Genomic DNA, 55,593 nt, shown 5'->3' on the forward strand with positions numbered 1-55,593 from the left:
CGACAGGCTGAATATGGTGTTGGCGGCTTCACGTACGTGGAACAGCTGCGGCGAGGTTTCAATGATTTCATCCACTGAGCCCGACACAAACTGGAACAGCTCGGAAATTTCCTGCAAGCGGGCACGGGCGTCCTTGTCTTCGACCTGGGTAATCCTCATCCCGTCATTGCCTTCCAGCATGCCGTTGAGCACTTGCCCGAAGCGGTTGGCATCGCGCCCGAAAGCACCGGCGGCCTGGGCTGCATTCTCATCACCGGCCAGCACCGTATTCACCGCGCCTAAAATGCGTTCGGCCAGTAATGACTGACGCTGCGCCAGCGCCACCTGGCTGGCTGGCGCGCCACGCTGCAACAGGATTTCGACGACTTTTTCGTATTCGACCTGTAGCTGCGGCACGGTTTCGGCCAGTGTCGCGGCCACTTGATGCAACGACAGTACGGTTTGCTCACTGGCCAAAATGGCGTTGACGTTGCTCAGCAACAGCTCCCAGTCACGCTGAACCGCCTGCATTTCCTTGTGGACTGCAGGCGGCGCGGGAGGCAGGCCAGTGACCGGATCGCCTTTTTTCAGATAGCCCCAACGCTGGCTGAAATCGTTTCGCGCATCGATCAGCAACTTGAACGCGGCAGCCTTTCCGGCTGCGGCCTCAGTGGCGTTTTTGGCAATACGCTGGGACAGGACACGCAATTCACCCGCGTGGCTGATGTATTGCTTGTCGTAGTTGGATTGGGTGTTGAGGTAAGCAAAGTTGGCGAACAACAGCATGATGAACACGATCAGGGCGATAAAAAGCACGATGATCTGCGAACGACTGCGCGACCCTTCCATTGGTTTAGCTGTATTGGCTGTGGTCATCAATCAGGTCCTGAGATCCCGTTTTAAAGCGCGAGGCCTGATCACACGGCCACCGCCCAGAATTGCGGCGCCTGAGCCAGGGCAAAAGGGCTGAATACCCACCAAGGGTGTTCGCCAGCAAAATGCCCCTGCACATAAGGCGCGAACATCGGATGAGGCAACGCGTGCGTATCGGCATTGAGATCGGCATGTGCAAAGTGCTGCATGCCCTGCACTTCGTCCACCTGCAACCCGACAAACACGTCTTTATATTCCAGCACCAGCACCCGGCGCTGTTTACGCAAGGGCGACAGCTCAACCCCGAAAAAGCCGCACAGGTCCATGACCGGCAGCAATTGCCCGCGCAGATTGGCCACGCCCTTGACCCAGGGCTTTACACCGGGCAACAAGGTGAATCGCGGCTCATGGAGGATTTCGGCAATTTCGCCCATCGGCGCCACAAAACAATGCTCGCCGATGCGAAAGCCGATACCGCTCCAGGTATCGAGTTGCGCTTGTGCAGGCACCAGGCCCGCTGCCAGCTGGCGACAGCGCTGGTCGATTTCAAGCAGCAGTTCGAAGGCCGTCAGTGAGCCAGGCATAAGGCGGCCGTCATTTTGGAGGGTTTTCTTCCAGGACTTTTTTCACCTTGAGGATCAGTTGCTCTTCATCGACCGGCTTGGTCAGGTAGCCCTTGGCCCCTTGTCGTTGGGCCCAGACCATGTCGGTTTCCTGATCCTTTGTCGTCACAACGATAACCGGGATGTAGCTGGTCTCCGGATCTTTGGTCAGCTGACGCGTGGCCTGAAAACCATTGAGGCCCGGCATCACGATGTCCATCAACACCACATCGGGCTTTTCCTGGCGTGCCAGGGCAACACCGTCGGCGCCGTTTTCAGCCTTGAGCACTTCATGGCCGTGCTTTTCCAGCATGCCGGTCAATTTGTACATTTCAGTCGGCGAGTCATCGACGATCAGAATGCGAGCCATGGTGTTCCCCATTTATAAGGTGGTTGGCCGGCTGGCCGGGCTTCATTGAGCACTTTGTACGATCTTGAAGGCTGGCACATGGGCCTTGATTGCGCTCAGCAATTCATCACGGCTGAAGGGCTTGGTCAAAAATTGATCAGAACCCACAATTCGTCCCTTGGCCTTGTCGAACAGGCCGTCCTTGGACGACAGCATGATCACGGGGGTCGACTTGAACGCCCGGTTGCTCTTGATCAGTGCGCAGGTCTGATAGCCATCCAGACGCGGCATCATGATGTCGACAAAGATGATGTGCGGATGATGGTCGACAATCTTGGCCAGCGCATCGAAACCGTCGATGGCGGTAATGACCTCGCAGCCCACGTTTTTCAACAGCGTTTCGGCGGTGCGGCGAATGGTTTTCGAATCGTCGATTACCATCACCTTCAAGGCGCTGGAATGTTTTTCCATATGTGCTCTACCATCGCCACGGCGACCCATTTTGTTACAACTGTGCGACTTAAAACCCCAACTCCTTGATGGACAAGGGCTCAAAGCACTGTGCCAGCCTTTTTAGCACAGTCACGACCGTCAATCTATCGAACCGCCCAAGGCGTGCTGGAGCAGGTGGTTTTTCCTTGACCGGGGCCACACTCAGCGCCACTCTGGCGCCACTTTTCAGAGCCTTTTTGCCCATTATTTATTGAGGAATTTGCCATGAGCGTTCGAGTCGGGATTGTCATGGACCCCATTGCGGGCATCTCCTATAAAAAGGACAGCTCGCTGGCCATGTTGCTGGCCGCCCAGGATCGCGGCTGGACCCTGTTCTACATGGAACAGCAAGACCTTTACCTGAATGAAGGCAAGGCGCGGGCGCGCATGAAGCCGCTGAAGGTGTTCGCCAACCCTGAAAAATGGTTTGAACTGGACGCCGAAACCGACACGGCCCTGAGCGACCTGGACGTGATCCTGATGCGCAAGGACCCGCCCTTCGACATGGAGTTCGTGTACTCCACCTACCTGCTGGAGCAGGCCGAGCGTGATGGCGTACTGATCGTCAACAAGCCGCAAAGCCTGCGCGACTGCAACGAAAAGCTGTTCGCCACCCAGTTCACCCAGTGCACGCCGCCCACCGTGGTCAGCCGCCGCGCCGATGTATTGCGTGAGTTCGCCGCCCTGCACGGTGACGTGATTCTCAAACCCCTGGATGGCATGGGCGGAACGTCGATCTTCCGTCACCGCGTGGGCGATCCGAACCTGTCGGTGATTCTCGAAACCCTGACCGCCAACGGCACCCAGCAAATCATGGCACAAGGCTATTTACCGGCGATCAAGGACGGCGACAAACGCATCCTCATGATCGACGGCGAGCCTGTTCCGTATTGCCTGGCGCGTATCCCGGCAGCTGGCGAAACCCGTGGCAACCTGGCTGCAGGCGGTCGGGGCGAAGCCCGTCCGCTGAGCGACAAGGACCGCTGGATTGCAGCCCAGGTAGGCCCGACGCTGCGTGAAAAAGGGCTGCTGTTTGTCGGCCTGGACGTGATCGGTGAGCACCTGACCGAAATCAACGTCACCAGCCCGACCTGCATCCGCGAGATCGACAATGCGTTCGGTACCAATATCGGCGCCCTGCTGATGGACGCGATTGAGCGCAAGCTCGCCGCGCGCTGATCTGCAACACCCAGTAATAGACCAACATTGCGCTATCATGCGCACCCTGTGAAACCCGCGATGTTGGTCTTTTTGCCATGACACTCCCCAGCGACCTGCCCCCCGAACTCAGCCATAAAGGCGTGCGAGCGGCCGATCGCCTTGGATTTACCCTGTTTGTGGCGGCACTGATTCATATCGCGGTGATTGTGGGCGTGGGTTTCAGCATGACCGAACCCAAACAGATCAGTAAAACCCTGGAGATCACGCTCTCCACATTCAAAAGCGAAAAGGCCCCGGAGAAAGCGGACTTTCTGGCTCAGGACAATCAGCAAGGCAGCGGCACGCTGGATAAAAAAGCCGTGCCCAAGACCACTGAAATTGCTCCTTTCCAGGACAACAGCGTCAAAAAGGTCACTCCGCCGCCGGCCGCCAAGCCCGAGCAGACCCAAACCGCACCCAAGGCTGCCGTGACCACCGTGGCGCCAGCCCCGAAAAAAGCGCCGAGCCAGCCGCAAAAGGTCAAGACCGAAGCCGCGCCCAAGGCCAGCATTCCAACGTTCGACAGCTCCCAGCTGTCCAGCGAGATATCCAGCCTGGAGGCCGAACTGGCCAACGAGCAGCAGTTGTACGCCAAGCGTCCGAAGATCTACCGCATGAGTGCGGCCTCGACCATGCGCGACAAGGGCGCCTGGTACAAAGAGGACTGGCGCAAGAAGATCGAGCGCATCGGCAACCTGAATTACCCCGAACAGGCACGTCGCGAAAAAATCTACGGCAAGCTGCGGCTGCTGGTGTCGATCAACCGGGACGGTTCGCTGCATGAAGTGCTGGTGCTTGAGTCATCGGGCCAGCCGCTGCTGGATCAGGCTGCTCAACGCATCGTGCGCCTGGCCGCACCCTTTGCACCGTTCACGGGCGACCTGGCAGACATCGACCGGCTCGAAATCATCCGCACCTGGAAGTTCGCCCAAGGCGATCGGCTTTCGAGCAACTGAGGTAAAACCTGTAGTCGCTGCCGAAGACTGCGATGGGGCGCACCGCGGCCCTGGCTTTTGAAGGTCCTGCGGACCTTATCGCAGCCTTCGGCAGCGACTACAGGGCTTTTATCATCCTCAAACTTGTCAGTTCACGTTGCCAGCGCCACACTAAGACTCATGAAAAACCACGCACCGACTTACCTCAAGCATCAATTCCTGATCGCCATGCCGCACATGGCCGACCCGAATTTTGCCCACACCTTGACCTACATCGTCGAGCACACGGCCAGTGGGGCCATGGGACTGGTGATCAATCGCCCGCTGGAACTGAGCCTGGCGGACATTCTTGAGCAGTTGCGCCCGGAAAAACTCTCCTCGGCCCTGTGCCAGCACGTTCCGATCTATGGCGGTGGGCCAGTGATGACTGACCGTGGATTTGTCCTGCACCCCACGGGAATGAGCTTTGACGCCACCGTCGAGCTGGCTGACGGGCTGGCCCTCAGCACCTCGGCCGATGTGCTGTTCAGCATTGCCGACGGGCACGGCCCGAACCGCAGCCTGATTTGCCTGGGCTATGCCGGGTGGGACGCTGGCCAGCTGGAAGCCGAACTGGTCGACAATGCGTGGCTGACCTGCCCGTATTCCGCTGACGTCCTGTATGAAACCCCTAGCGAGCTGCGCCTCGACGCGGCCGCGAAACACCTCGGAGTGAACCTCAATTTGTTAAGCACCCAAGCAGGCCATTCCTGATGGCCGGCCTTCGTTTACTGCTGGGCTTTGACTACGGCACCCGATCCATCGGTGTCGCTGTCGGCCAGATGATTACCGGCCAAGCCCGCGAGCTATGCAACTTGAAAGCCGAAAATGGCATTCCCAGGTGGGAAGAAATTGAAAAGCTGATCAAGGAATGGCAGCCCGACGCAATGGTGGTCGGCATGCCGTTGAACATGGACGGTACCCCGAGCGACTTCTGCGCCCGTGCGCAAAAATTTGCCAACCGTCTGAATGGCCGCTTCAATCTGCCCGTTTTCACCCACGATGAACGCCTGACCACCTTCGAGGCCAAGGGCGAACGCCGGGCCCAGGGCGGCCAGCGCGGCAGCTACCGCGACAACCCCGTCGATGCCATCGCCGCCAAGCTGGTGCTGCAAGGCTGGCTCGACGAAAACCCGGCTCAAACCCAAGACTGACCCGGCGCTTGTATCACTTGACCCGCCCCGTTGTTTGCGCCCGCCGCTGCACGTTTTGCTGCGCGGGCCTTTAAAGGAGCCACCATGATCCTGCCTGTTCCCGCTGAACTGATCTCCCAGATGGCCCTTGATCTCAAGGCCCACCTTGCCCGTCGCGGCATCACTGAACCGAATTTTATCGGTATCCGCACTGGCGGCATCTGGGTTGCCCAGGCGCTGCTGCGGGCGCTCAACAGCGATGCTCCGCTGGGTACGCTGGACGTATCGTTCTACCGCGATGACTTCAGCCAGAACGGCCTGCACCCGCAAGTGCGTCCCTCTGAGCTGCCGTTCGAAATCGAAGGCCAGCACCTGGTGCTGATCGACGACGTGCTGATGAGCGGTCGCACCATCCGCGCGGCACTTAACGAACTGTTCGACTATGGACGTCCGGCCAGCGTGACGCTGGTCAGCCTGCTGGACCTGGACGCGGCCGAGCTGCCGATCCGGCCGGATGTGGTGGGGGCGACCTTGTGCCTCAAGCCGAGCGAGCGGGTGAAGTTGTCCGGCCCTGCGCCACTGACACTCGAACTTCAAGACCTAGCCCTTCCTGCCCATTAAGAGATGAGACCATTGCGATGACGCCTACAGACGCCAAGCGCCCGCTGCAGCTCAATGATCAGGGCCAGCTGCGCCACTTTCTGTCGCTCGACGGTTTGCGCCGCGAGCTGCTGACTGAAATCCTCGACACCGCTGACTCGTTCCTTGAAGTCGGTGCCCGAGCGGTGAAAAAAGTCCCGTTGCTGCGCGGCAAGACCGTATGCAACGTGTTCTTCGAGAACTCCACTCGCACCCGTACCACCTTTGAAATGGCCGCCCAGCGCCTGTCTGCCGACGTGATCACGCTCAACGTGTCGACCTCGTCGGCGAGCAAGGGCGAGACCCTGCTCGACACCCTGCGCAACCTTGAAGCCATGGCCGCTGACATGTTCGTGGTACGCCACGGCGACTCCGGTGCCGCCCACTTCATTGCTGAGCACGTGTGCCCTCAGGTAGCGATCATCAATGGTGGCGACGGCCGTCACGCGCACCCGACCCAGGGCATGCTCGACATGCTGACCATTCGTCGGCACAAGGGCGGTTTTGAGAACCTGTCGGTGGCCATCGTCGGCGACATCCTGCACTCGCGGGTCGCGCGCTCGAACATGATCGCCCTCAAGACCCTCGGCTGCCCTGACATCCGCGTGATTGCACCCAAGACCTTGCTGCCGATCGGCATCGAGCAATATGGGGTGAAGGTCTACACCGACATGACCGAAGGCCTGAAAGACGTCGACGTGGTGATCATGTTGCGCCTGCAGCGCGAGCGCATGTCCGGCGGCCTGTTGCCGAGCGAAGGCGAGTTCTACCGCCTGTTCGGCCTGACCACTGCACGCCTGGCCGGTGCCAAGCCCGATTGCATCGTGATGCACCCGGGCCCCATCAACCGCGGGGTCGAAATCGAGTCCGCCGTGGCCGACGGTCCGCACTCGGTGATTCTCAACCAAGTGACCTACGGCATTGCCGTACGCATGGCCGTGTTGTCCATGACCATGAGCGGACAAACCGCCCAGCGCCAATTCGAACAGGAGAACGCCCAGTGAAGCTCAGCATTCTCGGCGCCCGTGTAATTGATCCGGGCACCCAGCTGGATCAAGTGACTGACCTGCATCTGGAAGCCGGCAAGATCATTGCCATTGGCGCAGCGCCAGCCGGTTTCACCCCGACTCAAACCATTGAGGCCCAGGGCCTGGTAGCCGCCCCCGGCCTGGTTGACCTGAACGTCGCCCTGCGCGAACCGGGTTACAGCCGCAAAGGCACCATTGCCAGCGAAACCCGTGCTGCGGCAGCCGGTGGCGTCACCAGCCTGTGCTGCCCGCCGCACACCAAGCCGGTACTGGATACCTCGGCGGTGGCCGAGCTGATCCTGGACCGCGCCCGCGAAGCCGGAAACTGCAAAGTGTTCCCCATTGGCGCACTGAGCAAGGGCCTGGAGGGCGAGCAGCTTGCAGAGCTGATCGCTTTGCGCGACGCCGGCTGTGTGGCGTTTGGCAATGGCCTCAACAGCTTCACCAACACCCGCACCCTGTGCCGGGCACTGGAATACGCGGCCACGTTCGACCTGACGGTGATTTTCCACTCCCAGGACCGTGACCTGGCCGAAGGCGGTATTGCCCACGATGGCGCGATGGCCGCGTTCCGTGGTTTGCCGGGCATCCCGGAAACCGCCGAGACCGTGGCGCTGGCCCGGGATCTGCTGCTGGTTGAGCAAAGCGGTGTGCGCGCCCACTTCAGTCAACTGACCAGTGCACGGGGTGTGGCCCTGATCGCCCAGGCCCAGGCACGCGGCCTCAAGGTCACTGCCGATGTGGCGCTGTATCAGCTTATTTTGACGGATGAGGCCCTGGAGGATTTCTCCAGCGTTTACCACGTGCAACCGCCGTTGCGTACCCGTGCCGACCGTGATGGTCTGCGCGAGGCGGTGAAGTCGGGTGTGGTGCAAGCCATCTCCAGCCATCACCAGCCCCACGAACGCGACGCCAAACTGGCACCGTTCGGGGCTACCGAACCGGGCATGAGCAGTGTTGAAGTATTGCTGCCGCTGGCGATGACCCTGGTAGAAGACGGCCTGCTGGACTTGCCGACACTGCTTTCTCGTCTCAGCGCAGGCCCGGCTCAGGCGCTGCGCCTACCGGCCGGCAAGCTGGCGGTAGGCTCGGCTGCAGACCTGGTGCTGTTTGACCCGGCGGCCTCGACCCTGGTCGGCGAAAAATGGCATTCCAAAGGCGATAACTGCCCGTTCCTCGGCCATTGCCTGCCGAGTGCCGTGCGTTACACGCTGGTGGATGGTCGGATCAGTTACGAAGGCTGAAGCCTGAAGTGCACCCTGTGGGAGCGGGCTTGCTCGCGATTGGATTAACTCGGTCTTTCAGAAGGACCGAGGTGCCTGAATCGCGAGCAAGCCTGCTCCCACAGGCTTTAATGTGCGACGGTTTAACGACGCTCTGCGTTCTTGATCGAGATCTGCTCGTTCAAGGTCCAGAAGTCATACAGGATACCGATCAGGAACAAACCACCGGTAAACAGGTAGATGATCCCGGTGATCCATTTGCCCATGTACATGCGGTGTACGCCGAACAACCCCAGAAACGTCAGCAGAATCCAGGCCACGCTGTAGTCTGTGTCACCTGAGGTGAATCGCAAGTCAGCTTCACGGTCCATGCTCGGGATCAGGAACAAGTCGATCAACCAGCCAATTCCCAACAAGCCCAAGGTGAAAAACCAGATCGTCCCGGTCACCGGCTTGCCGTAATAGAAGCGATGCGCCCCCAGAAAACCGAAAATCCACAGCAGGTAGCCCAGCACTTTGCTGTGAGTATCGCGTTGTATATCGTCTCGATAGCCGCTCATAAATGCCCTCGTTGCTGCTGATAGAAAAATATTGTGAAGTTTTTTGTGACTTTTTTACTGTCGTGCAAAAGGTAAAAGTGTCTTACAAGAAATGGCGCAAAGCCTTATAGGACCTGACCTGCGCCGTCACCATGTGACAATTTGCCACCACCTTTGCGGAATTTGACCCCATAGTCCAACTGACAAATGGCCTGAGAAAGGACAAAAAAGCTGTTATAAAGTTTCGCGTTTATAACCATTGAGCCCTGCCGAATGCGTCCTATATTCAAGACATGGCTAACCATTTGCCTATTATTGCCACTGGCCGCCCACGCCACCAATCGTGAGCAACATCTTCCTTCGGGCTTCACCGGCTACACCGCAAAGTCATCTGCGGGCGCCGCTTACGTTGCCTCTAACAGCAAGACCGTAGCACGTCCTGCAGCCAGTAAAGCCCACCGCAAAGCCCCAGGCAAAATTGCGACCGCTTCACTGGCAGCCGCCAACAAGCAAAGCAGCACGGTCCTGAGCCGCGCTGTAAACGTGTTGGGCACCCCTTATCGTTGGGGCGGCAGCAGCCCAAGCAAAGGGTTTGACTGCAGCGGCCTGGTCAAATATGCCTTCAATGACGTTGCAGCAGTCGACTTGCCTCGCACTTCAAGCGAAATGGCCAGTGGTCATGGTCAGAAGGTCGAACGCAAGGACCTGAAGCCTGGCGACCTGCTGTTTTTCAACATCAAGAGCCGCAAGGTCAACCACGTTGCCATCTACCTGGGCAACGACCGGTTCATCCACGCTCCGCGTCGCGGCAAGTCGGTCACTATCGACACGCTGAAAAAGCCTTACTGGCAGAGCCACTACGTGGTCGCCAAGCGCGTATTACCTAAAGAGAAAGCCCCGCTGCAGGTTGTACAACGCTAAAGCTGTGGGAGCGGGCTTGCTCGCGATGGGAGCGATGTGGTTCACCCGCTGAACCGCGCCGCCTGGATCGCGAGCAAGCCCGCTCCCACAGAAACAACACCCCCACCCGATTATTGCGTCAATCCCTGCTCCCTCAGCCTGTTCAGGCCCATTTCAAGCGTCTGCATGCCCACCGCTGCGCCGGTCTGGATCGCTGAAACCATCTGCGCCACCTTGTTCTCCCGAATCAGATGTCGAATCGCAGGCGTAGCCAGCATGATTTCGTGAGCCGCCACACGCCCCCCTCCTGCTTTTTTCACCAGTGTCTGGGAAACCACGGCCAGCAGTGACTCCGAGAGCATGGCGCGCACCATTGCCTTTTCGTCGCCGGGAAACACATCCACCATCCGGTCGATGGTCTTGGCCGCCGACGATGTGTGCAGCGTGGCAAACACCAGATGCCCGGTTTCTGCCGCTGTCAGCGCCAGCCTGATGGTGTCCAGGTCGCGCATCTCGCCCAGCATGATCACATCCGGGTCTTCGCGCATGGCCGAACGCAAGGCGGCTGCAAAGCTGTGGGTGTGGCGATGCACCTCGCGCTGGCTGATCAGGGACTGACGCGGCGGGTGGATAAACTCGATCGGGTCCTCAAGGGTGAGGATGTGCCGTTGGCGGGTGCGGTTGAGGTGATCAATCATCGCCGCCAGGGTGGTGGTCTTGCCCGAGCCCGTCGCGCCCGTGACCAGGACCAGCCCGTGGGGTGCCTGGCAGAGCTGGCTGAATACGTCGCCCAGGCCCAGCGATTCAAGGCTGGGCACCGTCTCGGCAATGCGGCGAAACACGGCTCCGGGGCCGCGCTGCTGTTCGAAAACATTGACCCTGAAGCGACCCAGCCCCGGCAGGGCGTACGCAAAATCGGCTTCGAGTCGCGCCTCAAACCCTCGGCGCTGTGCTTCACTCATGACGCCCTGGACTAGCCTTCGCACTTGCCCTGCCTCCAGCACCGGCAAATCGCAACGCTGCATGTCACCGTCAATGCGCAGCATCGGCACCACACCCGCTGACAGGTGCAAGTCCGAAGCCCCGTGGTTGACGCTTAACGCCAACAGGTCGGCGATATCCATCCCCCCTCCCAATTCCAGTAGAATGCCGCAGACTTTCACAACGGCGGGCTTAAACGAATGTCCACGATAGCAGGCAACATTGCACAGGTTGAGGCTCGCATCCGTGCAGCAGCACTGGCTGTGCAACGTGATGTAACGAGCATTCACCTACTCGCTGTCAGCAAGACCAAACCTGCCGCCGCACTGCGTGAAGCCTATGCCGCAGGGGTTCGCGACTTTGGCGAAAACTACCTGCAGGAAGCCCGCGCCAAACAGGTCGAATTAGCCGACCTGCCCTTGTGTTGGCACTTCATCGGCCCCATTCAATCGAACAAGACGCGCGACATCGCCGAGCATTTTGCGTGGGTGCATTCCGTTGACCGGCTCAAGATTGCCCAGCGCTTGTCTGACCAGCGCCCGGCAGACTTGCCGCAGCTCAACATCTGCATTCAGGTCAATGTCAGTGGCGAGGCCAGTAAATCGGGCTGTAACCCGGCAGACTTGCCTGCGCTGGCGGCCGCAATCAGCGCGCTGCCCCGTTTGAAACTGCGCGGCTTGATGGCGATTCCGGAACCAACGCAAGACCGCGCCGAGCAGGACGCCGCATTTGCGGCGGTACGTACGCTGCAAGAGAGCCTGAACATGGGGCTCGACACGCTTTCGATGGGCATGAGCCACGACCTTGAGTCGGCTATTGCCCAAGGTGCCACCTGGGTGCGCATTGGCACCGCATTATTTGGCGCCCGCGACTACGGCCAGGCCTGAAGGGGCCTTCTCTTTTTTTATAAGGATCGGTTATGAGCAAAACGCGTATTGCCTTTATCGGCGCCGGCAACATGGCTTCCAGCCTGATCGGCGGCCTGTTGGCCAAAGGTCTGGATGCAGCACAGATCCGCGCCAGCGATCCCGGTGCCGAGACCCGGGCCAAAGTGGCCGCCGAGCACGGTGTCGAGCTGTTTGCCGATAACGCCCAAGCCATTCAAGACGCCGATGTGATTGTGATCGCAGTCAAGCCACAGGCCATGAAAGCCGTGTGCCAGGACCTGCGCCCGCACCTCTTGCCCCATCAGTTGCTGGTATCGATTGCCGCAGGCATTACCTGCGCCAGCCTCTTCAACTGGCTGGGCAACCAACCGCTGGTACGCTGCATGCCCAACACCCCGGCGCTGCTGGGCAAAGGCGTGAGCGGCCTGTACGCCACCGCCGGCGTCAGCGCCGAGCAACGCCAGCTGGCCGAGCAACTGTTGAGCGCCGTGGGCATTGTGGTGTGGGTTGATACCGAAGCGCAGATCGATGCCGTGACCGCCGTGTCCGGCAGTGGTCCTGCGTACTTCTTCTTGCTGATCGAAGCCATGACCGAGGCTGGCGTCAAGCTCGGCCTGCCCCGCGAAGTCGCCAAGCAGCTTGCCGAGCAGACCGCCCTGGGCGCCGCGCACATGGCCGTGGGCAGCGATGTCGACGCCGCCGAACTGCGCCGCCGCGTGACTTCGCCAGCCGGCACCACCGAAGCTGCAATCAAATCATTCCAGGCCGACGGCTTCGCAGCCTCGGTCGAAAAAGCATTGAGTGCCGCCGCGCACCGCTCGGCCGAAATGGCCGAACAACTGGGTCAATAAGGAGCACATGATGTCAGGACTAAATGGCGCAGCCATTTTCGTAATTCAAACCCTGGGTAGCCTCTACCTGCTGATCGTACTGCTGCGGTTCATCCTGCAGCTGGTGCGCGCCAACTTCTACAACCCGCTGTGCCAGTTCACGGTCAAGGCCACCCAGCCTTTGCTCAAGCCTCTGCGCCGGGTGATTCCAAGCCTGTTCGGCCTGGACATGTCGTCCCTGGTACTGGCTATCGTCGTGCAGATGGTGATTTTCGCCGTGGTACTGACGCTCAGCTACATGTCGTTCAACGTGCTGGGCCTGCTGCTGTGGGCGATCATTGGCGTGACCGCACTGTTTTTGAAGGTGTTCTTCTTCGCCATGATCATCAGCGTGATCCTGTCGTGGGTTGCACCGGGCAGCACCAGCCCGGGCGCTGAACTGGTCAACCAGATCACCGAACCTGCACTGGCACCGTTTCGCCGCTTCCTGCCAAGCATGGGCGGCCTGGATATCTCGCCGATCCTGGCGTTCATGGTCATCCAGTTGGTCCAGAGCTACGTGATCCCGCCATTGGCGATGTACGTCGGCATGCCGGTCGTGTTGTTCGGCCTGATCTGATGAGCTACTTCCGTTGGGACGGCGAGGACCTGATTCTCGACTGTCACCTGCAACCCAAGGCCAGCAGCGACGAGTTCGCTGGCTTGCACGGTGATCGTCTGAAAATCCGCCTCACTGCCCCGCCGGTAGAAGGCAAGGCCAATGCCCACCTGATGGCTTTTCTGGCCAAGGCGTTTGGCATCTCCAAAAGCCAGGTAAGCCTGATCAGCGGCGAACTGAACCGTCAGAAACGGGTGCGCTTGCACGGCCCGAAAAAACTGCCGGACCTGCCGGGGCTGGCCAGGCCATGAGCCAAAATTTGTAGTCGCTGCCGCAGGCTGCGAAGAGTTGCGTAGCGACTCGTTGTCCAGGGGGCGCCCACGATCCCCTTCGCAGCCTGCGGCAGCGACTACAGGTTTGGGTCAGCTCATAAAATCAGCCCAGACCATTGCTTGCTGCTGGGTCCCCCGCTCATTAGACTTACGCCTCATTTAAATGAGAGCAGGGTCGATGCCAGCTGCCTTTCCCCCCGATTCCGTTGGTCTGGTTGTGCCGCAAACGGCGCACTTCAACGAGCCCCTGGCGTTAGCCTGCGGCCGCTCGCTACCTGCCTACGACCTGATTTACGAAACCTACGGCCAGCTCAATGCCACCGCCAGCAATGCGGTACTGATCTGTCATGCGCTGTCAGGGCACCATCATGCGGCGGGCTATCACAGCGCCGATGATCGCAAGCCCGGCTGGTGGGACAGTTGCATCGGTCCCGGCAAGCCAATCGACACCAACAAGTTCTTCGTCGTCAGCCTGAACAATCTGGGCGGCTGCAACGGCTCTACCGGCCCCAGCAGCACCAACCCCGAAACCGGTCGCCCGTTTGGCGCCGAGTTCCCGGTATTGACCGTCGAAGACTGGGTCCACAGCCAGGCACGTCTGGCCGACCGGCTGGGCATCTACCAGTGGGCCGCCGTGATCGGTGGCAGCCTGGGCGGCATGCAGGCGCTCCAGTGGAGCATCAGCTACCCGGATCGCCTGCGCCATTGTCTGGCGATTGCCTCGGCACCCAAATTGTCTGCGCAAAACATCGCGTTCAACGAAGTCGCCCGCCAGGCCATCCTCACCGACCCCGAGTTCCACGGCGGTTCGTTCCAGGAAAAAGGCGTAATCCCCAAGCGCGGCCTGATGCTGGCACGCATGGTAGGGCACATCACTTATCTGTCCGATGACTCGATGGGTGAAAAATTCGGCCGTGGCCTGAAAAACGAAAACCTCAACTACGACTTCCACAGCGTCGAGTTCCAGGTCGAGAGTTACCTGCGTTATCAGGGTGAAGAGTTCTCCGGGCGTTTCGACGCCAATACCTACCTGCTGATGACCAAGGCGCTGGACTACTTCGACCCCGCGGCCAATTTCGACGACGACCTGGCCAAAACCTTTGCCGGTGCCAAGGCGCGCTTTTGCGTGATGTCGTTCACCACCGACTGGCGCTTCTCGCCGGCCCGTTCGCGGGAGCTGGTGGATGCCCTGATGGCCGCGAAAAAAGACGTGTGCTATCTGGAAATCGACGCTCCGCAGGGCCATGACGCCTTCCTGATCCCGATTCCGCGCTACCTGCAAGCCTTCAGCAACTACATGAACCGAATAGAACTGTGAGAACGCCATGAGAGCCGACCTGGAAATCATCCAAGACTGGATCCCCGCCGGCAGCCGCGTGCTCGACCTCGGTTGTGGTGATGGTGAGCTGCTGAGCTGGCTGCGCGACAACAAACAAGTCACCGGCTACGGCCTGGAAAACGACCCGGACAATATCGCCGAGTGCGTTGCCAAGGGCATCAACGTCATCGAGCAAGACCTCGACAAAGGCCTGGGCAACTTCGCCAGCAACAGTTTCGACATCGTGGTCATGACTCAGGCGCTGCAAGCCGTGCATTACCCCGACCGGATCCTCGACGAGATGCTGCGTGTGGGTCGCCAATGCATCATCACCTTCCCCAACTTCGGCCACTGGCGCTGCCGCTGGTACCTGGCCAGCAAGGGACGGATGCCGGTTTCCGACTTTCTGCCCTACACCTGGTACAACACGCCGAACATCCACTTCTGCACCTTCGAAGACTTCGAAGCGCTGTGCCGTGGTCGTGAAGCCCGGGTGATCAACCGTCTTGCCGTGGATCAACAACACCGACACGGGTGGGCAAGCAAGATATGGCCTAACCTGTTGGGCGAGATTGGCATTTATCGTGTCAGCAGCCCTGGCCTTCAAGATCATCAGGTCGCGGTCTAAACCAGCAAGTTCAAGGAGAGTGACAATGGGTCGTATTGGATTACTACTGCTTTCAATGTGTTTTGGCATGCAGGCGTTTGCCGGTGACGGCACCTCTGCCCAGCGTCAGCAGACGTTTGGCGACACAACGGTGTATTACAACGCGTTCCCGTCGACTTTCCTGACGCCGGACATCGCCAACGAATTTCAAGTCACCCGCAGCAAAACCAATGCGGTCCTGAACATCACCCTGAACAAGGGCGGCAAAAACATTGCCGCCAACGTTCAGGGCACGGTCCAGAGTGGCGACGCCAAACCGACACCGCTGACGTTCCGGCAGGTGGGCAAGAACGGCGAAATCAACTATCTGGCCCAGTTCCCGGTAGCCGGACCGCAAACCTTCACCTTCAAGGTGGATGTGAAGGCTGGCGGCGCAACCTCTGAAACCATCCAATTTTCTCAAATGGTCGCTCCAATCGAATGATGAACCTCACGCAACTGGTACTGGCTAGCCACAACGCCGGCAAACTCAAAGAACTTCAGGCCATGCTCGGCGAGTCGGTGCAGTTGCGCTCGATTGGAGAGTTCAGCAGCGTCGAACCGGATGAGACCGGTTTGTCGTTTGTTGAAAACGCGATTCTCAAAGCCCGCAATGCGGCGCGCATCTCGGGTTTGCCGGCACTGGCCGACGATTCGGGGCTGGCGGTGGACTTTCTCGGTGGCGCGCCGGGCATCTATTCGGCGCGTTACGCTGACGGCCAAGGTGACGCGGCGAACAACGCCAAGCTGCTGGACGCCCTCAAGGACGTGCCTGAAGCCGAGCGCGGCGCACAGTTTGTCTGCGTGCTGGCGCTGGTGCGCCACGCCGATGATCCGCTGCCGATTATCTGCGAAGGCTTGTGGCACGGGCGCATCCTGCCTGTGGCCAGTGGCGAACACGGTTTTGGCTATGACCCGCTGTTCTGGGTCCCGGAGCGCAACTGCTCCAGCGCCGAACTCAGCCCGATCGAGAAAAACCAGCTGAGCCATCGTGCCCGGGCCATGGTTCTTCTGCGTCAGCGTTTGGGCCTGAAATGACCCACGACACACCTCCACAGCCGCTCTATCTGGGCGCGGCTGGCTTTACCCAGCAGGCGCCACGCGCGCCGCTGAGCCAATTGCCACCCCTGTCGCTGTACATCCATATCCCGTGGTGCGTGCGCAAATGCCCGTACTGCGACTTCAACTCCCACACCGCAAGCCCGGTGCTGCCCGAAGACGAGTACGTCGACGCGCTGCTGGCCGATCTTGATCAGGACCTGCATGCCGTCTATGGCCGTGAGCTGAGCTCGATATTTTTCGGCGGCGGCACACCCAGCCTGTTCAGCGCGCAATCCCTGGGGCGCTTGCTCAAGGGTGTTGAAGCGCGTACCCCGTTTGCCAGCGATATCGAAATCACCCTGGAAGCCAACCCCGGTACGTTCGAGCAGGAAAAGTTCGTGGCCTACCGCCAACTGGGGATCAATCGCCTGTCGATTGGTATCCAGAGCTTCCAGCAAGAAAAACTGCAGGCCCTGGGCCGCATCCACAACGGTGACGAGGCCGTGCGTGCCGCCGGGATGGCGCGTCAGGCGGGCTTTGACAATTTCAACCTGGACTTGATGCACGGCTTGCCCGATCAGTCGCTGGAAGACGCCCTGGGCGACCTGCGCCAGGCGATCGCACTCAAGCCGACCCACCTGTCGTGGTATCAACTGACACTGGAACCCAATACCGTGTTCTGGAACCAGCCGCCGGTTCTGCCTGAAGACGACACCTTGTGGGATATTCAGGAAGCCGGCCAGGCACTGCTCGCCGAACACGGCTACGCCCAGTACGAAGTTTCGGCTTATGCCCAGCCCGGTCGTGCGGCGCGGCATAACCTCAACTACTGGAGCTTTGGCGACTTTATCGGCATCGGCGCCGGAGCCCACGGCAAATTGAGCCATCCCGATGGCCGTATCGTACGCACCTGGAAAACCCGCCTGCCGAAGGACTACCTGAATCCAGCTAAAAACTTTCAAGCAGGCGAGAAAACTCTTACAGCCGAAGAGCTACCTTTCGAGTTTCTAATGAACGCCTTGCGCCTGACCGATGGCGTCGACTCGGTGCTCTACCCTCAGCGCACCGGGTTGCCCCTGGAAAGCCTGAGCATTGGACGTAAAGAAGCCGAACAAAGTGGCTTATTGCAGGTCGAACCGTCACGCCTGGCGGCAACCGCCCGGGGCCAGCTGTTTCTCAACGACTTGTTGCAGCACTTTTTGACCTAAGGAACTCGAATGGACTTGGTACTTGACCTGCTTGCCACCGTATCGCGCTGGAGCCGCAGCCATCTCTCGGAGATCGCTCTGGCATTGATTGGCTGTGTGCTGGTGCTGTTTGGTGCCGACTTCAAGGGCTGGGTCGAACAACGTCTGGGCAGCATCGCCGGCGCCTTGCGCGTTCCGCTGATGGCCTTGCTGTGCCTGATCGGCAGCGGCGCTGCGTTGATCTATGCCACGCCGTGGGTAGAGCGCGGATTGAGCCAGTTCAACAACTACAGCCTGGCGCCGGTGTTGTTGGTGGTGCTGGTGTTGATCGGGGTTGTGGCGGATCGACGGGGGTAGACGTACCTGACTGTAGTCGCTGCCGAGGCACGAGGCTGCGACCGGCGGCGAAGCCGTCGCACTTACCTCGTGGATCTTCAAAGAAACGGGTTGCTACGCAACCCTTCGCAGCCTTCGGCAGCGACTACGCCAGTTTTTCGAACTTCAAATCCCACACGCCATGACCCAGACGTTCGCCGCGGCGTTCGAACTTGGTCACCGGGCGCTCAGGCGGACGCGGCACGCAAAGGCCATCTTCAGCCAGGTTACGGTAGCCCGGCGCGACGTTCATCACTTCCAGCATGTATTCAGCGTACGGTTCCCAATCGGTAGCCATGTGCAGCACGCCACCGGCCTTGAGCTTGGAGCGCACCAGCTCGGCGAAGGACGCTTGCACGATCCGGCGCTTGTGGTGACGGCTCTTGTGCCAAGGGTCCGGGAAGAACAGCAACAGACGGTCAAGGCTGTTGTCTGCCACGCAACGGGTCAGCACTTCGATCGCATCGCAATCGTAAACCCGCAGGTTGGTCAGGCCCTGGGTCAGCACGCCATTTAACAGCGCGCCCACACCCGGGCGGTGAACCTCTACCCCGATGAAGTCCTGCTCAGGCGAAGCAGCCGCCATTTCCAGCAGGGAATGGCCCATGCCAAAGCCGATTTCGAGGGTACGCGGCGCGGAGCGGCCGAACACCTGATCAAAATCGACCGGCGCGTCAGCCAGCGGCAGTACATAGAGCGGCGTGCCTTGATCGAGGCCGCGTTGCTGGCCTTCGGTCATGCGCCCGGCGCGCATCACAAAACTCTTGATGCGGCGGTGTTGGCGATCTTCGCCTTCTTCCGGGATTGGGGTGTCTAGTGATTCAGTCATCAGTGGCTCTTACTTGATCAGACCATCCAGCGGCGAAGAGGCGCTGGCATAGAGTTTTTTCGGCATGCGCCCGGCCAGATACGCCAGACGGCCCGCCACAATGGCGTGCTTCATGGCTTCGGCCATGATGATCGGGTGCTGGGCGTTGGCGATGGCCGAGTTCATCAGCACCGCCTCACAGCCCATTTCCATGGCAATGGTCGCGTCGGAGGCAGTACCCACACCCGCATCGACCAGCACCGGAATTTTTGCTTCTTCAAGAATGATGCGCAGGTTGTACGGATTGCAGATCCCCAAACCTGTACCAATCAGGCCAGCCAGCGGCATCACGGCAATACAGCCCATGGCTTCAAGCTCGCGGGCAATGATCGGGTCATCACTGGTGTACACCATGACGTCAAAACCGTCCTTGACCAGAATCTCGGCGGCCTTGAGGGTTTCGATGACGTTGGGGAACAGGGTCTTCTGATCTGCCAGCACTTCGAGCTTGACCAGCTTGTGGCCATCGAGCAGTTCACGGGCCAGGCGGCAGGTGCGCACGGCTTCGACCGCGTCATAGCAACCGGCGGTGTTCGGCAGGATGGTGTAGCGATCCGGCGGCAACACGTCCAGCAGGTTGGGCTCGCCCGGGTTCTGGCCGATGTTGGTGCGACGCACAGCAACAGTGACGATTTCAGCACCCGAGGCTTCGATGGCCAGGCGGGTTTCTTCAAGGTCACGGTACTTGCCGGTGCCTACCAGCAAACGCGACTGATAGGTACGGCCAGCCAGGATAAAGGGCTTGTCGCTGCGAACGTTGCTCATCGGGAATCCTCTTTAATTGTGTGCACTGTGGGCCGGGCGTGAAGTGTGTGGCAAAACCTAGCCGCCACCGATGGCGTGCACCACTTCAACCTGATCGCCTGCTTTGAGTACCGTTTCGGCATGCTGGCTGCGCGGGACAATGTCCAGATTGAGCTCGACCGCGACCCGACGGCCCGTCAGCTCCTGGCGTGCCAGCAGATCCGCGACGGTCTCGCCGTCCGGTAGTTCAAAGGATTCACCGTTCAACTGAATGAGCATGCGCGACGCTGCCTTCATTTTAAGGGGCCAGCATTCTAGCCCGATCAGTCAGGCCGACCCAAGCCATTCATCTTGTGGTCTCAGCTCAGGCGCCAGGCGGCCAGCCCCAAACACAGCCAGCCGGCCAAAAATGCCAGGCCACCGAAGGGTGTAATGATCCCCAGCTTGCTGATGCCAGTCATGGTCAGCAGGTACAGACTGCCCGAGAACAGCACGATCCCGAGGGCGAAACAGATACCTGCCCAGGTCACCAGGCGTCCGGGCAGATGCGTGGCAAGCAATACCACGCCGAAAAGGGCCAGGGTGTGGACCAGTTGGTAGGTCACGCCTGTATGAAAAATAGCCAGATACTGCTCACTCAAGCGACCTTTCAGGCCGTGGGCGGCGAATGCGCCCAGCGCAACACCGGTAAAGCCAAAGAAAGCGGCCAGCATCAAATAAGTGCGCAGCATGGGGTAACTCCAGTCAGGATCATCGAATGGCGCAGGGTCTGTATAATGGCCCGCTCAACGGGTTCGGCCAAGCCATCTATGCTGCGTTTTCTTGTTCACCGCTTTCTTAAAGCCCTGCTCTGGTTCGCAGTGGGCAGCGCATTGCTGGTGCTGATCTTTCGCTGGGTGCCACCACCCGGCACTGCACTGATGGTCGAGCGCAAGGTCGAGTCCTGGTTCGATGGTGAGCCCATCGACCTGCAGCGCAGTTGGCGGCCGTGGGATGAAATCTCCAACGACCTCAAAGTCGCAGTCATGGCTGGCGAGGATCAGAAATTTCCCGAGCACTGGGGTTTCGACTTCGGTGCAATCCGCGCTGCCCTGGTGCACAACGAGCAGGGCGGCACATTGCGCGGCGCCAGCACGCTGAGCCAGCAAGTGTCGAAGAACCTGTTTTTATGGTCGGGCCGCAGCTGGTTACGCAAGGGCCTGGAAGCCTGGTTTACCGGGTTGATTGAAATCCTTTGGCCCAAGCAGCGAATTCTTGAGGTGTATCTCAACAGTGCAGAGTGGGATGAAGGCGTATTCGGCGCAGAAGCGGCAGCTCGCCATCACTTCGGTGTGAGTGCCAAGAACCTTTCAACCCAGCAGGCCAGCTACCTGGCAGCGGTGCTGCCCAGCCCGCTGAACTGGAGTGCCAGCCACCCCAGCACCTACGTGAGCCGCCGCGCAGGCTGGATTCGCCAGCAAATGCGCCAGTTGGGCGGTGATAGCTACCTCGACACCCTGAATAACTCGCGCAAGGCGCCGTGGGCTGACTGAAGCAGCCCCCCACACCATCCGCGCCGTAGAATGAACGCAATTGCAACACATACAAAAACGCCCCGACTCTTGCGAGCCGGGGCGTTTTTTTATCGAGCCGGGTTAGGCGGCAATCGACAGTTTGAGCTTGTTCATCGCGCTTTTTTCAAGCTGACGAATCCGCTCGGCAGACACGTTGTACTTCTGTGCCAGGTCGTGCAGCGTGGCTTTCTCTTCAGCCAGCCAGCGCTGATACAGAATGTCGCGACTGCGGTCGTCCAGCACTTCCAGCGCTTCATGCAGATTGCTGGTGGAGTTATCGGTCCAGTCAGCATCTTCCAGTTGGCGCGCCGGGTCGTACCGATGGTCTTCCAGGTAGTTGGCTGGCGACTGGAATGCACTGTCGTCGTCAGCTTCAGCTGCCGGGTCGAAGGCCATGTCATGACCGGTCAGGCGGCTTTCCATCTCGCGCACTTCGCGAGGCTCTACGCCGAGGCTTTCAGCCACACGATGAACTTCGTCGTTGTTCAGCCAGGCCAAACGTTTTTTCTGGCTGCGCAGGTTGAAGAACAGTTTGCGCTGAGCCTTGGTGGTCGCAACTTTCACGATCCGCCAGTTACGCAAAATGAACTCGTGGATCTCTGCCTTGATCCAGTGAACGGCGAACGACACCAGACGCACGCCCATTTCAGGGTTAAAGCGTTTGACCGCCTTCATCAGGCCGACGTTGCCTTCCTGGATCAGGTCAGCCTGAGCCAGGCCATAGCCCGAATAACTACGGGCAATGTGTACAACAAAACGCAGGTGGGCGAGCACCATCTGCCGAGCCGCCCCCAAATCCTGCTCATAATAGAGACTCTCGGCCAGTTCACGCTCCTGCTCCGGTGTCAGCAGTGGAATGCTGTTCACCGTGTTGACATAGGCCTCAAGGTTCGCACCAGGGACCAACGCATACGCAGGTTGCAAAGAAGTGGTCATACGAAAAAACCTCCGTCTTACATAACTCGTGCAGTTCAGCACTGCGAAAGTTGACCGGAAACCTGGAAAAAAGTTCCCAAAAAAAGCTGAAAAGGTCAACAGGTGTAAAGACACTACTTGGGCGAAAGCTCACGTAAGTGACGCGCGACTGCAATCCATGCACCGATATACCCTAACAACACCGCGCCAAGCAAGAGAGACAGACCATCGGCTACCGGCACACCCGCCAGGGCAAAATTGCTGCCATACAGACCAGCCAATCCCACCACCGCGTCGTTTAGCCAATTCAGGCCGAAAGCCAAAACGCCCCAGGAAAGCACTCCCGCACCGAAACCATACAGCGCGCCCATGTACAGAAATGGCCTGCGCACATAGCTGTCAGTACCACCGACCAGCTTGATGACTTCAATTTCGATACGACGATTCTCGATATGCAAACGAATCGTATTACCGATGACCAGCAGCAAAGCTGATACCAGCAACACCGTCAAGCCAAACACAAAACGGTCACCCAATTTCAGGATGGCCGCCAAGCGCTCGACCCAGACTAGATCAAGTTGCGCCTGTTGCACATTTGGCAACTGCGCAAGACGCTCGCGAAGCGCCTCAAGTGTGGCTTTATCGACCTCGGCCGGGGTCACGAGCACTACGCCCGGCAACGGGTTATCGGGCAGTTCTTTAAGCGCTTCGCCCAGCCCAGACTGCTGCTGGAACTCTTCAAGAGCTTTTTCACGGCTGATGAATTCTGCGTCAGCCACCCCCGCCATACCTTTTATCTGATCGCTGAGTTTTTCACCCTGCTCGCTGCTGGCATCCATCTGCAAGTACAGAGAGATTTGCGCTGCACGCTGCCAGGAACCTCCCAAGCGCTCGACGTTGTTAAGCAACAACGACAAGCCCATGGGCAGACTCAGAGCAACGGCCATCACCAGACAGGTAAAAAAACTGCCAATGGGCTGCTTGCCCAGGCGCTTGAGGCTATCGAGCAAGCTTGCACGGTGGGCCTCAACCCAGGCGTGAAACAACATGCCAAAGGTCGGACCATCGTCATCGTCGTGTTTTTTCTTCGGTGGCTGCGGATCGGCTGCCTTGGGTGCTACGCGTTCGGACACTTTGGAGCTGCGTGTTGCACTCATACGGCGGCCTCCCCGTCGCCAATCAATCGCCCGCGCTGCAAGGTCAGCATGCGATGGCGCATGCGTGCGATCAGGGCCAGGTCATGGCTGGCGATCAGTACGCTGGTGCCCAAACGGTTGATGTCTTCAAATACGCCCATGATTTCCGCCGCCAGACGCGGATCGAGGTTACCGGTGGGCTCATCGGCCAGCAGCAAGGCCGGACGATGGACAATGGCTCGGGCAATGCCCACGCGTTGTTGCTGACCTGTGGACAAGTCACCTGGATAAAGATCGGTTTTGTCCGACAGCGCAACACGCTCCAGCGCCGAGTCGACTCGCTTGGCGATTTCAGGTTTGGACAACCCGAGAATCTGCAGCGGCAAGGCGACGTTGTTGAACACCGTGCGATCAAACAACAGCTGGTGGTTCTGGAACACCACGCCGATCTGGCGACGCAAGAAAGGAATCTGCGCATTGCTGATCTGCCCCAGGTCCTGCCCGGCCAGCAGCAACTTGCCGGTGGTCGGACGTTCCATCGCCAGCAGCAGGCGCAACAGCGTGCTTTTACCTGCGCCGGAGTGGCCGGTCACAAAGAGGAATTCGCCCCGACGGACCCGAAAGCTCAGCTCGTGCAGGCCCACGTGTCCATTTGGATAGCGCTTACCGACCTGCTCGAAACGAATCATGGACGCTCCCGCTCCGCAAACAGAGCCTGGACAAAGGGTTCGGACTCAAAGTCACGCAAATCATCAATGCCTTCACCCACACCGATAAAGCGGATCGGGATATTGAATTGCTTGGCCAAGGCGAAAATCACCCCGCCCTTGGCCGTGCCGTCCAGCTTGGTCAGCGCCAGGCCTGTGAGGGCAACGGTCTGATCAAACTGCTTGGTCTGGCTGATAGCGTTCTGCCCCGTGCCAGCATCAAGCACCAGCAACACTTCGTGCGGGGCGTCGGCGTCGAGCTTGCCGATAACCCGACGAACTTTCTTGAGTTCTTCCATCAGATTGTCTTTGGTGTGCAGGCGACCGGCGGTATCAGCGATCAATACGTCGATGCCACGGGCCTTAGCGGCTTGCACGGCGTCAAAAATCACCGATGCCGAGTCAGCGCCAGTGTGCTGGGCAATGACCGGGATATGGTTGCGCTCGCCCCACACCTGCAACTGCTCAACGGCCGCGGCGCGGAAGGTATCACCGGCCGCCAGCATGACTTTCTTGCCTTCAAGCTGCAGCTTTTTGGCCAGCTTGCCGATGGTGGTGGTTTTACCGGCACCGTTGACGCCCACCACCAGAATCACGAATGGCTTGTTTTGCGATTCGATTTTCAGCGGCTGTTCAACCGGCTTGAGCATGGCCGCCAGCTCGTCCTGCAACGACTTGTACAGTGCGTCGGCATCGGTCAATTGCTTGCGGGCGACTTTCTGCGTCAGGTTTTTAATGATCACCGACGTTGCTTCAACGCCCACATCGGCGGTCAGCAAACGGGTTTCGATCTCTTCGAGCAAATCGTCATCAATGGCCTTTTTACCCAGAAACAGGCTGGCCATGCCTTCGCCAATGCTGGCGCTGGTCTTGGACAGACCTTGCTTGAGACGGGCAAAGAAGCCTGTCTTGGGTTCAGCGGCAACCACAGGAGCCGGCACCGGGGCTTCAACCACAGGAGCGGCTGCAGCCACCACCGGAGCTGGCACGATGACCGGCTCAACAACGGCAACTGGCTCTGGCTCAACGATGGGTTCAACCACTTCGGGCTCTTCAACCACAGGCTCCGGGGCAATCACCGGCTCGGGAACAACCACCTCGGGCTCAGGAATCGGAGGCACGACATGCGGCGCTTGCACGTCGGCAACCAGTGCCACCGGCTCTTCGGGAACAGGCAACGGCGGCCACGGCGCCGTCTCAGAGGTGACAGGCGGTTCAATGGCTGGCTCAACCGCTGGTGCTGCGGCCACGACGACCACTTCAGGCGTTGCCTCGACGACCACCACAGTGGCCTCAATCAACGGCTGCGGGGTAATTTCGGGCGCAGGCGCGGGCTGTTCCACGACGGTTTCCTGCGGCTTTCTGCGCAGCCATCCGAACAGGCCTTTTTTCTCGCCAGCCGCAGCTGGGTTCTTCTTGTCGTCGTTGGAACCAAACATGGAGGACGGCTATCTCATCGTAGCGGCGCGCCACTGTGGCGCCCCGGCAAATAATATTCGGTGTGAAACAGACTGTAATTTTGTCAGCTTGTTCGCACGCAACTGTGTTCAGAGGGTAAAACGCACCTCGTGAACTTCGTCTTAACTCGGGTCTGTCACGGGAAAGTCGGCAAAAATGCGAAATTTACCGGGATACATCCACACTTCCAAGCGGGCTCCTATACTGCCCGATCAACCTTAGTCTGATCGTCAATGGCCTGATAGGCGTGGCCGCCGGTAAAACGGATCAGTATCCTAGCACCTCCTCACCTGCAGACGCTAAGGCCGAGCAGGTAGCCCAACAGGTTAAAAAACGAATGAATCTAGCCCGCCGCGCTGCTGGCCTGTTGCTCAGCACAGTTTTACTTCCGCTTTCGGCCCTGGCGGCCGAACCGCAGCCTACTCACGAGTTCCGCCTGGACAATGGCCTGAAAGTCATTGTGCGCGAAGACCATCGCGCGCCCGTAGTGGTCTCCCAGGTCTGGTACAAAGTGGGTTCCAGTTTCGAGACGCCAGGCAAGACCGGCCTGTCCCACGCCCTTGAGCACATGATGTTCAAGGGCAGCAACAAGGTCGGCCCCGGCGAGGCCTCGTTGATCCTGCGCGACCTTGGCGCCCAGGAAAACGCCTTCACCAGCGACGACTACACCGCCTATTACCAGGTGCTGGCCCGCGACCGCCTGGGCGTGGCCTTTGAACTTGAGGCCGATCGCATGGCCAGCCTTCGCCTGCCGCCTGAAGAGTTCAAGCGCGAGATCGAAGTGATCAAGGAAGAACGCCGCCTGCGCACCGACGACCAGCCCATGAGCAAAGCCTACGAGCTGTTCAGTGCAATGGCCTTCCCGTCCAGCGGCTACCACACTCCGACCATCGGCTGGATGGTGGACCTTGAGCGCATGAGCGTTGGCGAACTGCGCGCATGGTATGAAGAGTGGTATGCGCCCAACAACGCCACGCTGGTCGTGGTCGGCGACGTGACCCCGGATGAAGTCAAAGCCCTGGCTCAACGCTACTTCGGGCCTGTTCCAAAACGCGAAATTCCTGTCGCCAAAATCCCGCTGGAGCTGCCAACCCCTGGCGAGCGCCTGCTCAAGATCCACGTACAGACCCAACTGCCAAGCTTGATGCTGGGCTTTAACGTGCCAAGCATTGCGACGGCCAAAGACCCGATCACCGCCAATGCCCTGCGCCTGATTTCTGCGCTGCTGGACGGCGGCTACAGCGCACGCATGCCGACCCAGCTTGAGCGCGGTGAAGAACTGGTCTCCGGGGCATCGTCCAGCTACAACGCCTTCACCCGTGGCGACAGCCTGTTCATGCTTTCAGCCATGCCCAACAGCCAGAAAAAAGTCACCATGGCCCAGGCCGAAGCGGGTTTGTGGCGTTTGCTCGACGACCTGAAAAAGACCCCGCCTACCACTGAAGAACTTGAGCGTGTGCGTGCCCAGGTGATTGCCGGCCTGGTCTACGAGCGCGACTCGATCACCAGCCAGGCCACCTCGATTGGCCAACTGGAAACCGTCGGCCTGTCCTGGAAGCTGATGGACTCCGAGCTGGGTGACCTGCAAAAGGTCACACCGGCCGATATCCAGCAAGCCGCCCGCACCTATTTCACTCGCGACCGCCTGAGCGTTGCGCATGTTCTGCCCGAGGAGAAAACCCATGAGTGAGCGTAAAGCCTCCCGCTTCGCCCTGCTCGGTCTGAGCGCTGCCGTTCTGGTTGGCGCACTCGGCTACTTTTTTGCCAATCCCGACCAATCGGTTGCAAGCCAGGCGCTGGACAAGGCCAAGACCGAGCAAAAACTCCAGTCATTGGCCGAACTCGACGGCAAGGCTCCCAGCCACCGTGCGCTGAACGTGCAAACCTGGAAAACCGCCGAAGGCTCCAAAGTGCTGTTCGTCGAAGCACGGGAGCTGCCGATGTTCGACCTGCGCCTGACCTTCGCCGCCGGCAGCAGCCAGGACGACAACACCCCCGGTCTGGCCCTGCTGACCAACGCCATGCTCAACGAAGGCGTGGCCGGCAAAGATGTAGGCGCCATCGCCCAGGGCTTTGAGGGCCTGGGTGCCGACTTCGGCAATGGTGCTTATCGCGATATGGCCGTTGCCTCACTGCGCAGCCTGAGCGATGTGGACAAACGCACTCCGGCGCTCAATCTGTTCGCCGAGGTGGTGGGCAAGCCGAAATTCCCGGCTGACTCCCTGGCGCGGATCAAAAACCAGTTGCTCGCCAGTTTTGAGTTCCAGAAGCAAAACCCCGGAAAACTGGCCAGCGATGAGCTGTTCAAGCGCCTGTACGGCGATCACCCGTACGCTCACGCCAGCGATGGCAACGCCCAAAGCATCACCTCTATAACCATCGATCAACTCAAGGCCTTCCACAACAAGGCCTACACCGCTGGCAACGCAGTCATTGCGATCGTTGGCGACCTGTCTCGCGCTGAAGCAGAAGCCATCGCAGCCCAGGTTTCGGCCGCGCTGCCCAAGGGCCCGGCCGTTGCAAAAACAGTGCAACCGAGCGAGCCAAAACCCGGCGCAACCCACATCGAGTTCCCGTCCAAGCAAACCCACTTGCTGGTGTCCCAGCTGGGCATTGACCGTGACGATCCCGACTATGCCGCACTGGCTTTGGGCAACAGCATCCTGGGTGGCGGCGGTTTCGGCACGCGCCTGATGACTGAAGTGCGTGAAAAGCGCGGCCTGACCTATGGCGTGTATTCCGGCTTCAGCCCGATGCAAGCCCGTGGCCCGTTCATGATCAACCTGCAAACCCGTGCCGAATTGAGCGAAGGTACGCTCAAATTGGTGCAAGACATTTTGGCTGATTACCTGAAAAATGGTCCGACGCAAAAAGAACTCGACGATGCCAAGCGTGAACTGGCAGGCAGCTTCCCGCTGTCCACTGCCAGCAACTCAGCCATCGTCGGCCAACTTGGCGCAATGGGCTTCTATGATTTGCCTTTGGACTATCTTGAAACCTTCATGCAGAAATCCCAGGACCTGACCACCGATCAGGTCAAGGCCGCCATGAACAAGCACCTGAGCGCCGACAAAATGGTCGTAGTGACCGCTGGCCCAACCGTGCCGCAAAAACCACTGCCACCTCCTACCGACAAACCTTCAGAGCAACCTCTTGGGGTTCCGGAGCATTAATGGCAAAGCCAAAAAACACATCGCACTCAGGTGCGGGTCAGTTACGCATCATTGGCGGGGAATGGCGCAGCCGCAAGCTCGACTTCCCCCATGTAGAGGGCCTGCGTCCGACACCGGATCGCGTGCGAGAAACCCTGTTCAACTGGTTGGCCCCGCACATCGGCGGCGCCAAGGTACTGGACGTATTCGCCGGCAGCGGCGCGCTGTTCCTTGAAGCCATGTCCCGCGGCGCAGCCAAAGGCGTGGCACTGGACAGCAACCGCGATGCGATTTCCAACATTCGCGAGAACATGGGCATCCTGCGCTGCACGGTCGGCGAAGTGCAGCAGACCGACGCCCTTCGTTATCTGGACGCGACGGCAACTGACACGTTCGACGTGGTTTTCCTGGACCCGCCGTTCAACAAGGACCTGCTCAAGCCGGCCTGCGACCTGCTGGAGCAACGCGGCTGGCTGGCCGATGACGCATGGGTTTACACCGAAAGCGAAGTCCGCCCATCGGAACTGAGCCTGCCTGCCAACTGGCGCCTGCACCGCGAGCAAAAAGCCGGGGGCGTGAACTACGCCCTGTGGCAGCGTGAGGCTGCGGCCGCACAATAACCTGTAGCCGCTGCCGCAGGCTGCGATCGAGCCCGAAGGGATTGCTCTTTTTCAAGAGCAATCCCTTCGGCCCTTATCGCAGCCTACGGCAGCGGCTCCACGGTCCGGGCGATGCCTTGAGCGCGCCTGCAAACACAAAATCCCTGCGTAACACCCTCTCCTGCCTTCGCAAGCCCAGCCGGTTCTTTTGATGGGACCCCGTTGCATGCCAACCATCAGATAACTAACTGGCCATTACGCAACACTTGGGTGCCGGGCTGCAATGTGGCAATTTAGACACCCGCCGTACCTGTCATCCGATGAGAACCACCGTGCCTTTTTCAGCCAGCCATGCTTTACCCCTCAAGCCGTTTGTCACGGCGCCGGGTTTGGGCAATCCTCATATCCAGACGTTATGGGGGCCGTTATGGCGCACAAAACCTGCCATCGAGCATCGGCGTGAACGCATCTGGCTCAAGGACGGCGACTTTCTCGATCTGGACTGGCACGGCACGCCGCAGGCATATGCCCCCGTCGTTCTGGTGCTGCACGGCCTGACCGGCTCATCGGGTTCGCACTATGTTCTGGGGCTGCAAAACGCCCTTGCCGCACGCGGCTGGACCAGTGCAGCACTGAACTGGAGAGGCTGCTCGGGCGAACCCAACCTGTTGGCTCGCAGCTATCATTCAGGCGCCAGCGAAGACCTGGCCGAGGCCGTGGCGCATTTGCGCGCCACACACCCGTTGGCGCCGCTGTATGCCGTGGGCTATTCGCTGGGGGGCAATGTGCTGCTCAAGTATCTGGGCGAAAGCGGCCACGAGAGTGGCTTGCAAGGTGCCGTCGCCGTATCGGTACCGTTCCGTCTTGACCAGTGTGCAGACCGGATCGGCCTCGGGTTTTCGAGGGTCTACCAGGCTCATTTCATGCGCGAGATGCTGGCCTACGTCAAAGTCAAAAAGCACCGGTTCCAGATCGATGCCCAACACGAAGGCCTCGCTAGGCTGGCCGAGCTGGGTTCAGTGAAGACGCTGGGAAAGATGCGTACCTTCTGGGAATTCGATGACCGTGTGACAGCCCCCCTTAACGGCTATCTCAACGTCGATGATTACTACCGTCGCGCCTCCAGTCGTTACTTCCTTGGTACTATCGACACCCCAACCCTGATTATCCAGTCCACGGACGATCCGTTCGTGTTCAAGCACAGCATCCCTGAAACCAGCGAGCTGTCGCCCAGCACGCAACTTGAATTGCACGCCAAAGGCGGACATGTCGGCTTTTTGGAAGGTACGCCGACCAGGCCGGGTTACTACCTTGAGCGACGGATTCCCCAATGGCTGGCCGCGCTGCGGCTTGAGTCCGAGTAATGGACGCACAGCAGGGTGAGTCGATTCGCTTCTGGCAGACGCCGCCCCTGACGGGTGTCGAATTGCTCACGGCGCGCTATATCGAGCACCGCTTCGTGCCCCATGTGCATGATGGTTTTGTGATCGGCATGATCGTCGAGGGCGCCCAGCGTTATCGCTATCGGGGCGCCGAACACCTGGCCGCCACGGGCACGCTGGTGCTGATCAACCCGGACGAAGTCCACAATGGGCACAAAGGCCATGATGCGGGCTGGCGCTACCGGGCTTTTTACCCGGACAACGCGCAAATTCAACAATTGCTCGAAGAACTCGAACTGCCCGCCACGCACTTGCCGACCTTCAATGACACATTGCTGTACGACAGCGACCTGTTTCACGGGTTGTTCCGGCTGCATCAATTGCTGGAAGGGCCAGAAACCGCCTTGCACCAGCAAACTGTATGGCGCCAGATGATGCTAGCCCTGCTCAATCGCCATGCCCGCCTGCCGATGCCGGCAAAACCCGGCGTCGAGCATCGTGCCGTAAGCCGGGCCAAGGAACTGTTAAACGCCCGGCTGGCAGAGCCACCCTCACTGGAAGAGCTCGCCGCAGCGGTCAACTTGTCTGCGTTCCACTTTGCCCGGGTGTTTCAACGAGCCACTGGCATGCCGCCACACACCTGGCTGATGCAGCAGCGCATCGCCCATGCCCGGGCCTTGTTGCAACAAGGCTGCTTGCCGCTACAAGTGGCGACGCAATTGGGTTTTGCCGACCAGAGCCACCTGAGTCGGCAATTCAAGAAGGTCTATGGCGTTGGCCCTGGTGCGTATCGCTTGGCCAGTGCCAACTCGGACCGCCGATGATTGCAGCCCGCTCCCACACACTAAACCGCCCTCGGTTGATCAATCGCCGGTAGCAATGCCACGCGCCGGATCGTTGATCCACTCACTCCACGAGCCCGCATAGAGCTTGCCCAGCGGATAACCCGCCAGCCCCAGCGCAAAAAGGTTATGACACGCCGTCACACCGGACCCGCAATAGGCCACCAGTTCATCGGGCGAGCGATCCCCCAGTTTTTCGGCGAACCGCTGCTTGAGTTGCTCGGCAGGCAAAAAACGCCCCGTGCTATCGAGGTTTTCGCTGAACGCTGCGCATTGCGCGCCTGGAATATGTCCGGCAACAGGATCGATGGGCTCCACCTCGCCTCGAAAGCGCGGCTGCGCACGGGCATCGATCAAGGTCATCTGCGGTTTGCCAAGGCGCTTTTGCAGTTGCTCCGCGCTGAGCAGCATATGGCTGTCAGGTTTACCTTCGAACGTGCCGCGCAACGTCGGAGCCGCATCCAGGCTCAGGGGAAAGCCCGCTCCATGCCAGGCCTTGAGGCCGCCATCCAGGATAAACACGCCGTCGCGCTTGCCCAGCCAGGTCAGCAACCACCATGCCCGAGCAGCAAAGGCACCGGGACCATCGTCATACAGCACCACATCGCTGTCGGCATTTACACCCCAGGTGCGCAGTCGCTCCACAAGGGTGCGCGGATCGGGCAGCGGATGGCGACCTGTCACGCCCTTGATCACCGGCCCGCTCAGGTCACGCTCAAGGTCGGCAAACTGTGCGCCGGCAATGTGCCCTTCGGCATAACTGCAACGGCCATAATCCGGGTCTTCCAGGGCAAAGCGACAGTCCAGAATAACCAGGCCGGGCTGCGCCTGACGTTCATTCAGGGCTTGAGGGCTGATCAGTTGCGCAACGGGCATAGTGAACTCCTGTGAGGGGGTGAAATGCAGTTATTGAGCGTACAGCGCATGTTCCAGGGGAACGTAATATTCCTTGATCAGTTCATCGACTGCTTCACGGGCCTGGTCGGTGACAAACCCCGCCTCCAGCACCAGCAGTTGATACACACCACGCTTGATCGCCTGCTCGCTGAGCTGCTCACTGTTCTCACGGGTGGTGCATAAAAATCCGACCCACGAGGTAAGAATAATCCACGCGTTAAGGCTCAAGGATTCGATTTGCTGGGAGGTCATACGCAAGATTTCGGCCTCGACGAATCCGGCATAGATCGCCTGCGCCTGAGTCAGGCAGTGCTGTGAAAAGCGTCGATAGCGGATGGCCAGTTCCGAATCGCTGTGCAGTAAATGCTCAATGTCGCGGTACAAAAAACGGTAGCGCCACATGGCATCCAGCAGTTGCTGCAAGTAATGGCGCTTGTCGGCAACGGTGGGCAAACGCCCTTCTGGCGGGTGTAAAAAACTCAACACCAGTGCTTCGTACTCACTGAACAACACCGAGATGATCGCCTGCTTGTTCGGGAAGTGGTAATACAGATTGCCCGGCGAAATTTCCATATGGGCCGCAATGTGGTTGGTACTGACACTGCGTTCGCCCAGCTGGTTAAAAAGCTCCAGGCTGCTATTGGCGATGCGCTGGCTGGTTTTTAGTCGTATGGCCATGGGCTTGCGCTTAATTTAAAAACGAAAGGCATCTTACGGCCTAACCTTGAATCGATAAACAACACGGGTGACAGGCCCGGCGATTGACAACTTAGAGCACAAGCTCTAAAAACATCCCTGCTCTCCAACGATAAAAACCCATAGAAAAAACGCCTGGAGCAACCATGTCTGTCGACAGTGCCTACGATCACAACGTCTCAGCCCTTCAGGATGAGCTCAATTCACTGCTCGACAAACAGCGTCAGGCCTACGCAGCCCATCCGTTTGCACCTCTTGCGCAACGCCAGCAATGGTTAAAAAGTCTGCGCCAACTGCTCAGTGCCGAGCGTGAAGTCTTGATCGACGCCATCAGTCAGGATTTCAGCCATCGCAGTCCGGACGAAACCTTGTTTGCCGAGCTGATGCCTTGCCTGCACAGCATTGATTACACCCTCAGACACCTCAAGCGCTGGATGAAGCCTTCAACGCGCAGCGTCGGCATGATGTTCGTCCCCGCCAGCGCCAAGGTGGTGTACCAGCCACTGGGCGTGGTCGGAATTATCGTGCCGTGGAACTACCCGCTGTACCTGGCAATTGGCCCTTTGGTCGGGGCATTGGCCGCCGGCAACCGGGTCATGCTCAAGCTCAGCGAGTTCACCCCGGCCACAGGGCGTTTGCTCAAGGATTTGCTGGGGCGCATCTTTCCCGAAGACATGGTGACGGTGGTGCTGGGCGAAGCCGATGTGGCTGTAGCGTTCTCCAGCCTGGGGTTTGATCACTTGCTGTTCACCGGCTCCACCCACGTGGGCAAGCAGGTGATGCGCGCGGCCGCTGAAAACCTGACCCCCGTCACCCTGGAACTGGGCGGCAAATCTCCTGCCATTGTGTCGGCCGATGTACCGCTCAAGGATGCCGCCCAGCGCATCGCCTGGGGCAAGACCCTGAACGCGGGACAGACCTGCATCGCCCCGGATTACGTGCTGGTACCCCAGGACCGGGTCGACGGTTTTATCGACGCCTACCGCCAGGCGGTCCACAGCTTTTATCCGACCCTGATCGATAACCCGGACTACACCGCAATCATCAACGAACGCCAGGTGGCGCGCCTTGAACGACTGCAAGCCGATGCGACCCTCAAGGGCGCACGCCTGGTTCCGTTATATGAACAAGGCCAGGGGCGACGCATGCCCCACGCACTGGTGCTGGAGGTCAGCGACGACATGCAGGTCATGCAGGACGAGATCTTTGGCCCGCTGCTGCCCGTCGTGACCTATACCCATCTCGATCAGGCATTGGCGTACATCAACGCCAGACCTCGCCCCTTGGCGCTTTATTACTTTGGCTACAACAAGGCCGAGCAACAGCGCGTCATCCAGCACACCCACTCGGGCGGTGTCAGCATCAATGAAACACTGCTGCACGTGGCCATCGACGACCTGCCTTTTGGCGGGGTCGGGCACTCGGGCATGGGCCATTACCATGGTCACGAAGGGTTTCTGACCTTCAGCAAGGCCAAAGGGGTCCTGGTCAAACAGCGCTGGAACAGCTCGCTGATGATCTACCCGCCTTACGGCCGGCAGTTGGTGCGCCTGATCCAGAAACTGTTCATCCGCTAGCGGAGCCTTGGCCATGCCTGTACTCAGTGTCGAGAACGCCCTGCTTTCACGTCGCGGGGTCTTGAAGGTCGGTGCATGTGCCAGTGCATTACTGGCGACTGCCGGGCTAAGTGCCAGCCTTAGCGGTTGCTCGGCCAGCAGCAGCGCCAGTGGCTTTGCGGTATTGCGCAGCAGCGACCTGATTTTTTTGCGCGCGCTGATCCCGGTCATGCTCGCTGGCAGCGTGCCTGCGTCCTCAATGCCCGACGCTACGAAGGCCACGCTGAACACTCTGGACGACAACCTCAACCACTTGTCTCCCGCGCTGCTCAGCCTTACCCAACAACTGTTCGACGTGCTGGCCATGCCCATGACACGCGGCCCGTTGACCGGGGTTTGGGGTCGCTGGGAAAACGCCAGCCCCGAGCAGATCCGGCACTTTCTCCAGCGCTGGCAAAACAGCAGCCTGGGCTTGCTGAAAATGGGTCATGGCTCGCTGGTGCAGCTGGTCATGATGAGTTGGTACGAGTGCCCGCAATCATGGGCGGCCTGCGGCTACCCGGGTCCGCCAAAAATATAAAAACACTTACGTTCCCGCACTCATCTCGAGTAACCCTGATGCCCGTAACCGATCCATTTCGCGAAGGCCTGGCCCGAGGCTGGAAAACCCATGATGGCTCGCAACTGGAGGGCGACCTGACACTGGAGGCAGACGTCGCCATTGTCGGCAGCGGTGCAGGCGGCGGCACCACGGCTGAAATCCTCAGCGCAGCGGGCTACAAGGTCCTACTGATCGAAGAAGGGCCGCTCAAGACCAGCAGCGATTTCAAGCTGCTCGAGGACGAGGCCTACGCCAGCCTGTATCAGGAAGGTGTGGGGCGCATGAGCAAAGACGGCGCCATCAGCATTCTTCAAGGCCGGGCCGTGGGCGGCACCACGCTGGTGAACTGGACCTCCAGCTTTCGCACCCCGGCGCCCACCCTGGAGCACTGGGCCCGCGAGCACGCAGTCGCAGGCCACAGCGAGGAACAGATGGCTCCCTGGTTCGAACACATGGAGCAGCGCCTGGGTGTTGCGCCCTGGCAAGTCCCGCCCAACGCCAACAACGAAGTGATCCGCAACGGCTGCGAAAAGCTCGGCTACAGCTGGCATGTGATCCCCCGCAACGTGCGGGGCTGCTGGAACCTGGGCTATTGCGGCATGGGCTGCCCGACCAACGCCAAACAATCAATGCTGGTCACAACCATTCCCGCGACTCTGGAGAACGGCGGCGAACTGCTTTATCTGGCCCGCGCGTGGCGGTTATCCATCAGTGGCGACCATGTCACCGGCCTGGAGTGCCAGGCAATGGACAGCCGCTGCGTAACCCCCAACGGCCACACGATTACGGTCAAGGCCCGCCACTACGTTCTGGCAGGCGGTGGCATCAATACGCCCGGCCTGCTGATGCGCTCCGACGCACCCGACCCACACAAGCGACTGGGCAAGCGGACATTTCTGCATCTGGTCAACTTCTCCGCAGCGCAATTTCCTACTGCAATCAATCCTTTCTACGGTGCGCCGCAGTCGATTTACTCAGATCACTTTCAATGGAAAGACGGTCCCAAAGGCCCTATGGGCTACAAACTCGAAGTGCCACCGCTGCACCCGGCATTGGCCGCCACCTTGTTTTCAGGCTTTGGCCAGAGCAGTGCTGAACAAATGGCCAAACTGCCCACTACCCACATGATGCTGGCGCTGATGCGCGACGGATTTCATCCTGACAGCCCTGGTGGCAGTGTCGAGTTGCGCAGCGATGACAGTCCGGTGCTCGATTACACCCTCACGCCCTACGGCTGGGAGGGACTCAAGCGCGCCTTCCACAGCATGGCCGAAATCCAGTTTGCGGCGGGTGCCAGCGCAGTCATGCCATTGCACAGCGATGCGCGCTACATGACACGCCTTCGCGAAACACGTGACCAGATCGACAGTTTGAGCCTTGAGTTGTATCGAACCCGCCTGGCCAGTGCCCATGTGATGGGCGGATGTTCAATGGGTGAAAATCCGCAGATGGCCGTCACCGACAGCCTCGGCCGCCATCATCAATTGCGCAATGTATCGGTCCACGACGGCTCATTATTCCCCACCAGCATTGGTGCCAACCCACAATTATCGGTGTACGGATTGACGGCAAAACTCGCGACGCAACTGGCCGAACGCCTTAAAAGTTCATGAAAAAGCAGTTAATTCGTCGCGTCTATAGTGCTTTCTTCTTCGAATGGCGACTTGGCCGACCGGTAATGCTGCGATACCATCCGACTCCCCAACGGATTCCCGCCAGGACGACGCGATGAACCGAGTGTTGTACCCAGGTACATTCGACCCTATTACCAAGGGCCATGGCGATCTGGTCGAACGCGCTTCGCGCCTGTTCGATCACGTGATCATTGCTGTCGCTGCCAGCACCAAGAAAAACCCGCTATTCCCACTGGAACAGCGTGTGGAGCTGGCTCGTGAAGTCACCAAACACCTGCCCAATGTTGAGGTGGTCGGTTTCTCGACGCTGCTCGCGCATTTCGCCAAAGAACAGAACGCCAATGTCTTTCTGCGTGGCCTGCGTGCCGTGTCGGATTTCGAATACGAGTTTCAGCTGGCGAACATGAATCGCCAACTGGCCCCCGATGTCGAAAGTCTGTTCCTCACGCCGTCAGAGCGTTATTCGTTCATATCGTCGACGCTGGTGCGCGAAATCGCAGCATTGGGCGGCGATATCAACAAATTCGTACACCCGGCCGTGGCTGATGCCCTGACCGAGCGTTTTCGCAAGAAATAACCACTGAAGCGGCGCCCGCGTGCACTGCGGGCGCCAATGCGGCACAATTGCCGCATTCGATTTCAGTTGCCCGGGCCGACCGCCCCGGCCGGAGTACCCATGTCCCTGATCATCACCGACGATTGCATTAACTGCGACGTCTGCGAACCCGAGTGTCCGAACGCTGCCATTTCCCAGGGCGAAGAGATCTACGTGATCGACCCCAACCTGTGTACCCAGTGCGTTGGCCACTACGACGAACCGCAATGCCAACAGGTTTGCCCGGTTGACTGCATCCCGCTGGATGAAGCCCACCCGGAAACCGAAGAACAGCTGATGGAAAAGTACCGGGCAATTACCGGGAAGGCCTGATTCATCGTCTATGCGATTTGTGTGGGAGCGGTCTTGCTCGCGATAGATTCACTGCGATCGACCCGTTCGACCGAGGTGGTTGCATCGCGAGCAAGCCCGCTCCCACAAGCTTTCAGCGCAGGACTGGTGACTACGTCTGGCAACGCGGGCAGAACACGCTGGCGCGCTGACCCAGCTTTACATCACGCAGTTCAGTGCCGCAGATCTTGCAGGGCTCATACCCGCGCCCGTACACGAACAGTTCCTGCTGGAAGTAACCGGGCTGGCCATCGCCACCGATAAAGTCGCGCAAGGTCGTGCCACCACGCTCGATGGCGGCGGTCAAAATCCGCTTGATCTCAATCGCCAGCTTCAAATAGCGCGCACGGGAAATACTCTTGGCCTCGCGACGCGGGTCGATCCCGGCAGCAAACAATGCTTCAGTCGCGTAAATATTGCCCACGCCCACCACCACCGCGTTGTCCATGATGAACGGCTTGACCGCCATCGAACGCTTGCGCGACAGCTGAAACAGTCGATCGCCATCAAACAGGTCCGTCAGCGGCTCCGGCCCCAGGCGCACCAGCAGCTCGTGGTTCAACGGATCCAGACTCCAGAGCATTGCCCCGAACCGGCGCGGGTCGGTGTAACGCAAGGCCAGCCCGGACTCCAGTTCAATGTCCACATGCTCATGTTTGGCAGCGGGCAAGCCCGCCTCCACCAGCCGCAAGTTGCCGGACATGCCCAAATGGCTGATCAGCGTCCCCACCTCGGCGTTGATCAGCAAGTACTTGGCCCGGCGCTCGACCAGCACAATGCGCTGCCCTGACAGGCGCACATCAAGGTCTTCGGGGATCGGCCAGCGCAGACGGCGCTCGCGTACAATCACCCGGCTGACCCGCTGCCCCTCAAGGTGCGGGGCGATGCCACGCCGGGTGGTTTCGACTTCAGGTAATTCAGGCATGGGGGCTCCGTACTCTGGAATAGCTGGCGATTCTAACGGAAATTTCTGCGCGACTAGCTCCGTGATCCGACGCAATGCGGTGAATCAGCCAAGCCTCAAGGTTACGTCTAAGGCTATAATCGCGCCCTTTTCAATACCCGGAGCGACGTCATGTCCCTGCCAAGCCTGCGCCTTAAAGCCAATGCCGATCGACGCCTGCGCGCCGGCCACTTGTGGGTCTACAGCAACGAAATCGATGTAGCCGCCACACCGCTGAACGGTTTTAAGGCCGGCGACCAAGCGGTACTCGAAACCGCCGGCGGCAAGCCGCTGGGCATCGTTGCCATGAGCCCCAACAACCTGATCTGTGCACGCCTGCTGTCACGCGACATCAAGCTGCCATTGGACAAATCGCTGCTGGTTCACCGCCTGAACATGGCCCTGTCCCTGCGCGACCGCCTGTTCGACAAGCCTTACTACCGCCTGGTTTACGGCGATTCAGACCTGCTGCCGGGCCTGGTAGTCGACCGTTTCGGTGACATCCTGGTGGTCCAGCTGGCCTCGGCCACCATGGAACAGCACAAAGACGACGTGATCGCAGCGCTGGTGCAAGTCCTCAAGCCAAGCGGCATCCTGTTCAAGAACGACTCGGCTGCCCGCGACGCTGAAGGCCTTGAGCGCTACGTCGAAACCGTGTTCGGCCTGGTGCCGGAGTGGGTTGCCCTGGAAGAGAACGGCGTCAAGTTCGAAGCGCCGGTCATGACCGGTCAGAAAACCGGCTGGTTCTACGACCACCGCATGAACCGTGCCCGCCTGGCGCCTTACGTCAAAGGCAAAAAAGTCCTGGACCTGTTCAGCTACATCGGTGGCTGGGGTATTCAGGCGGCTGCTTTCGGCGCCAGCGAAGTGACCTGTGTCGACGCTTCATCGTTCGCCCTCGACGGTGTTGAGCGCAACGCTGCCCTGAACGGTTTTGCCGAGCGAGTCACCTGCATGGAAGGCGACGTGTTTGAAGCCCTCAAGGAACTCAAAGCCAACGAAGAGCGTTTCGACGTGATCGTTGCTGATCCGCCGGCCTTCATCAAACGCAAAAAAGACCTGAAAAACGGCGAAGGTGCCTACCGCCGCCTGAATGAGCAAGCCATGCGCCTGCTCACCAAGGACGGGATTCTGGTCAGCGCATCGTGCTCGATGCACCTGCCGGAAGACGACCTGCAGAACATTCTGCTAACCAGCGCCCGTCATCTGGATCGCAACATCCAGCTGCTGGAACGCGGTGGCCAGGGTCCGGATCACCCGGTACACCCGGCCATCAACGAAACACGCTACATCAAGAGCATCACCTGCCGTTTGCTGCCTAACAGCTAAGACGCACATTGCCCCCGTAGCAGCTGTCGAGAACGACGGCTGCTACGGGGTTTAGCGTTCATTGCGCCTTCGAACGGGGATTGAGCTCCACGCCATTGATCAACAATGATTGATAGCGCGGCGTCACTACCTTCGCGTTGCCTTCACGGATCTGCTCGATCATCTCCAGTGCATTGGCATCGGCCTCGTACGAGCCTGCGTGTTGCCACTTGCCCTGCCCATCGCGCTTGAAAAAATCCAGTTCCCTGACCCAGCCCCGCTTGGGCAGTTGCACCACCTCGTTTTGCCCATCCCGATCCAGATCAACGGCCCACAACACACAGCCCGGCTCCTGACACGCCTGCTTGCCAAAATCTGGCGCTTCAAATTGATCACTGCCTTCAACTACAGGGCCAATCCATTCCAGGGTTTTCTCTTTCGGCGCCCGCTTGCCCTCGCCCGTGTCGACACTTTTGAGGCGCTTGAGCAACGCTTGCCGCTCAGGCGGCGTCAATACCTGGCCTTGCTCCACTTGCACCAGCAACTCGTCAAACGCCTGCTTGCCGGGCAGGCCCAGCTGATAGCGCAAGGTGTCGGCATCAAAGTTCTCTACCGCCGTCTTGCCACTCAGCACGCGAGCCACCTGATTATTTGCACTGAAATTCAGCGGGCTGAACCACGGCGTATGAATGGCCAGCAACAGCACCACCGTCCCCAGCGCGATGACCGGGTTGGTGAGACGCAAACTCCACAGCCACTGGCGCTGCGGCACCACCACCGCCCAGACCGCAGCCAGGCTGTGGGCAAATATCACCGCGACCAGCAACATTGCCAGCACACGGGAAGGCGTCAGGCCGTACTGCTCGATGCGTAGCCAGGTCGAATACCCTGCCAGCAACACCAGCACCGGCAAGCACAGCAGACACAGGTCGACCACACGCTTGAGCCACACCGCATAACCGCTGCCCTGGGTGCCGTCCTGGAAAACACCATTGAGCAAGAACAGATTGACCGCCACCAGCCACAGCATGATCGGCGTCGAATACCCGGTGTCCCAGATCGGCTCCAGCCCGGTAAATGGCAACGCCAGGGTGAACACAATGGCAATCAGCGCCCCCAGGGGCAGCAGAAAACGGCAGAGCGTGAGCAAAAGCCCGCGCAGCATGCCGATGACACGATCATTCTCGCGCCCCATATTCACGCCCAGGGCAAATACCATCGCCGAACTGACGCAAATAAACCCCTCGGTTGAGAACAGTTTATTGAGCACCACAATCCCGAGCATCTTGAACAGACTGCCCCACAGCCACAGCAATCCCCAGAACACCGCATTCAGCAGCAGCCCCAGCAGCACGATAAACACCGTGTCCCAGGCATGGCGGAACAGGTCCTCATAACGCGGATACCGCCCCTCACGGGTCGGCCAACTGAGGATAAAAGCGGTACAGACGTAAGCGACCACCAGCGAGAAGAACACCCAACTCCCGGTCAGCCACCTGTTGTTGAATAACTGCCTGTCACCGTCCAGAAATACCCAGGTACTGATGGCCGTCAAGACGGCCGTGAGTCCGATCACCAGCCATGCCGTACCGCGCTGGCGCACGCTGTCACCCAACAGCAGCAGATTGATGCCGCCCACCAGCACGGCTGTAGCCAAAGCGATCCTGACCCCGGACTGGGGCAAAGTACTGGCCAGCCAGAGCAGCAGCCCTTGTGTCAGACCGATCACCAGGCTGGCTTTGACGGAGCGGTTGAGCGTCAGCATTTAGAGTCCTCACTGAAAAACCATTCGAACACTATTGCTTGAATTTCGTTAAATGGCCCGGTCACTTTCAAAAAATACTGTTTCTTACACAAAGGCAGGCCTGGACTTACTCAATGCCCGATTGACCGTGAACAGCGAGTGCGTTACTGCGAGTCGCTCATTTGTGCTCCGGAGTAACTGCCCTGCCCATTCCCTCCGCCCGCCAGCCGTGTAGAATCGACGGATTCATCGCCAATCATCCCCGGCGGGTTTATGAGCTCAGGCCCAGGCGCGCGGCGATCCCGCAGCGTTTAAGGCAGCTAGCTGACACGTAGTCATTTTCTGTGTGGTCTGCCAGTCATTAGAAGCTCACTTCCCTGTTTGTTACCTGATTAGCCGCCCGGAGTTGTTCCATGCCTGACTATCGTTCGAAAACCTCCACCCACGGCCGCAACATGGCCGGTGCCCGCGCTTTGTGGCGCGCCACGGGGATGAAAGATGCCGACTTCAAGAAGCCGATCATCGCCATTGCCAACTCCTTTACCCAGTTCGTACCCGGCCACGTCCACCTGAAGGACATGGGTCAACTGGTTGCCCGCGAGATCGAGCGCGCTGGCGGCGTTGCCAAGGAATTCAACACCATTGCCGTAGACGACGGCATCGCCATGGGCCATGACGGCATGCTGTACTCGCTGCCGAGCCGCGAGATCATCGCCGACTCCGTCGAGTACATGGTCAACGCCCACTGCGCCGACGCCATTGTGTGCATCTCCAACTGCGACAAGATCACCCCTGGCATGCTGATGGCCTCGTTGCGCCTCAACATCCCGGTGATTTTCGTTTCCGGTGGCCCTATGGAAGCGGGCAAGACCAAGCTCGCCAGCCACGGCCTGGACCTGGTAGATGCCATGGTCATCGCGGCCGACTCCAGCGCTTCTGACGAGAAGGTTGCCGAGTACGAGCGCAGCGCTTGCCCAACCTGTGGTTCGTGCTCCGGCATGTTCACCGCCAACTCGATGAACTGCCTGACCGAAGCCCTGGGCCTGGCCCTGCCGGGAAACGGCTCGGCACTGGCGACCCACAGCGACCGCGAGCAGCTGTTCCTGCAGGCTGGCCGCACCATCGTCGACCTGTGCCGCCAGTACTACGTCGAGAACGACGAATCGGTACTGCCGCGCAACATCGCCAACTTCAAGGCATTCGAAAACGCCATGACGCTGGACATCGCCATGGGTGGGTCGACCAACACCATCCTGCACTTGCTGGCCGCTGCCCAAGAGGCCGAGATCGACTTCGACCTGAAAGACATCGACCGCCTGTCGCGTCACGTGCCGCAGCTGTGCAAAGTGGCGCCGAACATCCAGAAGTACCACATGGAAGACGTGCACCGCGCCGGCGGCATTTTCTCCATCCTCGGTTCGCTGGCCCGTGGCGGCCTGCTGCACACCGACCTGCCGACCGTACACAGCAAGACCCTGGCTGAAGGCATCGCCAAGTGGGACATCACCCAGACTGACGACGAAGCCGTGCATACCTTCTTCCGTGCAGGCCCGGCCGGTATTCCAACCCAAACCGCGTTCAGCCAGTCGACCCGCTGGGACACCCTGGACGACGACCGTGAAAACGGCTGTATCCGCAGTGTCGAGCATGCCTACTCGCAAGAAGGCGGCCTGGCCGTGCTGTACGGCAACATCGCGCTGGATGGTTGCGTCGTTAAAACGGCGGGCGTAGACGAATCGATCCACGTGTTCGAAGGCAATGCCAAGATCTTCGAAAGCCAGGACAGCGCCGTGCGCGGCATTCTGGCGGACGAAGTGCAGGCCGGTGACATCGTGATCATCCGCTACGAAGGCCCGAAAGGCGGCCCGGGCATGCAAGAGATGCTTTACCCGACGTCCTACCTGAAATCCAAAGGCCTGGGCAAAGCTTGCGCCCTGCTCACCGATGGCCGCTTCTCGGGCGGTACTTCGGGCCTGTCCATCGGCCATGCTTCGCCGGAAGCGGCGGCTGGCGGCGCGATAGGTCTGGTGCAGGACGGCGACAAAGTGCTGATCGACATTCCAAACCGCTCGATCAACCTGCTGATCAGCGACGAAGAAATGGCGACACGCCGTGCCGCGCAAGACAAGAAAGGCTGGAAGCCGGTTGAAGTGCGTCCGCGCAAAGTCACCACCGCCCTCAAGGCTTACGCCTTGCTGGCCACCAGCGCCGACAAGGGCGCGGTGCGTGACAAAGCATTGCTGGACAAGCTGGCGCCGTAAGCCACCCTGCAACAACAAAAATCCCGGCCAGGTGCCGGGATTTTTTATGGGCAACATAACCACCCTTGTGGGAGCGGGCTTGCCCGCTCCCACAGGAATTACTGGATCTGGTCAGGCTTGACGATCACCCAGTTCTTGTCCGCCGTCACCGGCAAACCTTCCTTGGCCTGGGCCGCTGCGTTTTTGGCCATCATGCCTTCCAGCTGCGCCATGTATTTGTCCTTGCGGTTGACCCACAGGTGAATCCCGCCCTTGGCGACGTCAACCCCGTGAAACAACATGTAGCCATCACTGGACGGCGTATCACCGCCCACCAGCACCGGTTTTTTCCATTGATCAATATAGGTCAGGATCGCCGCTTGCTTGCCCGCCATCCACGTCGCCGGTGTCCACAGGTAAGGCGTCAGTTCCAGCCCAAGGTTGGCTTTTTCGTTATAGGTGCCCGCACTGATCTGCTTGCGTGCCGTGGTCAGCTCCCCGGTTTTACGGTCCTTGAGCAAGGTGGTCACGCCAATCACGTTCTGCGGCTTGACGTTGTAACCGTACTTGGGATCGGCCGCCACCATGCGCACCAGCTCTTCCGAGGCGGCCGTCATCACGTAGACCTCGATGCCGTTTTCCATCAGTTTGTTGAACAGCTCGACCTGACCGGTAAACACCTTGGGCGGCTGAACCTCTGAGGTCTTGACCACATCGCCCTCGAAGTAAGTCACCGGCACCGGCTTGCCCGACGCCATCAACTCATCCACGTAACCCTTGAGCTGTTGCAGGGTGAAACCGGAAAACACCTGGGCCACCCACGGGTAGCAGACCATGTCGTCGATTTCACACAGGCGGTAGTAGTAACTGAACAGGCTTTCCTTGTGGTCAGCGGTGTCTTTGAACGGGATCAGTTTGAGTGACGGGTCCAGGCTTTCGCGGGTGATGAGGCCCTTGTTCTCCATATAAGGCAGCAGGGCCTCTTCCAGATCGTTGCGATAGCTGGTGTTGTCCATGTCAAAGACCGCGAAGTTACCCTTGTTCGCGTTGGCGGCGATCATGGCCTCCAGTTGCCTGGCCTGATCAGCGGGCCAGTGTTTCAATTCTGTGGCCAGTGCCTGCCCCGTCAGGCCCAGACACAGGGTTGCAGCGATCAACTTGGCGGTCAGTTTCATCAGCTATGCTCCACGTCAAAGGCATCGAAGCTAACAAACCTGTGTAACAATTTTTGATTCGGACACGACGGCTATCGTCGTGAATGCGCCACCGCCTTATTCCAAAAACAAAGGCTGTCATTCCACAACGGTATATTTCCTGTTATTTCAAACTGTTACGCTTTCCGGTTAGCAATAGCTGCATACAAATACTGATGCACGTCGTCCCCTCGGAGTTTTCATGAATTTCCCGCTGATCCTCAATCTGCTGGTGTTCCTCGCGTTGCTGTTTGGCCTGTCGCTGACCCGCCACACCGCGTGGAGCCTGGCTAAAAAAGTCTTGCTGGCACTGGTTCTCGGCGTGGTCTTCGGTCTGTGCCTGCACATGACCTACGGTGCTGATAGCCCTACCCTGAAAACGTCCATCGGCTGGTTCGATCTGGTAGGCAGCGGCTACGTGCAACTGCTGCAAATGATCGTGATCCCGCTGGTTTTCGCATCGATCCTCAGCGCTGTGGCCCGACTGCATAACGCCTCATCCCTGGGCAAGATCAGCTTCCTGACCATCGGCACACTGCTGTTCACCACCATGATCGCAGCGCTGGTGGGCATCGGCCTGACCAACCTGTTCGGCCTGACCGCCGATGGCCTGGTGGCGGGCGCGGCTGAAATGAGCCGCCTGCAAGTGATCCAGAGCGACTACGTGGGCAAGGTGTCGGACCTGAACGTGCCGCAGTTGCTGCTGTCGTTTATCCCGCAGAACCCGTTTGCCGACCTGGCCCGAGCCAAGCCGACCTCGATCATCAGCGTGGTGATTTTCGCTGCATTCCTGGGTATTGCTGCACTGCAGCTGTTCAAGGATGAACCGGAAAAAGGCGGCAAGATCCTCAGCGCCATCGACACCCTGCAAGCCTGGGTGATGCGCCTGGTGCGCCTGGTGATGAAACTGACCCCGTATGGTGTTCTGGCCCTGATGACCAAAGTGGTCGCCATGTCCAACGTGCAAGACATCATCAAACTGGGCAGCTTTGTGGTGGTGTCCTACATCGCCCTGGCCCTGATGTTCGTGATTCATGGCGTGATCCTGTCGGTATCCGGCGTTAACCCGCTGCGCTTTTTCCGCAAGGTATGGCCAGTACTGACGTTTGCTTTCACCAGCCGTTCGAGCGCGGCCAGCATCCCGCTGAGCATTGAAGCGCAAACCCGTCGCCTGGGGATTCCATCTTCCATCGCCAGCTTTGCCGCCTCGTTTGGCGCCACCATTGGCCAGAACGGCTGTGCCGGCCTGTACCCGGCCATGTTGGCGGTGATGGTTGCTCCGACCGTTGGCATCAACCCGCTGGACCCGGTGTGGATCGCGTCGCTGGTAGCGATTGTGACCTTGAGTTCTGTGGGCGTGGCCGGTGTGGGCGGTGGTGCGACCTTCGCGGCACTGATCGTATTGCCCGCGATGGGCTTGCCGGTATCGCTGGTGGCGTTGCTGATTTCGGTTGAGCCACTGATCGACATGGGCCGCACGGCGCTGAACGTCAGCGGTTCGATGGTCGCCGGTACGGTGACCAGCCAGATTCTGCACCAGACCGACAAGGCCATTCTGGCTGAAGACGACCATGGTGATCTGGCGCACGCGTAACACCTGACTGACCCCGCGCCCACGCTTGTGGGTGCGGGCTTGCCTTAAACCCTTTCCCACACCTCAAAGCTGAACGCCGGCTTGTCATCCGCGGCGGCATGCAGTTCTTCTGACACCCGCTTCCATTGCGCCTGATCAAACTCAGGGAAACAAGCATCGCCTACCGGGCTCAGATTTACCCGCGTTAAGTAAAGCTTATCGGCATCCGCCAAACCTTGGGCGTACAACTGTGCGCCGCCAATCAGCATCACTTCGTTGACGCCCTGCTCATTCGCCCATGCCTCGGCACGTTCTAGAGCCGCCTCAAGGGATGCAAATACTTCGGCACCTTCAAGCTGCAGGCCGGTCTGACGACTGACCACCAAATTCAAGCGGCCTGGCAACGGGCGACCCAATGAATCCCAGGTCTTGCGACCCATGATGATCGGCTTGCCCAGGGTAGTGGCCTTGAAGTATTTGAAATCCGCAGGCAAGTGCCAGGGCATGCTGTTATTGAAGCCGATCACATGGTTTACACCGAGGGCTGCGATCATGCTGAGAATGTATGGTTTTTTCATGGCGGCGAGGATACCAGAGCCGCCCCCCGCTGGGGACAGTACCTCGTCTGACTAACAGCGGTTATGCTCCTTGTTCACTTGAATGGAATGTCGCGTGACTCAACTTTCCCCATTACAACGCCTCTGGTTGACCGAGACCGTGCGCCTGCGCGAAGAACACGCAGGCCCGCTGGACGACCTGGAAGCCAATCGCCGTGCCCGAACCACGGCTGGCGACTTATCCACACGCCTGCAAAACCGTGCCCTGTGGCTGGCCGAACGCGATGGTTTGCTCAGTGCCATGCAGCACTGGCTGCAAGGCGCCCGGCTGGCGTTGCTGGTGCTGGCCGTTCTGGCCGTGATCAGCGGCGCCGGCCTTGCATTTGCGGCCCTGGGCGACGGGCAAACCCCGGTCAATGTGTTCTGGGCACTGGGCAGCCTACTGGGGCTCAACCTGATACTGCTTCTGAGCTGGGCAACCGGCCTGCTGTTTGCCGGTGAACACGGCGCCAGCCTCGGCCGCCTGTGGCTGTGGCTCAGTGAAAAACTCGCCCGTGACGCCAAGGTCGCGCAATTGGCACCCGCGTTATTGCTGTTGCTGCAACGGCGCAAACTCAATCGCTGGGCGCTCGGCACACTGGTCAATGGCCTGTGGCTACTGGCAATGCTCAGCGCGCTGGTGATGATGCTGTTGCTGATGGCCACCCGCCGCTACGGGTTTATCTGGGAGACCACTATTCTGGGCGCCGACGTCTTTGTCGCCGCCACCCGCGCCCTTGGCGCATTGCCCAACTGGCTGGGCATGAGCGTGCCGACCGTAGAGATGATCCGCATCAGCAACGATACCAGCCTCTACAACAACGAACTGGTGCGTCAGGCCTGGGCGGTCTGGCTGGTTGGCGTGGTACTGATTTACGGCGTACTGCCGCGCCTGCTTCTGGCAGCCTTGTGCCTGTGGCGCTGGAGAACCGGGCGCAACGCTCTGGAGCTGGATCTCAACCTGCCCGGCTACAGCCAGTTGCGCGAACGGCTGATGCCCAGCAGCGAACGCCTGGGCGTCAACGACATCGCCCCCGAGCAATTGCACAGCGTGCAGGGCGGGCACAGCGACCTGCACACCGATGGCGCATTGATCGTGGCCATTGAGCTGGACGACCAGCATCCGTGGCCACCCACCTTGCCGCCCACGGTCAAGGATGCGGGCATTCTCGACAGCCGCGAGTCCCGGCAAAAACTGCTCGAACAAATGACCCGCTTCCCTCCGGCCCGGCTTGCCATCGCTTGCGACCCGCGGCGCTCGCCGGACCGCGGCAGCCTGGCGCTGATCGGCGAACTGGCCCGCAGTGCCAGCGAGACCCGCGTGTGGCTGCTGCAAGCCCCGCCCGGCCAGGCGCTGGACGCCGACCGCCTGGGCGACTGGCACACTGCGCTGCAGCAACTGGGGCTGCCGTTCGCCGCCACTGCCCCCTTGAACTGGCTGGAGACAGGCCATGACTAAGCCACTGACGCTGGCCGTAGTCGGCCACACCAATGTCGGCAAAACCTCTTTGCTGCGCACCCTGACCCGGGATGTCGGCTTTGGCGAGGTGTCCCATCGTCCCAGTACCACGCGCCATGTCGAAGGTGCGCGATTGTCGGTAGACGGCGAGCCCCTGCTGGAGCTTTACGACACCCCGGGGCTTGAAGATGCCATCGCCCTGCTCGACTACCTTGAGCGTCTCGACCACCCCGGCGAACGCCTTGATGGCCCGGCGCGGGTGGCACGGTTTCTTGAAGGCAGCGAGGCACGCCAGCGTTTTGAGCAGGAGGCCAAGGTACTGCGCCAACTGCTGGCATCGGACGCGGGGTTGTATGTGATCGACGCCCGCGAGCCGGTCCTGGCCAAGTACCGCGACGAACTCAGTGTGCTGGCCAGTTGCGGCAAGCCGCTGCTGCCGGTGCTCAATTTTGTCAGCAGCCCGCAGCACCGCGAGCCTGAATGGCGCGAAGCCCTGGCACGCCTTGGTTTGCATGCTCTGGTGCGGTTTGACAGCGTGGCCCCGCCCGAAGATGGCGAGCGCCGCTTGTATGAAAGCCTGGCCCTGCTGCTGGAACATTCACGGGAGGCGTTGCAGCGACTGATTACAGACCAGGAGGCTCAACGAGAAGCCCGCAAGCACAGTGCGCTGCGCTTGATCGCCGAGTTGCTGATCGACTGCGCCGCATGCCGTCGTAGCGTGATCAGCGAAAAAGCCGCCGAACAACAGGCCATCCAGCAACTGCGCGAAGCCATCCGCCAGCGTGAGCAGCGCTGCGTTGAAGCCATGCTCAAACTGTATGGCTTTCGTACCAGCGATGCGGCGGCCAGCGATTTGCCGTTGCTCGACGGGCGCTGGGGCGATGACTTGTTCAACCCCGAAACCCTCAAGCAACTGGGTGTGCGGGTCGGTAGCGGGATTGCTGCAGGGGCAGCGGCCGGGGCCGGTGTGGACTTGATGGTCGGCGGCCTGACCCTGGGTGCGGCCGCATTGGCCGGCGCCATTGCCGGTGGTGCGCTGCAGACCGCACGCAGCTATGGCAGCCGCTTGCTGGGCAAACTCAAGGGCCAGCGTGAATTGACCGTGGACGACAGCGTGTTGCGCCTGCTGGCCTTGCGCCAACGGCAATTGCTGCACGCCCTCAATGCCCGCGGGCATGCCGCTGTCGACAGCATCAAGGTCGCCACCCCACAGGACAAAACCTGGCGCGAGGGCAAATTGCCCGAAGCCCTGAACAAAGCCCGTGCGCACCCGCAATGGTCGTCTCTGAACCCCCATCCGAAGTTGAACCAGGCCGAGCGCCAGGAACAGATCGAGTGGCTGGCCACACACATCTGAAAGGCATCTTCTGTGGGAGCGGGTCTTTAACTGTTCAGCAGGCGGATGGCCTTGTCCTTAAGCATTTGCAGGTCAATGATGGGGACATTCTCTTGTTTGGCCTGCTCATCCCAGACCCGCATGCGCAGGCTCAACGCACACAGCGGATCTTGCTCGAATGCATCCGCCTCGGCCTCGCTCATCACCCCGCCCTGATACCCCAGCGTGCGAATGCTGGCCTCGCTCAGCAAGTCGTAGTACCCCGGCTGACGCAAGGTCAGGTAGCGCTTGGCCTGTACGTGGTACTCCACCAGCCTGGCCACCCGCTCGCTGAAACCTGCACGGCGCAAATAATTGGCGCCCACCCGCTCATGGCTGACCACGCCATAGCCCTCCATGTTCTTTGCATCATTGACGCAGAAGTGGCCAATATCGTGAAAGAACGCCGCCAATACCACTTCATCGTCACAGCCTTCGGCCAACGCTAACTGTGCGGCCTGGGACATATGCTCGATCTGGGACACCGGCTCGCCGATGTAATCGTCGGTGCCATATTGCCGATACAAGCCAAACACCTCTTCAACCACTTGCTGCGCAGCTGTCATCACATGTTCTCCAGCATCCGGGCGATATTGCCCTCGGCCATCGCCGGACCCACGCTCATGCCCACGCCGGTGTGCATCAGCGCCGCATTCAGCCCCGGTTCCACCTCCAGCCAGGTGAACGGCTTGGCCCCTTTTGCCCCATAGACACCCTGCCAACGCTCAACCACCCGGACTTCACAACCAAGGGTTTCCTCGCACAGCTGTAGCATCCAGTTATCAACCTGTTCACCGTTAAAGGGTGTTGGATCCCGGCTGTAATCGTGAGAATCGCCGACAATCAAGTCACCATAGGGCGTTGGGCTGATCAGCAGATGTATGCCGTGCTGATCCAGATGGGGGCTGGCTCGCAGGATTTCGTCCTGCACCGCCGCTGCTTGTGGCAAGTCGGCAAAGGCACCGTAATGCACACAGCTGAGCCCGGTCAGCAGGGCGTGCTGCAACTTCAAATCGACCTTGGGTCTCACACGCAGCATTTGCAGTCGGCAAATCTGCGGATTGAGCCGGGCCAGCGGCTCGGCCAGTAAAGTCAGGTAATCGTGCCCCGAACACACGATCACCTGCGAGCCCTTGAAACTGCCCGCCGTGGTGTGGACTTGACCGGGCTCGACCTCGCGTACCAGGGTCGAAAAATGAAACTCGACCCCCAGGTCACGCTGCAGATACGCAATCAATGCCGGGATCGCTTCCCGGGAATAGACCTGCTGATCGTCCAGACCGTGCAATGCAGCACGGTGATGGCTGAATTGACCGCCGTACAGCGCGTCCAGGTCTGCGCCGCGCAACAGTTCGGCACGATAGCCGAATTCGCTAGCGCGGCCTTGGCAAAAGGCGTCCAGCAGGTGCTCTTCGGCTTCGGTGCGGGCGAACAGGTATGAGCCATTACGCTTGAGCTCGAAACCGGCACGCTGCGCCCAGTCGGCCCAGACAGGGCGGCTGGCCCGGGCCAGATCGAGCATCACGCCGGGCGGTTGGCCGGTGACCAGGGCCTGGCCAAAGTTGCGCACCGAAGCGCCCAAGGGCGTAGCCGTACGCTCGAATACGCGCACCTTGAGCCCGCGTCTTGCAGCGGCGTAGGCGTGGGACAAGCCCAGAATGCCAGCGCCGACGATAAGGATTGGTTGAGTCATCACGATGTCCTGAAGGGCAACTTCACTTCCCTTGTGGGAGCGGACTTGCTCGCGATACAAACGCGCGGTGCGGCTGTCCAACCGCAGCGATCCAATCGCGGGCAAGCCCGCCCCCACAGGTCTTTTGTGGCTACAAAACTACTGCGCCGCTTTCTCGGACTTGCCGTCATAGCGTTTGCGCCACTCGGCCAGGATGCTGTCGCGGTTCTGCGAGGCCCAGGCGAAGTCGTTCTTGATCAGGCGCTGCTCGTAGTCGGCTGGCAGTTCGGTCTGTGGCTTGGCAATGCCGGGCTGGGCGAGTACGGCGAAGTTCTCTTTATAAAGCTCCATCGCTGCGGGGCTGGCGGAGAAGTCAGCCAGCTTCTTGGCGGCTTCTTCGTGGGGCGTCCCCTTGATCACGGCAGTGGCTTCGATTTCCCAACCCAGGCCTTCTTTTGGCAACACGATGTCCAGCGGGGCACCCTGGCGCTTGAGCTGTACCGCCGGATATTCAAACGAAATACCGATCGGGAATTCCCCCGAAGCGGCCAACTTGCAAGGCTTGGAGCCGGAGTGAACGTACTGGCCGATGTTCTGGTGCAGGTCGTCCATGTACTGCCAACCCTGCTTCTCGCCAAAGGTCTGCAACCACGCGCTCACGTCCAGAAAGCCGGTACCGGATGAAGCCGGGTTGGGCATGACGATCTTGCCCTTGTACTCGGGCTTGGTCAGGTCTTGCCAGCTCACCGGCTTGGTCAGCCCCTGTTTCTCGGCTTCGATGGTGTTGAAGCAAATGGTCGCAGCCCACACGTCCATCCCCACCCAGGCAGGCGGATTGGCAGCATCGCGGTAGTTGACGCCAATCTTGGCCAGATCCTTGGGCGCGTAGCTTTGCAGCATGCCTTGCTGATCCAGGATCGCCAGGCTGGACGCAGCCAGGCCCCATACGGCATCGGCTTGCGGGCGGGCTTTTTCAGCCAGCAGTTTGGCCGTGATGATGCCCGTGGAATCGCGCACCCACTTGATCTCAACGTCCGGGTTGGCCTTCTCGAAAGCCTGCTTATAGGTCTTGAGCTGCTCGGCTTCGAGGGCCGTGTATACGGTCAGCTCGGTTTTCGCAGCAAACGCATTGAAGCTAAAAGCGGTGAGGACAGCAGCGGCAAGGGCAAGTGGCTTGAACATGGTGCGGTTCCTTTATGGTTGTAGGGGCAGGGTTGTGTGGGCACGCATCATTGCGCAGGAGCGCCCTGGCGCCAGGCCTGGGAGCGGCTCAGCAAGCCGCGCGAAGCCCGGGCCAGCAGCAGGGACACTCCCGCCGAGGTGAACAGGATCAGGGTCGACATGGCCGCCGCGCCGCCCACGTTGCCGGCGTCGTCCATGTTCAGCACCGCCACCGCTGCAAGGATGGTGTCGGGGCTGTAGAGGAAGATCGCCGCCGAAACGGTGGTCATCGCCGAGACAAACAGGTAGCGGATGATGTCCAGCAGCGCTGGCAGGCAGATCGGCACGGTGACGCGCCAGTAATGGCGGTACAGCGGCGCTTTCAGCGACAGCGCGGCCGCTTCGAATTCGCCGTCGAGCTGGCGCAGCGCAGTGGTGGCGGTCATTTGTGCGGTGGTCAAATAATGAGCAATGGTGCACACCACCAGCAGGGTCATGGTGCCGTAGAGCACGTGAAGCGGGTTGCCGGGCAAATTGAAAAAGAACACGTAGCCCAGGCCAAGCACCAGGCCGGGCACCGCCATCGGCACGAAGCTGAGCATGCGCAGGGCCAGGGTCAGTCCCTTCTGGCCCCTGGTTTTCTCCATCAGGTAGGCACCGGTGAAGATGACTGCACTGCCGATCAAGGCCGTGCACAGCGCCATCGTCACGCTGTTGCGATAGGCCAGCCAGCCGCCGCCGGCCGTGTCGCCGAACTGGTAGTGCTTGAGCGACAACGACAGGTTGTACGGCCAGAACGTGACCAGCGACGAGTACACGGCCATGCCGAACACCAGCAGCAGGATGGCGCAGATCAGCAGCACGATGGCCAGGTAGCAGCGGTCACGCACCTTGGAAGGCATGGGCTTGAACACTTGGGCGCGGCCGCTCATGGCATCGCCGTGCTGGCGGCGCAGCCAGGCATCGACCCCGAAGCTGAACAGCGCAGGCAGCAACAAGACCATGCCGATCAGGGCACCGCGACCGAATTGCTGCTGACCGACCACGGCCTTGTAGGCTTCCAGCGCCAGCACTTGATAGTCGCCGCCCACCACCACAGGCACCCCGAAGTCAGTGATGGTCAGGGTGAACACCAGGCAGAACGCTGCGAACACCGCCTGCCGGGTGCCCGGCCAGGTGATGCTGCGAAAGGCTTTGAATGGCCCGGCACCCATGCTCGATGCCGCATCAAACAAACGTGCATCGGCCAGCGACAAGGCCGACAGCAAAATCATCAACGCGTGGGGGAAGGTATAAATCACTTCGCCGAGCACGATTCCCCAGAAGCCGTAGATGTTGTCCGAAATCAGCCCGCGCAACATGCCCTGATTACCGAACAGGTAGACCAGTGCAATGCCGGGCAACATCGACGGAGCCATCAGCGGCAACAGGGACATGCCGCGCCAGATGCGTTTGCCGGGGATCAGGGTGCGTTGCAGGGCGTAGGCAAACAGATAGGCCAGCGGCACGACAATGGCCGCTACGCTGAGCGCCACTTTGAGGCTATTGCCCACCAGCCAGTGGAAATTATCGCTGGTGACCAGCTCCCGAGCGGCAACCCAACCACCGCCCTGCCCCTCTTCGGCGCTCAAGCCGCGCCAGAAGATCGCCAGCAACGGCATCAACACGGCAACCCCCAGCAGCAGCAGTAAAAGCAGTTTGCCGCCGACTACAAAAATGCGGTCGCCGAGCTCAGCGCGGGTAGTTTTGCGGGGCAGGTTGCCGGGCAGTGGCAGGGTCATATCAGCAGCCATCTCAGGCAAACACCTGCAAGCTGCCCGGGGGCAGGGCGACGAAAATGTCCGGGGCGCCAAGGCGCGGCAAGTCCTGGCTACCGACTTCGGCAGTCAGCGCATGGCCCGGCAAGTGGTTGAGTTCAAAACTCATGCGGCAACGATTGCCCAGAAAGGTGATTTCTCGCACCCGCGCCGGGAACAGATTTTCCTGATGCAGCACCGGGTTCACGCTGATGGCTTCAGGGCGACAAAACAGACGGCCCGAGGCGGCACGCCCGGCATCGTCTGCCAGGCGCATGTTCATCCCGCCGACCTGGGCGTGGCTGGCGCTGTTGCGCTGGAACGGCAGCCAGTTGCCCTGCCCCACAAACTCGGCCACGAACGGGGTGGCCGGTTTGTCGTAGATTTCCTGCGGGGTGGCGTATTGCTCGACCTTACCGTTGTTCATCACGGCAATGCGGTCGGCCATCAACATGGCCTCGTCCTGGTTGTGCGTCACCATCAGCGTAGTGATGCCCAGGCTGCGCTGGAGTTGGCGCAGTTCGGTACACAAGTGCTCACGCACACGGGCATCCAGTGCCGACATCGGCTCGTCGAGCAACAGCAAGGACGGCGAAGGAGCCAGGGCGCGGGCCAGGGCAACGCGCTGTTGCTGGCCGCCCGACAGCTGCCCCGGGTATTTTTTTTCGCTACCGGTCAGGCCCACCAGTTCGAGCATGTCGCCAACGCGCTTGCGCACCAC

General features: G+C 59.9%; 59 protein-coding genes (2 of these 59 running past the window's edge). 34 read left to right on the forward strand and 25 right to left on the reverse strand.

Annotated features, from left to right (window positions below; translation table 11 throughout):
• The 4 genes in view from KO536_RS19280 to pilG are tightly spaced (at most 42 nt apart) and all read right to left on the reverse strand, a layout consistent with a single transcriptional unit that may run on beyond the window.
• A protein-coding gene (locus tag KO536_RS19280; protein ID WP_133075181.1) for a methyl-accepting chemotaxis protein crosses the window boundary here: on the reverse strand, positions 1-855 show its 5' end (the start). 1,203 nt of this gene lie to the left of the window's left edge; 855 of the gene's 2,058 nt are visible here — the first part of the coding sequence; it begins with the start codon at positions 853-855; its stop codon lies beyond the left edge, outside the window.
• A gap of 41 nt (positions 856-896) precedes the next feature.
• Positions 897-1,436 carry a chemotaxis protein CheW gene (locus tag KO536_RS19285; protein ID WP_133075180.1) on the reverse strand — a complete coding sequence of 180 codons (540 nt, stop codon included), beginning with the start codon at positions 1,434-1,436 and terminating at the stop codon, positions 897-899.
• 10 nt (positions 1,437-1,446) lie between these two features.
• Complete coding sequence (gene pilH, locus KO536_RS19290) at positions 1,447-1,824, reverse strand: twitching motility response regulator PilH (protein WP_095027494.1); 378 nt, start codon at positions 1,822-1,824, stop codon at positions 1,447-1,449.
• Between the two features lie 42 nt (positions 1,825-1,866).
• On the reverse strand, positions 1,867-2,274 hold the full coding sequence (gene pilG, locus KO536_RS19295) for a twitching motility response regulator PilG (RefSeq protein ID WP_219262662.1): 408 nt from the start codon (positions 2,272-2,274) through the stop codon (positions 1,867-1,869).
• A 246-nt stretch (positions 2,275-2,520) separates the two neighbouring features.
• Between pilG and gshB the strand changes: the two genes are divergently transcribed.
• The 7 genes from gshB (at position 2,521) to KO536_RS19330 (ending at position 8,513) form a co-directional block, all read left to right on the forward strand.
• The gene (gene gshB / locus KO536_RS19300; RefSeq protein ID WP_133075178.1) at positions 2,521-3,474 is read left to right on the forward strand and encodes a glutathione synthase; all 954 of its coding nucleotides are present in this window, start codon (positions 2,521-2,523) and stop codon (positions 3,472-3,474) included.
• Between the two features lie 77 nt (positions 3,475-3,551).
• Positions 3,552-4,451, forward strand: a complete 900-nt coding sequence (locus KO536_RS19305; protein ID WP_219262663.1) for an energy transducer TonB — start codon at positions 3,552-3,554, stop codon at positions 4,449-4,451.
• Positions 4,452-4,610: 159 nt separating this feature from the next.
• A complete protein-coding gene (locus KO536_RS19310; RefSeq protein ID WP_219262664.1) occupies positions 4,611-5,183 on the forward strand; it encodes a YqgE/AlgH family protein in 573 nt (190 codons plus the stop codon).
• Positions 5,183-5,623 carry a Holliday junction resolvase RuvX gene (gene ruvX / locus KO536_RS19315; RefSeq protein WP_133075175.1) on the forward strand — a complete coding sequence of 147 codons (441 nt, stop codon included), beginning with the start codon at positions 5,183-5,185 and terminating at the stop codon, positions 5,621-5,623. Before KO536_RS19310 ends, ruvX begins: the two co-directional genes overlap by 1 nt.
• Positions 5,624-5,707: 84 nt before the next feature.
• The gene (pyrR, locus tag KO536_RS19320) at positions 5,708-6,223 is read left to right on the forward strand and encodes a bifunctional pyr operon transcriptional regulator/uracil phosphoribosyltransferase PyrR (protein WP_133075174.1); all 516 of its coding nucleotides are present in this window, start codon (positions 5,708-5,710) and stop codon (positions 6,221-6,223) included.
• Positions 6,224-6,240: 17 nt separating this feature from the next.
• Positions 6,241-7,245, forward strand: a complete 1,005-nt coding sequence (locus KO536_RS19325; RefSeq protein ID WP_019828034.1) for an aspartate carbamoyltransferase catalytic subunit — start codon at positions 6,241-6,243, stop codon at positions 7,243-7,245.
• Complete coding sequence (locus KO536_RS19330) at positions 7,242-8,513, forward strand: dihydroorotase (protein WP_133075173.1); 1,272 nt, start codon at positions 7,242-7,244, stop codon at positions 8,511-8,513. Before KO536_RS19325 ends, KO536_RS19330 begins: the two co-directional genes overlap by 4 nt.
• Positions 8,514-8,635: 122 nt before the next feature.
• Here KO536_RS19330 and KO536_RS19335 read toward each other — a convergent pair whose 3' ends face one another.
• A complete protein-coding gene (locus KO536_RS19335) occupies positions 8,636-9,052 on the reverse strand; it encodes a TM2 domain-containing protein (RefSeq protein WP_133075172.1) in 417 nt (138 codons plus the stop codon).
• A 252-nt stretch (positions 9,053-9,304) separates the two neighbouring features.
• Between KO536_RS19335 and KO536_RS19340 the strand changes: the two genes are divergently transcribed.
• A complete protein-coding gene (locus KO536_RS19340) occupies positions 9,305-9,952 on the forward strand; it encodes a C40 family peptidase (protein ID WP_133075171.1) in 648 nt (215 codons plus the stop codon).
• 110 nt (positions 9,953-10,062) lie between these two features.
• On the opposite strand, the gene KO536_RS19345 is transcribed toward KO536_RS19340, so the two are convergent.
• Positions 10,063-11,055 carry a type IV pilus twitching motility protein PilT gene (locus KO536_RS19345; protein ID WP_133075170.1) on the reverse strand — a complete coding sequence of 331 codons (993 nt, stop codon included), beginning with the start codon at positions 11,053-11,055 and terminating at the stop codon, positions 10,063-10,065.
• 57 nt (positions 11,056-11,112) lie between these two features.
• On the opposite strand from KO536_RS19345, the gene KO536_RS19350 reads away from it, so the two are divergent.
• From KO536_RS19350 to KO536_RS19395, 10 genes are all read left to right on the forward strand, one after another.
• On the forward strand, positions 11,113-11,799 hold the full coding sequence (locus KO536_RS19350; protein WP_219262665.1) for a YggS family pyridoxal phosphate-dependent enzyme: 687 nt from the start codon (positions 11,113-11,115) through the stop codon (positions 11,797-11,799).
• A 32-nt stretch (positions 11,800-11,831) separates the two neighbouring features.
• Complete coding sequence (gene proC / locus KO536_RS19355) at positions 11,832-12,650, forward strand: pyrroline-5-carboxylate reductase (RefSeq protein ID WP_219262666.1); 819 nt, start codon at positions 11,832-11,834, stop codon at positions 12,648-12,650.
• 10 nt (positions 12,651-12,660) lie between these two features.
• Positions 12,661-13,248, forward strand: coding sequence for a YggT family protein (locus KO536_RS19360; protein ID WP_219262667.1), 588 nt, complete (start codon positions 12,661-12,663; stop codon positions 13,246-13,248).
• A complete protein-coding gene (locus KO536_RS19365) occupies positions 13,248-13,538 on the forward strand; it encodes a DUF167 domain-containing protein (RefSeq protein WP_019828043.1) in 291 nt (96 codons plus the stop codon). The genes KO536_RS19360 and KO536_RS19365 overlap by 1 nt, the downstream gene beginning before the upstream one ends.
• A gap of 199 nt (positions 13,539-13,737) precedes the next feature.
• The gene (locus KO536_RS19370; protein ID WP_133075165.1) at positions 13,738-14,877 is read left to right on the forward strand and encodes a homoserine O-acetyltransferase; all 1,140 of its coding nucleotides are present in this window, start codon (positions 13,738-13,740) and stop codon (positions 14,875-14,877) included.
• A 7-nt stretch (positions 14,878-14,884) separates the two neighbouring features.
• Entirely contained in the window at positions 14,885-15,505 is a 621-nt protein-coding gene (metW, locus tag KO536_RS19375) for a methionine biosynthesis protein MetW (RefSeq protein WP_133075164.1), read from the forward strand.
• Positions 15,506-15,530: 25 nt separating this feature from the next.
• The gene (locus tag KO536_RS19380) at positions 15,531-15,968 is read left to right on the forward strand and encodes a DUF4426 domain-containing protein (RefSeq protein ID WP_133075163.1); all 438 of its coding nucleotides are present in this window, start codon (positions 15,531-15,533) and stop codon (positions 15,966-15,968) included.
• Entirely contained in the window at positions 15,965-16,561 is a 597-nt protein-coding gene (rdgB, locus tag KO536_RS19385; protein ID WP_133075162.1) for an RdgB/HAM1 family non-canonical purine NTP pyrophosphatase, read from the forward strand. Before KO536_RS19380 ends, rdgB begins: the two co-directional genes overlap by 4 nt.
• Positions 16,558-17,772 carry a radical SAM family heme chaperone HemW gene (gene hemW / locus KO536_RS19390; RefSeq protein ID WP_133075161.1) on the forward strand — a complete coding sequence of 405 codons (1,215 nt, stop codon included), beginning with the start codon at positions 16,558-16,560 and terminating at the stop codon, positions 17,770-17,772. Before rdgB ends, hemW begins: the two co-directional genes overlap by 4 nt.
• Before the next feature lie 9 nt (positions 17,773-17,781).
• A complete protein-coding gene (locus tag KO536_RS19395; RefSeq protein WP_046810379.1) occupies positions 17,782-18,108 on the forward strand; it encodes a DUF3392 domain-containing protein in 327 nt (108 codons plus the stop codon).
• A gap of 124 nt (positions 18,109-18,232) precedes the next feature.
• On the opposite strand, the gene trmB is transcribed toward KO536_RS19395, so the two are convergent.
• The 4 genes from trmB to KO536_RS19415 form a co-directional block, all read right to left on the reverse strand.
• A complete protein-coding gene (gene trmB, locus KO536_RS19400; RefSeq protein ID WP_133075160.1) occupies positions 18,233-18,955 on the reverse strand; it encodes a tRNA (guanosine(46)-N7)-methyltransferase TrmB in 723 nt (240 codons plus the stop codon).
• Between the two features lie 9 nt (positions 18,956-18,964).
• Entirely contained in the window at positions 18,965-19,759 is a 795-nt protein-coding gene (locus KO536_RS19405) for a thiazole synthase (RefSeq protein WP_048361267.1), read from the reverse strand.
• A 57-nt stretch (positions 19,760-19,816) separates the two neighbouring features.
• Entirely contained in the window at positions 19,817-20,017 is a 201-nt protein-coding gene (gene thiS, locus KO536_RS19410; RefSeq protein WP_016782550.1) for a sulfur carrier protein ThiS, read from the reverse strand.
• 80 nt (positions 20,018-20,097) lie between these two features.
• The gene (locus tag KO536_RS19415; RefSeq protein WP_219262668.1) at positions 20,098-20,469 is read right to left on the reverse strand and encodes a DUF423 domain-containing protein; all 372 of its coding nucleotides are present in this window, start codon (positions 20,467-20,469) and stop codon (positions 20,098-20,100) included.
• A gap of 45 nt (positions 20,470-20,514) precedes the next feature.
• Between KO536_RS19415 and mtgA the strand changes: the two genes are divergently transcribed.
• Complete coding sequence (gene mtgA, locus KO536_RS19420) at positions 20,515-21,270, forward strand: monofunctional biosynthetic peptidoglycan transglycosylase (RefSeq protein ID WP_133075158.1); 756 nt, start codon at positions 20,515-20,517, stop codon at positions 21,268-21,270.
• 102 nt (positions 21,271-21,372) lie between these two features.
• On the opposite strand, the gene rpoH is transcribed toward mtgA, so the two are convergent.
• From rpoH to ftsY, 4 genes are all read right to left on the reverse strand, one after another.
• On the reverse strand, positions 21,373-22,227 hold the full coding sequence (rpoH, locus tag KO536_RS19425) for an RNA polymerase sigma factor RpoH (protein WP_004419731.1): 855 nt from the start codon (positions 22,225-22,227) through the stop codon (positions 21,373-21,375).
• Positions 22,228-22,340: 113 nt separating this feature from the next.
• On the reverse strand, positions 22,341-23,363 hold the full coding sequence (gene ftsX / locus KO536_RS19430; protein WP_133075157.1) for a permease-like cell division protein FtsX: 1,023 nt from the start codon (positions 23,361-23,363) through the stop codon (positions 22,341-22,343).
• Positions 23,360-24,031, reverse strand: a complete 672-nt coding sequence (ftsE, locus tag KO536_RS19435; protein ID WP_019828060.1) for a cell division ATP-binding protein FtsE — start codon at positions 24,029-24,031, stop codon at positions 23,360-23,362. The genes ftsX and ftsE overlap by 4 nt, the downstream gene beginning before the upstream one ends.
• Entirely contained in the window at positions 24,028-25,488 is a 1,461-nt protein-coding gene (gene ftsY / locus KO536_RS19440) for a signal recognition particle-docking protein FtsY (RefSeq protein WP_219262669.1), read from the reverse strand. The genes ftsE and ftsY overlap by 4 nt, the downstream gene beginning before the upstream one ends.
• Positions 25,489-25,844: 356 nt before the next feature.
• Between ftsY and KO536_RS19445 the strand changes: the two genes are divergently transcribed.
• From KO536_RS19445 to KO536_RS19465, 5 genes are all read left to right on the forward strand, one after another.
• Positions 25,845-27,197, forward strand: a complete 1,353-nt coding sequence (locus tag KO536_RS19445) for a pitrilysin family protein (protein WP_219262670.1) — start codon at positions 25,845-25,847, stop codon at positions 27,195-27,197.
• Positions 27,190-28,680 (forward strand): pitrilysin family protein, encoded by a 1,491-nt coding sequence (locus tag KO536_RS19450; protein WP_219262671.1) that lies wholly within the window; start codon positions 27,190-27,192, stop codon positions 28,678-28,680. The genes KO536_RS19445 and KO536_RS19450 overlap by 8 nt, the downstream gene beginning before the upstream one ends.
• Positions 28,680-29,279, forward strand: a complete 600-nt coding sequence (gene rsmD / locus KO536_RS19455) for a 16S rRNA (guanine(966)-N(2))-methyltransferase RsmD (protein WP_133075153.1) — start codon at positions 28,680-28,682, stop codon at positions 29,277-29,279. Before KO536_RS19450 ends, rsmD begins: the two co-directional genes overlap by 1 nt.
• Before the next feature lie 299 nt (positions 29,280-29,578).
• Positions 29,579-30,622, forward strand: coding sequence for a hydrolase (locus tag KO536_RS19460; RefSeq protein WP_219262672.1), 1,044 nt, complete (start codon positions 29,579-29,581; stop codon positions 30,620-30,622).
• Positions 30,622-31,464, forward strand: a complete 843-nt coding sequence (locus tag KO536_RS19465; RefSeq protein WP_219262673.1) for an AraC family transcriptional regulator — start codon at positions 30,622-30,624, stop codon at positions 31,462-31,464. The genes KO536_RS19460 and KO536_RS19465 overlap by 1 nt, the downstream gene beginning before the upstream one ends.
• Before the next feature lie 39 nt (positions 31,465-31,503).
• Here KO536_RS19465 and KO536_RS19470 read toward each other — a convergent pair whose 3' ends face one another.
• Positions 31,504-32,358, reverse strand: a complete 855-nt coding sequence (locus KO536_RS19470) for a sulfurtransferase (RefSeq protein WP_133075150.1) — start codon at positions 32,356-32,358, stop codon at positions 31,504-31,506.
• Positions 32,359-32,388: 30 nt separating this feature from the next.
• A complete protein-coding gene (locus KO536_RS19475) occupies positions 32,389-33,057 on the reverse strand; it encodes a TetR/AcrR family transcriptional regulator (RefSeq protein WP_133075149.1) in 669 nt (222 codons plus the stop codon).
• 164 nt (positions 33,058-33,221) lie between these two features.
• Here KO536_RS19475 and KO536_RS19480 point away from each other — a divergent pair, with 164 nt between their 5' ends.
• The 5 genes from KO536_RS19480 (at position 33,222) to KO536_RS19500 (ending at position 37,794) form a co-directional block, all read left to right on the forward strand.
• A complete protein-coding gene (locus KO536_RS19480) occupies positions 33,222-34,652 on the forward strand; it encodes a coniferyl aldehyde dehydrogenase (RefSeq protein ID WP_219262674.1) in 1,431 nt (476 codons plus the stop codon).
• Positions 34,653-34,665: 13 nt separating this feature from the next.
• Complete coding sequence (locus KO536_RS19485; protein ID WP_219262675.1) at positions 34,666-35,211, forward strand: twin-arginine translocation pathway signal protein; 546 nt, start codon at positions 34,666-34,668, stop codon at positions 35,209-35,211.
• A gap of 38 nt (positions 35,212-35,249) precedes the next feature.
• Complete coding sequence (locus KO536_RS19490; protein WP_133075146.1) at positions 35,250-36,845, forward strand: GMC family oxidoreductase; 1,596 nt, start codon at positions 35,250-35,252, stop codon at positions 36,843-36,845.
• 115 nt (positions 36,846-36,960) lie between these two features.
• On the forward strand, positions 36,961-37,443 hold the full coding sequence (gene coaD / locus KO536_RS19495; RefSeq protein WP_004419754.1) for a pantetheine-phosphate adenylyltransferase: 483 nt from the start codon (positions 36,961-36,963) through the stop codon (positions 37,441-37,443).
• A gap of 99 nt (positions 37,444-37,542) precedes the next feature.
• A complete protein-coding gene (locus KO536_RS19500) occupies positions 37,543-37,794 on the forward strand; it encodes a YfhL family 4Fe-4S dicluster ferredoxin (RefSeq protein ID WP_016782613.1) in 252 nt (83 codons plus the stop codon).
• 130 nt (positions 37,795-37,924) lie between these two features.
• On the opposite strand, the gene mutM is transcribed toward KO536_RS19500, so the two are convergent.
• Complete coding sequence (gene mutM / locus KO536_RS19505; protein ID WP_133075145.1) at positions 37,925-38,737, reverse strand: bifunctional DNA-formamidopyrimidine glycosylase/DNA-(apurinic or apyrimidinic site) lyase; 813 nt, start codon at positions 38,735-38,737, stop codon at positions 37,925-37,927.
• A gap of 150 nt (positions 38,738-38,887) precedes the next feature.
• Between mutM and KO536_RS19510 the strand changes: the two genes are divergently transcribed.
• Positions 38,888-40,084 carry a class I SAM-dependent rRNA methyltransferase gene (locus KO536_RS19510; protein ID WP_019828076.1) on the forward strand — a complete coding sequence of 399 codons (1,197 nt, stop codon included), beginning with the start codon at positions 38,888-38,890 and terminating at the stop codon, positions 40,082-40,084.
• Between the two features lie 58 nt (positions 40,085-40,142).
• Here KO536_RS19510 and KO536_RS19515 read toward each other — a convergent pair whose 3' ends face one another.
• Complete coding sequence (locus KO536_RS19515) at positions 40,143-41,828, reverse strand: DUF4153 domain-containing protein (RefSeq protein WP_133075144.1); 1,686 nt, start codon at positions 41,826-41,828, stop codon at positions 40,143-40,145.
• A 392-nt stretch (positions 41,829-42,220) separates the two neighbouring features.
• Between KO536_RS19515 and ilvD the strand changes: the two genes are divergently transcribed.
• On the forward strand, positions 42,221-44,068 hold the full coding sequence (ilvD, locus tag KO536_RS19520; RefSeq protein WP_219262676.1) for a dihydroxy-acid dehydratase: 1,848 nt from the start codon (positions 42,221-42,223) through the stop codon (positions 44,066-44,068).
• A 98-nt stretch (positions 44,069-44,166) separates the two neighbouring features.
• On the opposite strand, the gene KO536_RS19525 is transcribed toward ilvD, so the two are convergent.
• Complete coding sequence (locus tag KO536_RS19525) at positions 44,167-45,222, reverse strand: haloacid dehalogenase-like hydrolase (protein ID WP_219262677.1); 1,056 nt, start codon at positions 45,220-45,222, stop codon at positions 44,167-44,169.
• A 220-nt stretch (positions 45,223-45,442) separates the two neighbouring features.
• Between KO536_RS19525 and KO536_RS19530 the strand changes: the two genes are divergently transcribed.
• A complete protein-coding gene (locus KO536_RS19530) occupies positions 45,443-46,834 on the forward strand; it encodes an L-cystine transporter (RefSeq protein ID WP_133075141.1) in 1,392 nt (463 codons plus the stop codon).
• Positions 46,835-46,878: 44 nt separating this feature from the next.
• Here the strand turns inward: KO536_RS19530 and KO536_RS19535 are convergent, their stop codons facing one another.
• Entirely contained in the window at positions 46,879-47,391 is a 513-nt protein-coding gene (locus KO536_RS19535; protein ID WP_219262678.1) for a dihydrofolate reductase, read from the reverse strand.
• Positions 47,392-47,485: 94 nt separating this feature from the next.
• Between KO536_RS19535 and KO536_RS19540 the strand changes: the two genes are divergently transcribed.
• Both KO536_RS19540 and KO536_RS19545 read left to right on the forward strand, forming a co-directional pair.
• A complete protein-coding gene (locus KO536_RS19540; protein WP_219262679.1) occupies positions 47,486-48,868 on the forward strand; it encodes a DUF2868 domain-containing protein in 1,383 nt (460 codons plus the stop codon).
• Positions 48,861-50,225 carry a GTPase/DUF3482 domain-containing protein gene (locus KO536_RS19545; protein WP_133075138.1) on the forward strand — a complete coding sequence of 455 codons (1,365 nt, stop codon included), beginning with the start codon at positions 48,861-48,863 and terminating at the stop codon, positions 50,223-50,225. Before KO536_RS19540 ends, KO536_RS19545 begins: the two co-directional genes overlap by 8 nt.
• A 26-nt stretch (positions 50,226-50,251) precedes the next feature.
• Here KO536_RS19545 and KO536_RS19550 read toward each other — a convergent pair whose 3' ends face one another.
• The 5 genes from KO536_RS19550 to KO536_RS19570 form a co-directional block, all read right to left on the reverse strand.
• Positions 50,252-50,809 carry a phosphonate degradation HD-domain oxygenase gene (locus KO536_RS19550; RefSeq protein WP_219262680.1) on the reverse strand — a complete coding sequence of 186 codons (558 nt, stop codon included), beginning with the start codon at positions 50,807-50,809 and terminating at the stop codon, positions 50,252-50,254.
• Positions 50,809-51,936 carry a TIGR03364 family FAD-dependent oxidoreductase gene (locus KO536_RS19555; RefSeq protein WP_219262681.1) on the reverse strand — a complete coding sequence of 376 codons (1,128 nt, stop codon included), beginning with the start codon at positions 51,934-51,936 and terminating at the stop codon, positions 50,809-50,811. Before KO536_RS19555 ends, KO536_RS19550 begins: the two co-directional genes overlap by 1 nt.
• 138 nt (positions 51,937-52,074) lie before the next feature.
• Positions 52,075-53,097 (reverse strand): putative 2-aminoethylphosphonate ABC transporter substrate-binding protein, encoded by a 1,023-nt coding sequence (locus tag KO536_RS19560; RefSeq protein WP_133075135.1) that lies wholly within the window; start codon positions 53,095-53,097, stop codon positions 52,075-52,077.
• A 47-nt stretch (positions 53,098-53,144) separates the two neighbouring features.
• Positions 53,145-54,869 (reverse strand): putative 2-aminoethylphosphonate ABC transporter permease subunit, encoded by a 1,725-nt coding sequence (locus KO536_RS19565; protein WP_219262682.1) that lies wholly within the window; start codon positions 54,867-54,869, stop codon positions 53,145-53,147.
• Position 54,870: 1 nt separating this feature from the next.
• On the reverse strand, positions 54,871-55,593 hold the 3' portion of the coding sequence (locus KO536_RS19570) for a putative 2-aminoethylphosphonate ABC transporter ATP-binding protein (protein WP_133075133.1). The gene runs 354 nt beyond the window's last position; only the last 723 of its 1,077 coding nucleotides appear in the window; the start codon falls outside the window, past its right edge; it ends in the stop codon at positions 54,871-54,873.

Origin of the sequence: Pseudomonas sp. NKUCC02_KPG, assembly GCF_019345465.1 — a bacterium.
Taxonomy (GTDB): domain Bacteria; phylum Pseudomonadota; class Gammaproteobacteria; order Pseudomonadales; family Pseudomonadaceae; genus Aquipseudomonas.

Bases quoted from the DNA above. Each gene is read 5' to 3' on its own strand.
- KO536_RS19525 (WP_219262677.1), bottom strand. From the start codon at position 45,222: ATGAAACTGACCGCCAAGTTGATCGCTGCAACCCTGTGTCTGGGCCTG.
- KO536_RS19350 (WP_219262665.1), top strand. From the start codon at position 11,113: ATGTCCACGATAGCAGGCAACATTGCACAGGTTGAGGCTCGCATCCGT.
- KO536_RS19550 (WP_219262680.1), bottom strand. From the start codon at position 50,809: ATGACAGCTGCGCAGCAAGTGGTTGAAGAGGTGTTTGGCTTGTATCGG.
- pilG (WP_219262662.1), bottom strand. From the start codon at position 2,274: ATGGAAAAACATTCCAGCGCCTTGAAGGTGATGGTAATCGACGATTCG.
- coaD (WP_004419754.1), top strand. From the start codon at position 36,961: ATGAACCGAGTGTTGTACCCAGGTACATTCGACCCTATTACCAAGGGC.
- KO536_RS19345 (WP_133075170.1), bottom strand. From the start codon at position 11,055: ATGGATATCGCCGACCTGTTGGCGTTAAGCGTCAACCACGGGGCTTCG.
- pilH (WP_095027494.1), bottom strand. From the start codon at position 1,824: ATGGCTCGCATTCTGATCGTCGATGACTCGCCGACTGAAATGTACAAA.
- KO536_RS19490 (WP_133075146.1), top strand. From the start codon at position 35,250: ATGCCCGTAACCGATCCATTTCGCGAAGGCCTGGCCCGAGGCTGGAAA.
- KO536_RS19545 (WP_133075138.1), top strand. From the start codon at position 48,861: ATGACTAAGCCACTGACGCTGGCCGTAGTCGGCCACACCAATGTCGGC.
- ftsX (WP_133075157.1), bottom strand. From the start codon at position 23,363: ATGAGTGCAACACGCAGCTCCAAAGTGTCCGAACGCGTAGCACCCAAG.
- KO536_RS19510 (WP_019828076.1), top strand. From the start codon at position 38,888: ATGTCCCTGCCAAGCCTGCGCCTTAAAGCCAATGCCGATCGACGCCTG.
- KO536_RS19305 (WP_219262663.1), top strand. From the start codon at position 3,552: ATGACACTCCCCAGCGACCTGCCCCCCGAACTCAGCCATAAAGGCGTG.
- pyrR (WP_133075174.1), top strand. From the start codon at position 5,708: ATGATCCTGCCTGTTCCCGCTGAACTGATCTCCCAGATGGCCCTTGAT.
- trmB (WP_133075160.1), bottom strand. From the start codon at position 18,955: ATGACTGAATCACTAGACACCCCAATCCCGGAAGAAGGCGAAGATCGC.
- KO536_RS19515 (WP_133075144.1), bottom strand. From the start codon at position 41,828: ATGCTGACGCTCAACCGCTCCGTCAAAGCCAGCCTGGTGATCGGTCTG.
- proC (WP_219262666.1), top strand. From the start codon at position 11,832: ATGAGCAAAACGCGTATTGCCTTTATCGGCGCCGGCAACATGGCTTCC.
- ftsY (WP_219262669.1), bottom strand. From the start codon at position 25,488: ATGTTTGGTTCCAACGACGACAAGAAGAACCCAGCTGCGGCTGGCGAG.
- KO536_RS19325 (WP_019828034.1), top strand. From the start codon at position 6,241: ATGACGCCTACAGACGCCAAGCGCCCGCTGCAGCTCAATGATCAGGGC.
- ftsE (WP_019828060.1), bottom strand. From the start codon at position 24,031: ATGATTCGTTTCGAGCAGGTCGGTAAGCGCTATCCAAATGGACACGTG.
- ilvD (WP_219262676.1), top strand. From the start codon at position 42,221: ATGCCTGACTATCGTTCGAAAACCTCCACCCACGGCCGCAACATGGCC.
- KO536_RS19310 (WP_219262664.1), top strand. From the start codon at position 4,611: ATGAAAAACCACGCACCGACTTACCTCAAGCATCAATTCCTGATCGCC.
- hemW (WP_133075161.1), top strand. From the start codon at position 16,558: ATGACCCACGACACACCTCCACAGCCGCTCTATCTGGGCGCGGCTGGC.
- KO536_RS19335 (WP_133075172.1), bottom strand. From the start codon at position 9,052: ATGAGCGGCTATCGAGACGATATACAACGCGATACTCACAGCAAAGTG.
- rsmD (WP_133075153.1), top strand. From the start codon at position 28,680: ATGGCAAAGCCAAAAAACACATCGCACTCAGGTGCGGGTCAGTTACGC.
- ruvX (WP_133075175.1), top strand. From the start codon at position 5,183: ATGGCCGGCCTTCGTTTACTGCTGGGCTTTGACTACGGCACCCGATCC.
- KO536_RS19460 (WP_219262672.1), top strand. From the start codon at position 29,579: ATGAGAACCACCGTGCCTTTTTCAGCCAGCCATGCTTTACCCCTCAAG.
- KO536_RS19470 (WP_133075150.1), bottom strand. From the start codon at position 32,358: ATGCCCGTTGCGCAACTGATCAGCCCTCAAGCCCTGAATGAACGTCAG.
- KO536_RS19380 (WP_133075163.1), top strand. From the start codon at position 15,531: ATGGGTCGTATTGGATTACTACTGCTTTCAATGTGTTTTGGCATGCAG.
- KO536_RS19365 (WP_019828043.1), top strand. From the start codon at position 13,248: ATGAGCTACTTCCGTTGGGACGGCGAGGACCTGATTCTCGACTGTCAC.
- mutM (WP_133075145.1), bottom strand. From the start codon at position 38,737: ATGCCTGAATTACCTGAAGTCGAAACCACCCGGCGTGGCATCGCCCCG.
- rdgB (WP_133075162.1), top strand. From the start codon at position 15,965: ATGATGAACCTCACGCAACTGGTACTGGCTAGCCACAACGCCGGCAAA.
- KO536_RS19480 (WP_219262674.1), top strand. From the start codon at position 33,222: ATGTCTGTCGACAGTGCCTACGATCACAACGTCTCAGCCCTTCAGGAT.
- KO536_RS19485 (WP_219262675.1), top strand. From the start codon at position 34,666: ATGCCTGTACTCAGTGTCGAGAACGCCCTGCTTTCACGTCGCGGGGTC.
- mtgA (WP_133075158.1), top strand. From the start codon at position 20,515: ATGGCCCGCTCAACGGGTTCGGCCAAGCCATCTATGCTGCGTTTTCTT.
- KO536_RS19465 (WP_219262673.1), top strand. From the start codon at position 30,622: ATGGACGCACAGCAGGGTGAGTCGATTCGCTTCTGGCAGACGCCGCCC.
- KO536_RS19405 (WP_048361267.1), bottom strand. From the start codon at position 19,759: ATGAGCAACGTTCGCAGCGACAAGCCCTTTATCCTGGCTGGCCGTACC.
- thiS (WP_016782550.1), bottom strand. From the start codon at position 20,017: ATGCTCATTCAGTTGAACGGTGAATCCTTTGAACTACCGGACGGCGAG.
- KO536_RS19395 (WP_046810379.1), top strand. From the start codon at position 17,782: ATGGACTTGGTACTTGACCTGCTTGCCACCGTATCGCGCTGGAGCCGC.
- gshB (WP_133075178.1), top strand. From the start codon at position 2,521: ATGAGCGTTCGAGTCGGGATTGTCATGGACCCCATTGCGGGCATCTCC.
- KO536_RS19445 (WP_219262670.1), top strand. From the start codon at position 25,845: ATGAATCTAGCCCGCCGCGCTGCTGGCCTGTTGCTCAGCACAGTTTTA.
- KO536_RS19285 (WP_133075180.1), bottom strand. From the start codon at position 1,436: ATGCCTGGCTCACTGACGGCCTTCGAACTGCTGCTTGAAATCGACCAG.
- KO536_RS19500 (WP_016782613.1), top strand. From the start codon at position 37,543: ATGTCCCTGATCATCACCGACGATTGCATTAACTGCGACGTCTGCGAA.
- KO536_RS19340 (WP_133075171.1), top strand. From the start codon at position 9,305: ATGCGTCCTATATTCAAGACATGGCTAACCATTTGCCTATTATTGCCA.
- KO536_RS19565 (WP_219262682.1), bottom strand. From the start codon at position 54,869: ATGGCTGCTGATATGACCCTGCCACTGCCCGGCAACCTGCCCCGCAAA.
- KO536_RS19560 (WP_133075135.1), bottom strand. From the start codon at position 53,097: ATGTTCAAGCCACTTGCCCTTGCCGCTGCTGTCCTCACCGCTTTTAGC.
- KO536_RS19360 (WP_219262667.1), top strand. From the start codon at position 12,661: ATGTCAGGACTAAATGGCGCAGCCATTTTCGTAATTCAAACCCTGGGT.
- KO536_RS19450 (WP_219262671.1), top strand. From the start codon at position 27,190: ATGAGTGAGCGTAAAGCCTCCCGCTTCGCCCTGCTCGGTCTGAGCGCT.
- KO536_RS19415 (WP_219262668.1), bottom strand. From the start codon at position 20,469: ATGCTGCGCACTTATTTGATGCTGGCCGCTTTCTTTGGCTTTACCGGT.
- metW (WP_133075164.1), top strand. From the start codon at position 14,885: ATGAGAGCCGACCTGGAAATCATCCAAGACTGGATCCCCGCCGGCAGC.
- KO536_RS19555 (WP_219262681.1), bottom strand. From the start codon at position 51,936: ATGACTCAACCAATCCTTATCGTCGGCGCTGGCATTCTGGGCTTGTCC.
- rpoH (WP_004419731.1), bottom strand. From the start codon at position 22,227: ATGACCACTTCTTTGCAACCTGCGTATGCGTTGGTCCCTGGTGCGAAC.
- KO536_RS19530 (WP_133075141.1), top strand. From the start codon at position 45,443: ATGAATTTCCCGCTGATCCTCAATCTGCTGGTGTTCCTCGCGTTGCTG.
- KO536_RS19475 (WP_133075149.1), bottom strand. From the start codon at position 33,057: ATGGCCATACGACTAAAAACCAGCCAGCGCATCGCCAATAGCAGCCTG.
- KO536_RS19535 (WP_219262678.1), bottom strand. From the start codon at position 47,391: ATGAAAAAACCATACATTCTCAGCATGATCGCAGCCCTCGGTGTAAAC.
- KO536_RS19370 (WP_133075165.1), top strand. From the start codon at position 13,738: ATGCCAGCTGCCTTTCCCCCCGATTCCGTTGGTCTGGTTGTGCCGCAA.